Genomic DNA, 55,172 nt, shown 5'->3' with positions numbered 1-55,172 from the left:
CCCCTGCGGGACGAGCCCCTCCGGGTAGCGCCCGGCGACCCCGGGCCCGAAGGGGTCTTTGCCCTCGGGGACGTTCGACCACATCGGCACCCGGCTCATCGACTCCACACCGCAGGCCACGACCATGTCGTACGCACCGGCGAGCACGCCCTGCGCCGCGAAGTGCACGGCCTGCTGGGAGGAGCCGCACTGGCGGTCCACGGTGGTCGCCGGCACCGACTCGGGGAACCCGGCGGACAGCACGGCGTAGCGGGTGGTGTTCATGGCCTGCTCGCCGACCTGGTCGACGGTGCCCCCGACGACGTCGTCGATCAGCGCCGGGTCGATGCCGGACCGTTCGACGAGGGTGCGCAGGGTGTGAGCCAGGAGCTCCACGGGATGGACGTGTGCCAGGGCGCCGTTCGGCTTGCCCTTGCCGATCGGGGTGCGTACGGCTTCGACGATCACTGCGTCACGCATGTGCGGGCCTCCACGGCTACCAGTGAGTAGGAAATCCGAACTCACCGTAGCCCGCAAGGTTGGAAAATCCAACCCTCTTCTAGACTGATCTCATGGCCGCCCGCAAAGAACCGCGCCCCTGCTCCATCGCCGACACCCTCGCGCTCGTCGGCGAGAAGTACTCCCTGCTCGTGCTGCGGGAGGTGTGCCTGGGCAACGGGCGGTTCGACCAGCTGGTGCGCAACATCGGCGCCCCGCGGGACATCCTGGCCACCCGGTTGCGCCGGCTCGTCGACGCCGGGATTCTCGCCAGGCACCTCTACAGCGAGCGCCCGCAGCGCTTCGAGTACCGGCCGACGGCGGCGGGACTGGAGCTGGAGCCGGTGCTGATGACCCTCATGGCGTGGGGCGACCGCCACCTGCGGCCCGACGGCGACCGCCCGATGGTCCTGGAGCACTCCTGCGGGCGGCCCCTCGCCCCGGCCGTCACCTGCCGCGCCTGCGGCGACGAAGTGCACCACGAGGACCTCACGGCCCGCCCCCAGGCGCCCGGCTGGACGGTGACCGGACCTGCCACGGCCTGATCCCGCAGGTGGCGAGCGGCTTCCAAACCCCTGTGTCCGTGCGGTCCGAGAGGGACGCTACGCTTCCCCCTCGGCACACATGATCCCCCGTTCATCGCAACGGAGGCCCGGTGCGCCCGTCGTCCGTCCCACGATCGGCACTTGGACTCCGCTACCTCATGTCTTGGTTCGAATCACTCATCCTCGGACTCGTCCAGGGGCTGACCGAGTTCCTCCCCGTCTCCTCCAGCGCCCACCTGCGGCTGACGGCGGCCTTCGCGGACTGGGAGGACCCGGGCGCGGCTTTCACGGCGATCACGCAGATCGGCACCGAGGCGGCCGTGCTGATCTACTTCCGCAAGGACATCGGGCGGATCATCTCGGCCTGGGCGCGCTCGCTCACCGACAAGTCGCTGCGCGGCGACCCCGACGCCCGGATGGGCTGGCTGGTGATCGTCGGCTCGATCCCGATCGGCGTGCTCGGTGTGACGCTGAAGGACCAGATCGAGGGACCGTTCCGCGATCTGCGGATCACCGCGACGATGCTGATCGTCATGGGCATCGTCCTGGGCGTCGCCGACCGGCTCGCGGCCCGCGACGAGAGTGGCGGCAAGCACCGCGCACCCAAGCAGCGCAAGGCCCTCGAGGACCTCGGTGTGCGGGACGGCCTGATCTACGGCGTCTGCCAGGCCATGGCGCTCGTCCCGGGCGTCTCCCGCTCCGGCGCCACCATCAGCGGTGGCCTGTTCATGGGCTACAAGCGCGAGGCCGCGGCCCGCTACTCCTTCCTGCTCGCCATCCCCGCCGTACTGGCCTCGGGCCTGTTCGAGCTGAAGGACGCGACGGAGGGCGGCCACGTCTCCTGGGGGCCGACGATCTTCGCGACGATCATCGCCTTCGTCGTCGGGTACGCGGTGATCGCCTGGTTCATGAAGTTCATCTCGACCAAGAGCTTCATGCCGTTCGTCTACTACCGCATCGCGCTCGGCATCCTCATCATCGCCCTGGTCGGCATGGGTGCACTGAGCCCGCACGCGGCCGAGTCGGCGGGCTGATCCCGGGGCCTGTGACCCCGGTCTCGTGACCAACCGCATAGCCATCGGGTAGCCGTCCGGTAGCGGGCTGTCAGTGGCTGCCCCTAGGCTTGTCCGCATGTCCCCCGATTTCGTGACCCCTGGTTCCGTGCGGTCCGCTGCCGAGGTCAACGAGGAGATCCGTGCGCTGTGGCAGCGCACGGGCGGCACTCTGTCGGCCGAGGAGCGCGCGGAGTACGAGCTGCTCGTCGTCGAATGGGCCGCCGCGCTCCGAAGCGGCGTCGTCAGGGCGGCCTGAGCGGCTCCCCCGGTCCCTTTTCCGGCCCGTGCACCACCTGGGTCCCCAGCCCGCCCCCTTCCCGACCCGTGACCGCACCCCTTACGCGCGCAGCCGCGCCAGCACCTCGTCGTCGACGGCGAAGGGCCGCTCCTCGGGCAACAGCCCGGCGGCCGACTCCAGTTGTCCTGCCCGCACCAGCCCGTGGATCTCCGTGGCGAGCGGTGTGACGTCCTCGATCCCGACGATCCACTCGTCCGCGTACCGCGCGGCGGCCTCCCCCGCGAGCCCCAGCTGGAGCGACCGGTGGGGCAGCGGGTTGAGACGCAGATCCCGCTCCGGATCCCACTGCACCCGCGCGGGCGCCTGCCTCAACTGCCGCTTCCAGGCGGCCTGGTCGCCGTGCAGGGCGGGGACGTGGTGGGACAGGCAGGCGTGGCGCAGCGCCCAGAGGAAGCCTTCGCGGTCGATCTCGATCGCGAGGACCGTCTCCTGGCCCTCCTTGGTGCCCCAGCCGCAGCGGTACATCATCCACAGGAACGAGGGCTTGATCCACGTCATGCGCTCCCGCTTCCAGGCGGCCGGGAAGCGGCCGTGGCGGGCAGCGGGGCCGCCGATCTCAGGGCGGTAGGCCTGATAGACGGTGATCGTGGACTCCGTGTGGCGGGCCCTCACCTGGTACTTCGGTTCGTTTCGGTCGTTCACGAGGGACAGGCTGGGCCCCCGGGCCCGTCGACGGCCACCGAATATCTCTCGCGCACGGCTCTTGGCCCGGCCCCCGCCATGGCCAACACTGAGCCGATGACGCAGCGCGTGGAACTCGCCACCGTGAGAGACCGGCTGGCCGTCGACGGACTGATCACCGACTACGCGGTGGCGGTGGACGACGGAGACTGGGAGGCGTACCAGGAGCTGTTCGCTCCTCGGGGGCGGGCGGACTACCGCTCGGCCGGCGGCATCGAGGGAGAGGCCCGGACGGTCGCGGCCTGGCTCGCGGAGAGCCTGCGGCTGTTCCCGATGCGGCAGCACCTGATCGTCAACCGCCGGGTGCGCTTCGGGATCTGGGAGCAGGACACCGGCGACACTGCCGAGGTGCAGGCCGACTACGTCAACCCCATGGCCACCGCCGGGCCCGCTCCCGACTTCGTGTGCGGCGGCCGGTACGCCTTCGCGGTGCTGCGCACCGACGCCGGCTGGCGGCTGAGCGGAGTGGTCGTACGGGAGAAGTGGCGGCGTCTTCCCGAGCCGCGGACGGCACCTGTGGTCCACTGACCCCGCGTCCGGTGTCCTAGATCGTCCACGGGGCGCACACTGGAGGCACCCGCGGGGTAGGAGGCGCCTATGAAGACGCTCGGCCACTGGCTCGCCTCCCCGTGGCGCCGCTCGGCCGCCGCGGCGGCCGCGGGTGCCCTCCCCGTCCTCGCGTTCCCCGCGCCGTCGCTGTGGTGGTGCGCCTACGTAGCCCTGGTCCCCTGGCTCCTGCTGCTGCGCACCGCGCCGACCGGGAAGCGGGCCGCCTACGACGGCTGGTGCGGTGGCTTCGGCTTCATGCTGGCCATGCACCACTGGCTGCTGCCGAGCCTGAACGTGTTCACGTTCGTCATCGCCGCCCTCCTCGGCGCCCTGTGGGCCCCCTGGGGCTGGCTGGTGCGCCGTCTGCTGGGCGGACTCCCCTCACGACGTGACGTGGCCGTGGCGCTGCTGGTGCTGCCCTCGGGCTGGCTGGCCGTCGAACTGATCCGCTCCTGGCAGGGACTGGGCGGCCCCTGGGGCATGCTCGGCAGCAGCCAGTGGCAGGCCGGACCCGCACTTCGGCTCGCCTCGGTCGGCGGGGTGTGGCTGCTCAGTTACCTGCTGGTGACCGTCAACGTGGCGGTCGCCGTCCTGGTCGCGCTGCGCACGGCGCGGGTGCCCGCCTTGGCAGGCCTGGTCGCCACGGCCGCGGCCACCTCCGCCGCCTGGGCGTTCTCGCCCCGCCCCGCCGTCGACGGCCAGGTCAGGATCGCGGTCGTGCAGCCGGGTGTCATCGTCGGCCCCGACAGCCGGTTCGACCGCGAGGAGCAGCTCACCCGCCGGCTCGCCGGGCAGGACGTCGACCTGATCGTCTGGGGCGAGAGCAGTGTGGGCTTCGACCTCGGCGACCGGCCCGACCTCGCCCGGCGGCTCGCGGCCCTCTCCCGTGCGACGGGCGCGGACATCCTGGTCAACGTGGACGCCCGGCGCTCCGACAAACCCGGCATCTACAAGAGTTCGGTCCTGGTCGGGCCCGACGGCCTCACCGGCGAGCGCTACGACAAGATGCGGCTCGTACCGTTCGGCGAGTACATCCCGGCGCGCTCCCTGCTCGGCTGGGCCACCTCGGTCGGCAAGGCCGCGGGCGAGGACCGCAGGCGCGGCTCGCAGCCGATCGTGATGAACGTCGGGCACGAGCTGCGCGTCGGCCCGCTGGTGTGCTTCGAGACCGCCTTCCCGGACATGACACGCCACCTCACCCGGGAGGGCGTCGACGTACTGATCGGCCAGTCGTCGACGTCCACCTTCCAGCACAGCTGGGCACCCGAGCAGCACGCCTCGCTCGCCGCGCTGCGGGCCGCCGAGACCGGCCGCCCCATGGTGCACTCGACCCTGACGGGTGTGTCCGCCGTCTACGGCCCGGACGGACAGCGCGCCGGATCGTGGCTCGGCACGGACGCCTCCACCGCGCGAGTCTACGACATCCCCCTCGCCCACGGCACCACGTTCTACGTCCGCCACGGCGACTGGACGGTGCACGCGGCGATGCTGATCCTCGCCCTGTGGGCCGCCGGCGAGGGCGCGCGGACCATGCGGATCAGGCGGTCTGATCCTGAACCGCACGTACCACCCGCTCGCACAGTTCATGGGTCTCCAGCGCGTCCCGGGCGCTGAGCACCCGGCCCGCCCGGACCGCGTCGAGGAACGCGAGCACCGCCTGTTCGATCCCGCGCTGCCGGGCCACCGGCACCCAGTCGCCGCGCCGCCGCACGGTCGGCTGGCCCTTGTGGTCGACGACCTCGGCGAGGTTGACCACCTGCCGCTTGGTGTCCTGCCCGGACACCTCGAGGATCTCCTCGGCGGAACCGCTGAGCCGGTTCATCAGGCCGAGCGCGGTGAAGCCGTCCCCGGCGAGCTGGAGCACCAGGTGGTGCAGCAGCCCGTCGCGGACCCGGGCGCGCACGGTCACGTCGTCGATCTCGCCGGGCGCGAGGAAGCGCAGGGTGTCGACGACGTGGATGAAGTCGTCGAGGATCATCGCGCGGGCCTCCTCCGGCAGCCCGATGCGGTTCTTCTGCATGAGGATCAGCTCGCGCGGATGGTCGGCGCACTGGGTGTAGCCGGGGGCGAAGCGCCGGTTGAACCCGACGGCGAGGCTCACGTCCCGCTCCTCGGCGAGCGCCACCAGCCGCGCGGAGTCCTCGAGCTCGTAGGCGAGCGGCTTGTCGACGTACGTCGGGACGCCCGCCTCCAGCAGCCGGGTCACGATCTCCGGGTGCACGAGCGTGGGCGCGTGCACGAAGGCCGCGTCGAGGTCCGCCGCGAGCAGTGAGTCGAGGGTGGTGTGCCGGCGCTCCGGCGGGATGTGCAGGCCCTCGGCGACCCGGTCGAGCGTGGCGGGCGTACGGGTCTGCACGTGCAGTTCGACGCCGGGCTGGAAGGCGAGGACCGGGAGGTAGGCCTTCTGCGCGATGTCGCCGAGTCCGATGCAGCCGACCTTCACGGGGTGATCTCCTCTAACGGTTGCCTGCCGGGGTCTGCCCGGAAGCATACGGCCGCTGCGGGGGCGCCCAGTCGGCGATGCCGTCGAAACTGCGCAGGAAGAGAGCGGGTCCGGCCTTCGACAGCGCGGCGAAGGCCGTGTCGCGCACGGCGATGCCGGCCCGGCTGCTCATGAGGCTGAGCCGGGCCGCCCGCACGGCCTGGCGTGCGATCGCGGTCGTACGCGGCCGCCGCGCGGCGGTGTAGGCGGCGAGGTCGCCACAGTGGTGGGCGAGCACGACGGCGTCCTCGATCGCCTGGTTGCCGCCCTGGCCGAGGCTCGGGGGCATGGCGTGCGCGGCGTCGCCGAGCAGGGCGGCCCGGCCCCGGTGGTAGGCGGGAAGAGGTTCGGCGATGTGGTGGACGTCGTGCCGCAGGACGTCTTCGGGCCGGGCGGCGGCGAGCACGGCGGGGATCGGGTCGTGCCAGTCGCCGAAGCGGCGCAGCAACTCGGACTTCTCGTCGTCGGGCGCCCGGCCTCCGGCGGGGGTCAGGGCGGCGCCGTAGGCGTAGACGCGTCCGTCCTTCAGCGGGTGGGTGCCCCAGAGGCGGCCCGGGCCCCAGGTCTCGTGCGAGGCGAAGCGGGCACCGGGGACGGGGATCATGACCCGCCAGGTGGTGAATCCGGAGTAGACGGGCCCCGGATGGCCGGGGAAGAGCGCCCCGCGCACGGCGGACCGGACGCCGTCCGCGCCGACCACCAGGTCCGCTTCGAGTGCGCCGTCCGAGGTCGTGACGCGGGCCGCCCGGCCGGGTCCGCCGCTGTCCGTGAGAGCCGCGGCGGCGTCCGTGCGGACGGCGTCCTTCGGGAGGAGGGCGGCGAGACGCTCGATCAGGGTGGCGCGGGGCAGCAGGACGAGCGGGCCGCCGAAGCGCCGGGCGGCGGCCGCGGCGGAGGAGCGGGAGACCCACCGCCCGCTCGGGGCGCGCAGGCCACCGTCCCCCGACCAGGCGGCGAGGTCGCGGATCTCGTCGCCGAGGCCGATGACGTCCAGCGCGCGCAGGGAGTTGGGCGCGAGGGAGATCGCGGCGCCGGCCGGCTCCAGCGAGCGGGCCCGCTCCAGCACGGTGACCCGCAGGCCGCGCCGGTGCAGGGCGACCGCGGCCGTGAGGCCTGCTATCCCGCCGCCGATCACCACGGCGTGCCCGGGCTGTGCCATGGCTCCTCCTCGAAGCGGACTACATCTGTAGTGACACGGTCGACGTTACTACAGATGTAGTCAGGCGGGTAGCGTGAGCCCCATGTCCGTTCGCACCGCCGGTCCCGCCCGCGCCGACCTCGTCGCCGACACCGCCCTCGCCCTGCTCGCCGAGCGCGGCATGCGCGGCCTCACCCACCGGGCGGTCGACGAGGCGGCCGGGCTCCCCCAGGGCTCCACCTCCAACCTCGCGCGGACCCGGCAGGCCCTGCTGGAGCTGGCGGTGCGGCGTCTGGCCGACCGTGAGGCGCGGGTGCTGGCCCTGCACGAGATGCCGGACCCGGCGGCGGGCACCGGCTCACTGGCCGACGCGCTGGCGCTCGCGGCCCACCGGGCGCTGACGCACCACCGCGCGCTCACCCTCGCCCGGTACGAGCTGGCCCTGGAGGCGACGCGCCGCCCCGAGCTGCGGGCCTTCTTCGACGCCACCGGCGCCCGCTTCCGGGACCAGCTGACCACCCTCGTCACCGGCATGGGCTCGACGGACCCGGCCCGGCACACCCTGTCGCTGATCGCCTGGGCGGACGGGCTGATGTTCAGCTGCGTGGCGGGGTCGTTCGGTGCCCGGGTGCCGAGCCTGGAGGAGGTGCGGGCCGGCCTGCGGGAACTCCTGGAAGGGATGCTCGGGGGCTGAAAATCTTGTGGTGCGGCCGGGGAGGCTCGGAAAGGATGCGTCCATGACGAACGAACGCCGGGAACCCGCCACCACCGCCGACGAGCGCACCATGCTGGAGGGCTGGCTGGACTACCACCGCCAGACCCTTGCCTGGAAGTGCGAGGGTCTGACCGACGCCCAGCTCCGCACCGCCGCGGTGGAACCGTCCGGGCTGAGCCTGATGGGACTGGTGCGGCACATGGCGGAGGTCGAGCGGGGCTGGTTCCGCAAGGTGCTCACGGCCGAGGACGCCGGCCCGATCTACTACACCGAGGAGGACCCGGACGGCGAGTTCCATCTCTCCGAGTCCGACACCTGGGAGGAGGCGTACGCCACCTGGCAGGCCGAGATCGAGACGGCCCAGCGCAACGCGGCCCGCTTCGGCCTGGACGACATCACCGAGGGCAAGCACCGGCGCACCGGTGAGCGGTTCAACCTGCGCTGGCTCTACACCCACATGATCGAGGAGTACGCGCGGCACAACGGCCACGCCGACCTGATCCGCGAGCGGATCGACGGCACGACCGGCGACTGACCCGCGGCTGCCACGGACGGCACCGTCGTCGCAGGTATCAAGCGTTGCGCGGGCCACCGCTGTCGCACGCGTCAAGCGTTGCGCGCGTCGCCGCCGTGGCGTCGCGCTCGTCACGCCCCCGCACCTCACCGCCGCCACGCCTCACCACACGTCACCCCCGTCACACGAGAGCCCTCCGTACGGGGCGGGAGATCACCCGTGCGGAGCAACTCCCGCCTGTCCGCCGCCCCACGGAGGGCCCGACGCACCAGAGTTGCGCGGGTGCATCGAACCACGACCACAGCGACGCTCCTGGTGACCGTGGCGGTCTCGGCCCTCTCCGGTTGTACGACAGTCGCGCAACCCCCCGCACCGGGGCCCGCGTCGGCACCCTCCCGGCTGTCGGCGCCGGAACCGGATGGTGCGGCGGAGACCCCGGTCGTGCAGCCACCGGCCCGGGAGGCCCTGCTGCTCATCGAAGAGGAGCCCCGTCGGCCGGAGCCGGCCCTGCCGGCGACCCGCCCGGCCGCTCCTGCGGCGGCCCCGCGGCAGCACGCGGCGCAGCCGCCCGGGCAGCGCCAGGTCCGTCCGCGCCCGGCGCGTCCGGAACGCGCCGAGCCCGCACCGCGCGGCCCTCAGCGGTCGCACGACGTCGTCCCCGACTGGTCGGAGTCGATGCGCAAGGACGTCGTGAAGCGCGTGCCGAAGAGCCAAGCGGACGTGTGCGCGCTGGGCAGGCGCTACGGGGGGTGGCGGGCGGACAGCCCGGAGGCCACGGCCTGCCGCGAGGCCTACGGGCGTTGACCGGCCGCGTCAGGGACGCTGCCGGGGCGGCGGCGGCCACGTCCCCGAGCCGCCCTCCCCCAGCCGCGACTCCAGCCGAGCGATGGCCGCCCACACGCCCGTGCCGTACCCGTCGTCGGCGAGGGCGAAAGCCGATTCCCGGGCCCGCCGCAGGTGCGCGCGGGCGGCGTCGTCCCGACCGAGGCGGACGTAGTCGTCGGCCAGGTTCAGGTGCAGGGAGGGGTAGAGCGCGGCCACCGCGGTGAGCGCGCGGGCCTCCTGTCTGGCCTCCTCGGCGGCCGTCAGCGCCCGTAGGTCCCAGGCCAGTTCGTCCGCCGGGTCGTCCTGGGTGTCGGCGAGGTAGTGGGCGAGGGTGCAGCGGTGCAGCACGTCGCCGTGCTCGCCGATCTCCGCCCACAGGCCGAGGAGCCGGGTCCGGGCCTCCTCCCGGTCCCCCGCGTGGTGCAGCATGACCACCTGCCCGATCCGGGTCAGCACGGCATCGGGCGCCGCCTGCTCCTGTCGCTCCGCCACGACGCCCTCCGCGCACTCGCCGGCTGTTCCCGCCGACGCTAACCGCAGGCGGGGACGATCCGGCTCAGGCGGCTCCGAACACCACCTTGGCCGTCATGGCACGGGCCACGCCACCGGACCCGTCCGGCCTGGCCCACGCCACCGGAGACCACCGGAACGGTCACGGCTCGACCCGCGCCACCGGACACCACCGGGCCCGTCCCCGCACGCACGCGACCGGCAGGCCTCAGCCCAGGTTCGGGATCGTCCAGTCGATCGGTGTGTGGCCCTGCGCCGCCACGGCCTCGTTGATCTGCGTGAAGGGGCGCGAGCCGAAGAACTTCTTCGCCGACAGCGGCGAGGGATGCGCACCCTTGACCACGACGTGCCGGGACTCGTCGATCAGTGGGAGCTTCTTCTGCGCGTAGTTGCCCCACAGCACGAAGACCGCCGGGTCGGGGCGCTCGGCAACGGCCCGGATCACCGCGTCGGTGAACTTCTCCCAGCCCCGGCCCTTGTGCGAGTTGGCCTCGCCGCCACGGACCGTGAGGACCGCGTTGAGCAGCAGCACGCCCTGCTCGGCCCACGGCATCAGGTAGCCGTTGTCCGGGATCGGCGTGCCCAGCTCCTGCTGCATCTCCTTGTAGATGTTGCGCAGGGACGGCGGCACCCGCACCCCCGGCCGGACCGAGAAGCACAGTCCGTGCCCCTGTCCCTCGCCGTGGTACGGGTCCTGACCGAGGATCAGGACCTTGACCCCCTCGTAAGGCGTGGCGTCCAGCGCGGCGAAGACCTCCTCGCGCGGCGGGTAGACGGGACCCTTCGCCCGCTCCTCCTCGACGAACTCCGTCAGCTCCTTGAACCAGGGCTGCTGCAGTTCGTCGCCCAGAACCCCGCGCCAGGACTCGGGCAGCATGGCGATGTCGGTCACGTCAACGTCCTCACGATGTGCGGTCACTTACAGGCCACAGAACCTACAGGCGACCACTGACAACGCGCCCGGGAAGGCCCGGTGCCGGACCGCCTACCAGGCGGTCTTGCGGTGCAGCTCCCACATCATCATGATCGTCGACGGGTCCATGGCCCGCTCCGCGCCCGAGATGTCCCGGCTGGCCGCCACGTACTGCCGGCCCTGCCACAGCGGCAGCAGCCGCGCGTCGTCCACGAGGATCTGCTGGGCCTCCTCGAACTCCTTCACCACGTTCGCGCGGTCGCTCTCCCGGCGCGAGCGGGGCAGCAGGTCACCGGTGATCTCGGGCGCCGGGTAGGGCGTGCCCAGGGCGTTCTGGTCGCCGACGAACGGCGCGATGAAGTTCTCCGCGTCCGGGAAGTCGGGGAACCAGCCACGTCCGAAGACCGGGTACTCGCCCTTCTGGTAGCCCTCGACGTACGTCTTCCAGGGCCGGCTCTTCAGGTTGATCGTGAACAGCTCGGAGGCCTCCAGCTGGCGCTTCAGCTCCTTGAACTCGCCGGCGGTCTCGGAGCCGTAGCGGTCGCTGGTGTACCAGAGGGTGAGCGGGACGCGCTGATTGATGCCCGCCTCGGTGAGGATCTTGCGGGCCTTGGCGATGTCGGGGTCGCCGTAGTCGTCGAAGAAGCCCGTGGTGTGGCCCGTGAGTCCCTTGGGGACCATGGAGTACAGCGGGTCGACGGTGTCCTTGTAGACCTTGTGGGCGATCGCCGCCCGGTCGACGACCTGCGCGACGGCCTGGCGCACGGCTTTCTTGTTCGCCCAGGAGTCCTTCGGGTTGAACACCAGGTAGTTGATGTCGGTGCCGGTGCCCTCGACGAGCTGGATCTCCTCGTCCTTGGAGGACTTGCCCTGGAGTTCGACCACGTCACCTGCCGCCAGACCGCGGTAGGTCACGTCGATGTCCTTGTCCCGCAGTGCCTTCACCATGGTGGCGGAGTCCTGGAAGTAGCGGACGGTCACCGCGTCGTTCCGGCGCTCCGCGTAGCCCTTGTAGGCGTCGTTGCGGACGAGGACGGCCTCCTTGCCCTCGGCGTACGAGTCGAGGGTGTACGGCCCCGACCCGACCGCGTCGTCGCCCTTGCGCAGGCTGTCGTCCGGGTAGGCGTCCGGGGACACGATCGACATGGCGGGGGTGGCGAGCACGAACGGGAAGGTCGAGTCGGGCTTGTTGAGGTGGAAGACCACCTCGCGGGCGTTCGGCGCCTGGACCCGCTCGAGGCTGCCCAGCAGACCGGCGGGCCCGCCGTTGACGTTGATCTTGCGGATCCGGTCGAACGAGTACTTCACCGCCCGGGCGTCGAGCGCGTCCCCGTTGGAGAACGTCAGGCCCTCGCGCAGCTCACAGCGGTAGACCTGGTTCGAGGAGTCGCTGAAGCCGCACTTCTCGGCGGCGTCCGGCTGGGGCGTGCTCGCGCCCGTCGGGTAGCTCAGCAGCGTCTGGTAGATGTTGCGGAAGAGCTCCCAGGAGCTGTCCCAGGACGCGGCAGGGTCGAGTGTGCTGGGCGAACTGGTGGTGCCCACGACGATCGGCCCCTCGTCCTCCGGGGTGTCGGACGACAGCACGCCGCATCCGGCGAGCAGGGACGATATGGACGCGATGGCCGCCACCTGCCGCAGGCACCGGTTCCGGTTGAACACGCGCACGCTCCTCGATCTGCCATACCAAGGGTCGGCAGACCATACCGCAGTGCCGCGCCCCCTGACCCTCCCCGTCCATGACAGCTTGATCACTAAACCTTTGACGACGTTGTCATCGCACTTTGCGGAGCTTTTGCCCGCCGGAACGGGCGCCGCTCGTGCCGGCGGGCGCCCGTTCCGGTCCGGGTGCGCGGTCCTCGTCAGCCGGTTCCGGCGTTGAGGAAGATGCCGCCGTCGACGACGAGTGTCTGGCCGGTGACCCAGTCGGACTGCTCGGAGGTGAGGAACGCGGCCGCGCCCCCGATGTCGGAGGGCACACCGAGCCGGCCCAGCGGGTAGGCCGCCGCGGCCTCCTCCTCCCGGCCCTCGTACAGGGCCTGGGCGAACTTGGTCTTCACCACGGCGGGGGCGATCGCGTTGACCCGCACCCTGGGCGCGAACTCGTGCGCGAGCTGCACGGTCAGGTTGATCATCGCCGCCTTGCTGATGCCGTAGGCGCCGATGAACGGCGACGGCGACAGGCCCGCGACGGAGGCGATGTTGACGATCGCGCCGCCGTTGTCCTTCTGCCAGGCGTGCCAGGTCCGCTGGGCGAAGCCGAGCGCCGAGACGACGTTGGTCTCGAACACCTTGCGGGCGACGTTCAGGTCCAGGTCGGCGATCGGCCCGAACACGGGGTTCGTGCCCGCGTTGTTGACCAGGTAGTCGACGCGGCCGAAGGCCTCCATCGTGCGCTCGACGGCGACGGCCTGGTGGGCCTCGTCGTGCGCCTTGCCCGCGACGTAGACCGCGCGGTCGGCGCCGAGCTGCTCGACGGCCTCCTTGAGGGCGTCCTCGTTGCGGCCGGTGATGCACACGCGGTCGCCGCGCGCGACCAGGGCCTCGGCGACGCCGTAGCCGATGCCGCGGCTGGCGCCCGTGACCAGGGCGACCTTGCCGGAGAGTTCCACGGAAGTCATGTCTGTTCGTCCTTAGTCGAGCGGTCCGCCGGCCACGTACAGCACCTGGCCGGAGACGAATCCGGCCGCCTCGCCGGTGAAGAAGGCGATGGCGTTGGCGATGTCCTCCGGCTCACCGACCCGGGCCACCGGGATCTGGGTGGCGGCGGCGGCCTTGAAGTCCTCGAAGCCCATGCCGACGCGGTCGGCGGTGGCCTTGGTCATCTCGGTGGCGATGAAGCCGGGGGCGACGGAGTTGGCGGTGACCCCGAACTTGCCGAGTTCCTTGGCGAGGGTCTTGGTGAAGCCCTGCAGGCCCGCCTTGGCGGCCGAGTAGTTCACCTGGCCGCGGTTGCCGAGCGCGGACGACGACGACAGGTTGACGATCCGGCCGAAGCCCGCGTCCACCATGTGCTTCTGGCATGCCTTGGACATCAGGAAGGCGCCGCGCAGATGCACGTTCATGACGGTGTCCCAGTCGGAGACGCTCATCTTGAACAGCAGGTTGTCGCGCAGCACGCCCGCGTTGTTGACCAGGATCGTCGGGGCGCCGAGCTCCTCGGCGATCCGCGCGACGGCCGCCTCGACCTGCGCCTCGTCGGAGACGTCGCAGCCGACGGCGATGGCCTTGCCGCCGGCGGCGGTGATCTTCTCGACGGTGTCCTTGCAGGCCGCCTCGTCGAGGTCGAGCACGGCGACCGCGCGGCCCTCGGCGGCCAGTCGTACGGCGGTGGCGGCACCGATGCCGCGCGCGGCACCGGTCACGACGGCAACCCGCTGCTCAGTGGTGGACATGACTGCTACTCCTCAGGTGAGCGACCGCTTAGTACCTTCAGTGGGTGTGACGCTAGAAGCCCTGGCACGCGGTGTCAACGGCCGGGGGCGGCATGTGATCCATTACCCGGGCCCGCCCGGTCCTGCGACGTCCCGACACCACTCGATCGGCCCACGGCGGCGCGCCGCCGGGCCCCTCGGTGCCTAGCGTCGAAGCGCGAGCCACCCACGTTCGGAAGGGAGGCGCTCCATGCGCCGTCGCACCGGGGCCCTGGGCGCGCTGTTCGCGGTCGCCGCGATCGTGCCCATGGCCGACCCCGCTCATGCCCGGCAGGACCTGGACTGCCGCGATTTCGCCTTCCAGGAGGACGCGCAGGCCGTCTTCGACGCGGATCGCAGCGATCCGCACAGACTCGACGAGGACGAGGGCCCGGACGACGGCATCGCGTGCGAGGCACTGGCCCACCGCGGCATCATCTCGCCCACCGCTTCGGCCACCGCCTCCCCCACCGCGTCTCCCACCGCTTCACCCACCCGGTCCGCGAGCGCGTCGGCCGGACCCTCCACCCGTCCCTCCGTCAGTCCGTCCAGCAGCCCGTCCGGGGGCGTGCGGGGCGGACTCGGCGGCGCGGTGGCCTCGGGGCCGAGCGACTGGGAGCTGGCGATCGGCCTGAGCTTCGCGGCCGGTGCGGCTCTCGCGGCCGGATACGTGGTGCGGCGCCGCCGGCACTGACGGACGGGTGCTGCCGGACGGCCGGTCGCCCCTCACCTCACCAGCAGGTCCAGCAACCGCCCTGTCTCCGCCGCCGGGTCCGTGGTCAGACCGGTGTGCACCGGGCCGGGCTGGACGATCGTGGAGCGGGGGGCGACCAGCCAGCGGAAGCGGCGGCCGGGGTCGTCGGACGCCGCCTGACCGGCCGCCGATCCGCCCGCGCACAGGCCCTCCACCGCACGCAGGGCGGCGCGCACCCCGGCCACGTCGGCCCGGGGGTCGAGGGCCAGCAGGCGGGCCTCGTCGAGGTGGGTGCGGGCGCCGACGTAGGACTCGGCGCGGCAGTACACCAGGACCCCGGCGTTGATGCACTCGCCCCGTTCGACGCGGGGGACGACGCGCAGGACGGCGTACTCGTAGACGTGACGGTCCCGGGGGCCGCCCTTGATGATGTGCCGGTCGTTCACTTCAGCCCCTGGATGCGGTCGTGGATGACGGCGGCCCGTGCCAGCAGCGGGCGGGCGTAGGCCTGGCGCAGATCGTCCGGCTCGGTGAAGCCGGGCTCGTCCGTGAGCCAGGCGTCCGGGATCTGCGCGGTGACGTCGGCGAGGAGTTCCTCGGTGACCAGGGGCGCCAACGCGGCGGCCGCGGCGGCGACATCGGGGGCGAAGGGCGCCAGCGCGTGGTCGGAGGCGTCGTAGGGACGGGCGGCGGAGGCCTCCACACCGGGCCAGTTGTGGTGCCAGATCATCGTCGCGCCGTGGTCGACGAGCCACAGCTCCCCCCGCCACCTGAGCATGTTGGGATTGCGCCAGGACCGGTCGACGTTGTTGATCAGTGCGTCGAACCAGACCACTCGGCCGGCCTCCTCAGAGCTCACCGGGAAGGCGAGCGGGTCGAAGCCGAGGGCGCCGGAGAGGAAGTCCATGCCGAGGTTGGTGCCGCCGCTGGACCGGAGCAGACTCTGCACCTGCTCGTCCGGTTCTCCCAGCCCCAGTTCCGGGTCGAGTTCGACGGTGACCAGGCGCGGCATCCGCAGCCCGAGACGCCGGGCGAGTTCCCCGCAGACCACTTCGGCGACGAGGGTCTTGCGTCCCTGTCCCGCGCCGGTGAACTTCAGGACGTAGGTGCCGGAGTCGTCGGCCTCGACCAGGCCCGGCAGCGAACCGCCCTCGCGCAGGGGCGCGATGAAGCGGGTCGCGATCACTTCCTTGAGCATCGCCCCAGGTTACTGACGTACCGGACGGCCGTGGCGGCGGCCTCGCGGGTGCGGGCCGGAACCCGACAGCGAACCGACAGCTGCGTTTTACCCGTGTCCTCGCACGAACCGGTCAGGATTTCGGCAGGGTCTGAACAGCCGGTCCGCAAGGGCCGTACCTCTCCGCAGATCACGAATTCCCCCGGAAGGAACGTCAGCATGACCAGCGAATCAGTTCAGCCGACGTCGGGACCGAGCCGCCGCACCGTCGTGGCGGCGGTCGGCGCGGCGGGGCTCACCGTGGCGCTGACGGCGTGCGGTTCGGAGGACAAGGCGTCCGACCCGTCCACCGAACAGGGTGCCGCCGGCGGCGGCGCGACGAACGAGGGGGGTGGCTCGTCCACCGGGGCGGGAGCCGGTGGTGCGGCGCTCGCGAAGACCGCCGACATCCCCGAGGGCGGCGGCAAGATCTTCAAGGACGAGAAGGTCGTGGTGTCGCAGCCGGCCGCGGGCGACTACAAGGCCTTCTCGACGATCTGCACCCACCAGAAGTGTCCGATGGTGGACCTGAAGGACGACGTCATCTCCTGTGCCTGCCACGGCAGTCAGTTCTCCGTCCTCGACGGCAGTGTGAAGAAGGGCCCGGCGGTGGAACCGCTGGAGGCGAAGAAGATCAGTGTGAAGGGCGACTCCATCACACTGGCCTGACGCCGCGCGCCCGCTCCAGGCAGGCCAGTACCTCGTCCGTGGTCGCGACCGTGGCGACCAACGCGAGGGTGTGGCGGATCATCGCGGGGGTGTAGTCGGCGGGCACTCCCGCGATGGCGTCCGCCGGGACGACGACGCTGTAGCCGTGGTTCACGGCGTCGAACACGGCGTTGGGCACGGCCACGTTGGCGGAGACGCCGGTGACGATCAGCGTGCGGCAGCCGAGGTTGCGCAGCAGCGGGTCGACGTCGGTGCCGTGCAGGGGCGACAGCCCGTGCAGACGCCGGACGACGAGGTCCTCATCGGCGACCTCGATGGGGGTGGCCACCCGCACCGCGGGCGTGCCGGTCAGCTGCTGGACGGGCAGGCGGGCGGCGGCGCGGAAGAGGCGGGCGTTGCGACTGGCGCCGCGGCCGTCGGGGCGGCGCTCGGCGACGGCGTGGACGACCTGGACGCCGCAGTCGTGGGCGGCGGCCACCAGCCGGGCGACGTTGACGAGGGCGCCGCCGGCGCGTGCCTGTGCGGCGAGTTCGGGCAGGGCGCTGTCCGCCCCGACGACGCCCTCCTGGCATTCCACGGTGAGCAGCACGGTCGTGCGCGGTTCGAGGAGTTCGCGGAGCACTGCGTACGAGGGCACGGTCTTCCCCCTGTCACCGGCGGCCGGGCGGGCGAGCGTAACCACCATTGCGCACGGACGGAAGAGCACTCATCCTTTTCTGACGTGATGTCAGAGGATCTCCTCTGGCACGACGTGGGAGAAAGAGGGGGAGCATGACCGTCACGCAGCAGCGCAGGGGCCGGAAGATCATGATGACGCCGGGCGAGCTGGACGAGTTCCTGACCACGCAGCGCACCTGCCGGGTCGCCACGGTGTCGGCCGACGGTGCGCCGCACGTGAGCACGCTGTGGTTCGCCTGGGACGGCACCTCGATGTGGCTGTACTCGGTCGTGCGCAGCAAGCGCTGGACCGACCTGCGGCGCGATGCGCGGGTGGCGATCGTGGTCGACACCGGCGAGGAGTACGACGAGCTGCGCGGCGCCGAGCTGTCGGGCACCGTCGAGTTCGTGGGCGAGATACCGCGCACGGGTGAGCTGCGCGCCGAACTCGACGTGCCCGAGATGCTGTTCGCGCGGAAGAACTTCGGCCTGGAGGAGATGCCGCACGACGGCCGGCACGCCTGGATCCGGCTGACGCCGCAGAAGATCGTCTCCTGGGACTTCCGGAAGCTGGCCGGACAGTAGCCGCTGACCGGACGCTCAGCCGACGCCCTCCCCCGCCGCCCGCAGGGCCTTCACCGCCGCCCGGATCGACGGACGGCGGTCCGCGTCCGCCCGCCAGACGACGTACACATGCCGGCGGACCCGCTGCCGGAGGGGGACGGTCACGACCCCGTCGGGCACGGGGTGGCGGCCGAGCAGCGGGGCGATGCACACGCCGAGGCCCGCGGCGACCAGCGCGAGCTGGGTGTGGGTCTCGGCGGCGCGATGGCCGACGATCGGCTCGACGCCCTTGGAGCGGAGCGTGAACATCAGCCACTCGTGGCAGAACTCGCCGTCGCCCCAGGTGATCCACTCGTCGTCGGCGAACTCGCCGAGGTCCACCTCGTCGCGCCCCGCGAGCCGGTGATCCACCGGCATGGCGACCTCGGCCGGGTCGTCCAGGATCGACGCCTTGACCAGGCCCTCGGGCAGCGCCATCGGCTTGTTGTACCAGTCGAGCACCACGGCGAGGTCGAGATCGCCGCGCACCACCCCGGCGATGCCGTTCTCCGGTTCCAGTTCGCAGGACCGCAGCCGGAGCGCGGGGTGCTGCTCGCGCAGTGCGGCCAGCGCGCGCGGGAACAGGCCCCGCGCGGCCGTCGGGAACGCCGACAGTCTGAGTTCGCCGACGACCTGCCCGCGCTGCGCCTCCAGGTCGGACTGGGCGAGTTCCACCTGGGACAGGATGCGCGCGGCGTGCTCGGCGAGCAGCCGGCCCGCGTCGGTGAGCCGCACGCCCCGGCCGTTCTTGGCGAGGAGTTGCTGGCCGACCTCGCGCTCCAGCTTGGACAACTGCTGCGAGACGGCGGACGTCGTGATGTGCAGCCCCTCGGCCGCCCCGCTCACCGAGCCGTGCCGGGCGAGGGCGTCGAGGGTGCGCAGGCGCTCCAGGTTCAACATGTAAGCAATGCTACGCAGTATCGAGTGCGAAATCTCGATTGTGCTACGAGGTTCTGTTGCCGCATCGTTGCTGCCATGAGCACCGTCACCACCCCGGCCGGCCGCGCCACCACCGCCTCGCCCGCTCCGCCCCGCCGCCTCGTCGACTGGCGCATCCGGTTCGCCGCCCTGTCGCTGATCTGGGGCTTCAGCTTCCTCCTCATCAAGGTGGGCACCGAGACCTACGCGCCGTTCCAGGTGACGTTCGGCCGACTGGTGTTCGGCACGGCGGTGCTGGCCGCCGCGATGGCCGTACGACGCGAGCGGCTGCCGCGCGGGATGCGCGTCTGGGGGCATCTGACGATCGCCGCGTTCCTGCTCAACGCCCTGCCGTTCTCCCTGTTCGCGTACGCCGAGCTGACCATCCCGTCCACCCTGGCTGGCATCTGCAACGCGACCTCGCCACTGTGGGGCATGGCGCTGTCGCTGGTCGCCCTGTCGGAGGACCGCCCGACCCGGGTGCGGGTCGCCGGCCTCGGGCTGGGCTTCCTCGGGGTGCTCACGGTGCTGGGCGCGTGGCAGGGCTTCCACGGCCTGGACGCCACCGGGACCGCGCTGGCCCTGCTGGCCTCCCTGAGCTACCCGGTCGGCTGGATCTACGTGCGCCGCACCCTCGCCGGCACCGGCCACTCGCACCTGTCGATGACCGGCGCGCAACTGCTGCTGGCGACGGTCCAGCTGGCCGTCGTCACCCCGCTGTTCACGACCATGCCCACCCGCCTGTCCGTCGCACCGCTGCTGGCGATCGCCGCCCTGGGCGCGCTGGGCACCGGCCTCGCGGTCCTCCTCCAGTACGGCCTGGTCGCCGAAGTCGGCCCGACGACCGCCCAGATGGTGACGTACTTCATTCCGGTCATCGCCACGGCCGCGGGCGTAGCGCTTCTCGGTGAGGCCCTCACCTGGTCGACGCCGGTCGGGGCGGTGATCGTGCTGACGGGCGCGGCCCTCACCCAAGTCAGGCCGAAGCCCCGACCGGCATCCCGGCCGGGGCAGCCCGGCCGGGCGGCTCAGACGTAACTGCGCGCGGGGGCGGGTCCGAGGGCCGAGGCGATCGCATCGGCCAGGGGCTCGACCTCCTCGTCGGCGAGGGTCGAGACGGTGACCCGGATGCCGGGCGGCGCGGTCAGCCGGAAGCGCGCGCCGGGGGCCACGGCCCAGCCGGCGTGCAGCAGCCGGGCGACGGCGCCGGTCTCGTCCGGCACGGGCACCCACACGTTCATCCCGCTGCGCCCGCTCGCCGTGACGCCGCGTCGTCCGAGCGCCCCGATCAGCGCGTTCCGCCGTCGTCCGTACGACGCCGCCACCTCGGCGGTGTCCACCGCGCCGTCGGCCCACAGCCGCACCAGAGCCCGCTGCATCAGCCGGCTCACCCATCCCGGCCCCAGCCGGTGACGCCCGCTCACCCGGTCGACGGTGATGGCGTCGCCGGTGAGCACGGCGAGCCGCAGGTCGGGACCATAGGCCTTGGCGGCCGAGCGCACGAGCGCCCAGTGCCGGGTGACGCCGGCCAGCGGGTGCAGCGGCACGTCGACGATGCCGTGACCGTGGTCGTCCTCGACCAGCAGCACCTCCGGATGCTCCCGGAGCACGGCCCGCAGGGCACGCGCGCGTGCGGCGCTCACCGCCGCGCCGGTCGGGTTCTGCGCCCGGTCCGTGACGATCAGGGCCCGCGCCCCGGCCTCCAGCGCCTGGCGCACGTCCTCCGGGCGGGGCCCCTCATCGTCGACACCGACCGGGACGGTCCGCAGCCCGAGCGCGGGGACCAGGTCGAGGGTGCGGCCCCAGCCGGGGTCCTCGACGCCGACGGTGTCACCGGGTTTGAGGTGGGCCGCCAGCACCCGTTCGACGCCGTCCAGGGCGCCGGAGACCACGGTGAGCGGCCCGTCGGGCACCCCGTCGGCGTCGAGTCCGGCCCGGGCCGTCCGGGCCAGCTCCGGGTCGACGGGGGTGTCGCCGTAGAGCACGGGTGTCCGGTCGCCCTCGGCGGCGGCCGCCGCGAACGCGCCCGCGAGGCTCGGCAGCAGCGCCGGATCCGGATTGCCCTGCGCGAGGTCGCGTACCCCCTCGGGGACATCCACCCGGAAGTACTCCCGCCCGGTCGTCGCCGGTACGGACCGCACCCGGCTGCCGCGCCGGCCCGACGTCTCGATGACCCCGCGCTCGCGCAGCGTCCGGTACGCGGCCGCGACCGTGTTGGGATTCACCCCCAGCCGCTGCGCCAACTCCCTCATCGGAGGCAGAAGTTGACCGGGCCGCAGCTCGCCTGCCCCCACCGCACGCTCGACGCTCGCGGAGATGTCCGCTGCGCGCCGCCCCTGGATCGGATACTCTCCTAGCACAAAGCCAAGTATGCACTAGTGCAATGGAGAGCGCCATGCAGGGGACCGCGCAGACGCCGTCGCAGCCCGACACCGCCTACACGCCGACCGACCGCACGGTCCCCACCCGCTCCCCTGACCGGGCGTCCTACGACAAGGACCTGGTGCACGCGATACTCGACGAGGCCTACGTCTGCCACCTCGGTTTCGTCCGCGACGGTGCGCCTGTGGTGCTGCCCACCCTGTACGCCCGGGTCGGCGAACGGCTGTACGTGCACGGCTCGACGGGTTCGCGTCCGCTGCGTGCGGCGGGCCAGGCCGACCCCGGCCTCCCGGTCTGCCTGACGGTCACCCATGTCGACGGTCTGGTCCTGGCCCGCTCGGCCTTCCACCACTCGATCAACTACCGCTCCGTGGTGGTGCACGGCGTCGCCCGCGCCGTAACGGACCCCGAGGAGAAGCGGCAGGCCCTGGACGCGCTGGTCGACCACGCCGTGCCCGGCCGCTCCGCGGACTCGCGCCCGGCCAACAAGAAGGAGCTGGCGGCCACCGCCGTGATCCGTCTGGACCTGGACGAGGTCTCCGCGAAGCTGCGCACCGGCGGCGTGAACGACGAACCGGAGGACCTCGCCCTCCCGCACTGGGCCGGCGTCGTCCCGGTCCGGCGCACCTACGGCACCCCGGCCCCCGATCCCGGTCTGGCCCCCGGCACCGGACTGCCCGGCTACCTCACGGCCCTGTGATGCTGATCCACCCCTGGGACGCGCCCCACGACGACACCGAATGGCAGCAGTGGCTGGCGCACCACGACTTCGGCCAGCTCGCCGTCAACGGCCTGCCGGGCGAACCGCCCCACGTCCAGCCGCTGCACTTCGTCTACGACGCGGGGCGCCGCGAGGCCGTCTCCCACCTCGCCCGCCCGAACCCGCTCTGGCCCGCGCTGGAGGCGGCCCCGGACGTGGTGCTGAGCGTGGTGGACGACTACGTGTTCGTACCGGGCCCCTGGCAGGCCGCCCCGGACGTCCCTCCGGAGCACGGCACCCCGACGAGTTTCTACACGGCCGTCCAGCTCCGCTGCCGCGCTCACGTCGTGGACGACCCGGCGGAGAAGGCCGAGCTGCTCAACCGCCAGGTCGACCACTTCCAGCCGCGGGGCGGCTCCGCGCGGGCGGCGGTGGGCGAGGCCCCCTTCGGCAGGATGCTCGCGGGCATCCGCGCCCTGCGCCTCGAAGTGACGGACGTACGGGCGAAATTCAAGTACGCCAATCACAGGCCTGCCGAGGTCCGGGACCGGATCGCCACAGGTCTCGCGGCCCGCGGCGGCCCGGGCGACGCCATGGCACGCGACCACCTGCTGCGCCGACAGCAGGCGCAGGCGTAGCGGGCGAGACCCCGCCGGCCGACACGCGCGGGCGTCGCGGGCGAGGCCCCGTCTGCGGCACGCGCGGGCAGCGGGGCCCGCCCGCAGCAGGCCCGGGGAGCCGCCCGCCCCGCCTCACAGGGCCGTCACCGGTTCCTCCGGGCGCCGCGCTCCCCGCGCCTCCCCCACCGCGAGGCCGGTCACCGAGCCCAGCATCAGCAGGGTTCCGGTCAGCGTCGCCGCCGTGAGGTGCTCGCCGAGCAGGACGACGGCCAGCACCGCCGCACTCACCGGTTCGAGCAGCATGATCACCGAGACGGTGGCGGACCGTACGACGGCCGCGCCCGCGAAGTAGAGGCCGTAGGCGAGGGCCGTGGGGACCGCGGCCACGTACACCAGCAGAAGGACGAACCGGCCGGGCTCCTCAGCATGCGGCAGCAACCCTTCCACCAGAGCGAACGGCAACAGGAACAGGCTCGTCACGGCGAAGGCACCCGCGGTCGTCCCAGTGGCGTCGCCCCCGCCGTCGCGGCCCCACCGGCGGGTGAGCAGCGTCATGACGCAGTATCCGGCCGCGGACAGCAGCGCGAGCAGCACCCCCACGGGGCGTACGGTCGTGCCCCCGCCGCCGAGGGCGAGAACGGCGAGCCCTGCGAGGGCACCCAGGACGGCCACCGCGCCGCCCCGCCCCAGACGCTCGGCCAGGGTCAGCCGGGCCCCGACCGCGATGAGGACGGGCCCGGCGCCCAGCGTGACGACGGTGGCCACGGCGAGACCGGTGGCGGAGACGGCGGCGAAGTACGCCGTCTGGAAGACCGCGAGACCGAGCCCGGTGACGACGGCTCGCAGCACCCGGCGGCGCAGCGGCTCCGTGACGGGCCCCCGGGTGCGCGACCGCAGCGGGCGCACGGCGAGCAGCAGCACGAGACCGGCGGCGCAGCGCCAGAAGGAGAGGGCGACGGGCCCCATGTCACTGGCCCGGTAGACCAGCGAGGCGGCCGCGCCCGCGGTGCCCCAGGCGGCACCGGCGACGATCAGGTAGAGCAGACCCCGCCCGGTGGGCAGGCCGGAAGCAGTGTTCGACACGTGTTCTCTCCGCAGACGCGCACGACGCGCCGCACGCGACGGGCGGCGGCCGGTGCGCGGAAGTTCGGGAAGGGTCCCGGACCGGTCGGGACGCGGGATCCGTGGACTTCGTCTGCGGGCAGCACCGTTCTGCGCGGCGGCACATCGCCGGGCGCGGTTTCCGGAGGGCCCGCCTCAGGCAGCCGGAGGCGGAAGAACGAGTGCGTTCGAAGGCATGATCGACACCTTAGGCGCTGGTCCCGCGCCGGGACAATTCCCTTTCGGGGCCGCCGCTCGCCACCGGCTGGGCGGACCCCTTCGAGGGCGTCGAGGACTGCGCGATGAACGCGCCCACCAGCACGATCGCCCCGCCGGCGATCTGCGGCGCCGAGAGGTGCTCGCCGAGCAGGACCCAGGCCAGGACGGTGGCGATGACCGCCTCGAGACAGGCCACGACCCCGGCGACCTGCGGGGAGAGCCGGCGCACGGAGACCACGCCGGTGACGTAGGCGACGACCGTGGCGACCAGGACGATCCACGCCAGCAGCACGACGGCGGCGACGGGCCGTCCGTTCATGCTCGCGGTGCCCGAGAGCACCGACCAGTCCATCGTCCAGGGCCGGGCCACGACGGTGAGCACGGTCGCGCCGACGAGCAGCCCGTAGGCGATGACACCCAGCGGGTCGGGCGCCTCGTCCCCGGCGTCGCTGCCCTGGTCGGACAGGACGAAGTAGCCGACCTGGCAGCAGGCCGCGCCGAGCGCGAGCAGCAGCCCCAGCGCGTCGAACCCGAGACCGGACCACACCTCCACGACACAGGCGAGTCCGCCGACCGCGAGCACGACACCGACGGCTGCGGCGCGCGTCACCGGCCGCTTCTGCACGAACCGCACCCAGCCCAGCACCAGTGCGGGCGCCAGGTACTCGATGAGCAGCGCCACCCCGACGGGGATCCGGGAGAGCGCCGCGAAGTAGCAGGCCTGGACCCCCGCGACGGCCAGCAGCCCGAACCCGGCGAGCAGCCCGGGGCGCCTGCGCAGCAGCGTCCGGTGCCGCACGGCGAGCGGCAGCATGACCAGGGCGGCCCCGGCCACGCGCAGCCACACCACGTGCAGCGGGTCAAGGCCTGCCTCGATGAGCGGCTTCGCCGCGACACCGGATCCACCGAAGGCCACCGCGGACAGGAGGGCGAGTCCGAGCCCCACTCCCCTGCCGCCCCCGCTCACGCTGCTGTCAGAGGTACGCACCGGCACATGATGACAGGCGATGACAGGAGCGTCACCCCTTATGACACCTGTCTCACTGCCTGGACAGGCGGACGGCCCCGGGTGTGCGGACACTCAGTGGGTGGCTTCGCCGCACTCCCGTGTCATGCCCGGCGCACCAGCGAGCCTGGCGAGCACCTCGCGCGGGTCGATTCCGGCCCGTTGGAGCACCTCGACCGCGCGTGCCTGCGGGTCGACGACGATCGCCGCGAGCAGGTCCGTGCCCCGGGCCGGTCCGCCGCGCCCGGCGGCACGCTCACAGGCGTCCTCCATGCAGGCGCCGGCGAGCGGGGAGAATCCCGCCGCCTCGGCCACCACGGGGACGGCACCGGAATCCTCGACCCGGCTCTGCCAGCGCAGGCCGTATCCGATGCTGCGCTGGACGAGATATCCGAGCAGCCGCGCGATCTGCGGCCCCTCGGCGAAGACGGCGCGTGCCTCGGGGTCGGATTCCAGCAGCGAGTGGAGCAGGTGGGCGGTGTCGATCTGCCGGTCCCCGTCCCGGACGGCCCGGCGGCGGGCACCGCCGACCACCGACGCCAGCTCGTCACTGAGCCTGGCATCGTTGTCCACACGCTGAATGCCGTGCTCATGGGGCGACTGCCCGGGGATGCGGGGTTGCACATCCCCCACCCCATCAGTCCCGAGCGGCCGGGACATCCTCGAAAGGAAGCATTTTCGTGTCCCACGGAAAGTGGAGCCGACGGGCAGGCCTCCTCCTTGCGGAGGAGACCGGAGGGCCTAGGAGCAGCCGTTCCTTCGTCTGACGGTTCGTCAGTATTGAACATTGCGGCCGACGCGGCTACCTTCCGCGACACCCAGCCCGCGGACGGAGAGGTGATCGCATGGCCGAGGTCAGCGCGCAGGCCCGCATCGGAGCACCGGCCGAGAAGGTATGGGCGCGGCTCACCGACTGGTCCGCCTACGGCGAGTGGAACGCGACCCACACGGGCTTCCCGGCGGGCGGCCCGGAGCCCCTGGCGGTGGGCGCGACGTTCCAGGAGAACATGCGGCTCATGAACTTCCCGGCCGAGGTGGCCTGGACCGTCGAGGAACTGGAACCGGCACGTGTGCTCGCCATCCGCGGCAAGGGCCCGATGGCGGTGACCGTCGCGACGCGCTACACCCTCACACCCGACGGCGACGCGACGACGGTCCGCATCGACGGCGAGTTCACGGGTGCGACCGTGTCCCTGATGGCGGGCAGACTCAAGGACTCGGCCACGGCGGCCCTGCACGAATCACTGCGCAAGCTCAACGGCCTCGTGACCTGACACCCCGGCAACCGAAGCGCCCCCGGATCGCTCCGGGGGCGCCTTTCCTGCGGGACGGTTCAGTCCTCGTCGGCGAGGATCAGATACAGCTTCTTGCGAGCCTCGTTGATGACCTGGAGGGCCTTCTCCCGCTGTTCCTTGCTGCCGGTCTTCCAGACCTGGCCGAAGGCCTCCATCAGGCCGAAGCCGGCCTGGCGGATCTCACCCAGGGCTTCCCAGTCGACCCCCCGGGAGGCCTCCTCCCAGGGCGCCTCGGGCCCCTCGTCGGCGGCCGTACGGCCCGCTTCCGTGAGTGAGAACAGCTTCTTGCCGCCCTCCGACTCACTGATGATCAGCCCCTCGTCCTCCAACAACTGAAGGGTGGGGTAGACCGAGCCGGGACTCGGCTTCCACGCCCCGCCACTGCGCTCGGCGATCTCCTGGATCATCTCGTAGCCGTGCATCGGCCGGTCCTTGAGCAGGGCCAGGATCGAGGCCCGCACGTCACCGCGCCGCGCCCTTCCCCTCGGCCCCCCGCGCCCTCGTCCGCCCCAGGGGCCGGGGCCGAAACCCGGGCCGCCGGGTCCGCCCCAGCCTGGGCCGCCCGGGCCACCCGGCCCGAAGGGGCCGAAGGCCGCACGCAGCCCTTCGAAACCGCCCCGGCCGCGGTGCGGGCCGCCGTGTCCATGTCCACGCTCGAATCCGTGGGTACGCATCGCAACCACTCTCCATTCCATCGTTGATCTGTCGCGATGCTTCAACGATATATCGGTAACTGTCGACTGACAAGAAGCTTCCCGGGATTCCGGCCGGCGGAACCGGGCCAGCGGCTGCGAATTGGCCTTGGCCTGCTGCTTCGTGAGCGCCCTAGCGTCGGGGCATGCGGATCCGAATCGTCGACGCCTTCACCGATCGCCCCTTCTCCGGAAACCCGGCCGGGGTCCTGCTCCTGCCCGGCGCGGACGCCTTCCCGGACGACGGCTGGCTGCAGAACGTGGCCCTGGAGGTCAACCACGCAGAGACCGCCTTCGCCCACCCGCTGCCCGAAGGCGCGGAGGCGGACTGGGCGCTGCGCTGGTTCACCCCTGCCGCCGAGGTCGCCATGTGCGGCCACGCGACCCTCGCCACCGCTCACGTGCTGCACACGACCGGCGCCCACGAGGGGCCGGTGCGGTTCGCCACCCGCAGCGGCGTCCTCGTCGCCACGCCCGCCGCGGACGGATCGGTCACGATGGACTTCCCGACGGCCCCGCTCACCCGGGTCGACCCGCCCGCGGGACTCGCCGGAGCACTGGGCACGGAACCGCTCACGGTCCTGGACACCGGCCCGAACGTCGGCGACCTGCTCGTCGAGGTCGCCGACGAGAAGACCGTGCACGGCCTCGGTCCCGACCTCAAGGCCCTCGCCGCCCACTCCGAGCGCGGCGTCATCGCCACGGCCCGCGCCGAGGACCCCGCCCGGGGCTACGACTTCGTCTCGCGCTGCTTCTTCCCCAACGTGGGCATCGACGAGGACCCGGTGACCGGCAGCGCCCACACCGCGCTCGCCCCGTTCTGGTCCGAGCGCCTGGGCCGCTCCGGCCTCACCGGACTCCAGGCCTCACGCCGGTCCGGCCGCGTCCGCACGGAACTGCGCGGTGACCGCACACTGCTGACCGGCACGGCCGTCACCGTCATCGAGGGCGAGCTGCTGCCCTGAGACGAGCGCCGACCTGAGACGAGACGAAGAAAGGGGGCGTACGACGGTGTCGTACGCCCCCTCGCTCACTGCCTCACGCCGTCGGCAGCCAGCCCACCTTGCCCGCCAGCAGCGCGTACCCGACGAACGCGCCGATGTCGAGCAGCGAGTGGGCCACCACGAGCGGACCGACGCGCCCCCAGCGGCGGTAGAGGTAGACGAAGACGACGCCCATGACCATGTTCCCGACGAAGCCGCCGATGCCCTGGTACAGGTGGTACGACCCGCGCAGAACGGCACTGCCGGTCAGCGCCGCCGTCGGCGTCCAGCCCAGCTGGCGCATGCGGCGCAGCAGGTAGCCGACGACGATCACTTCCTCCAGTACGGCGTTCTGGATCGCCGAGAGGATCAGCACCGGGTACTTCCACCACACCGCCGGCAGCGCCTCCGGAACCACGGTGAGGTTGAAGCCGAGGCCGCGGGCCGCCAGGTAGAAGGCGATGCCGGTACTGCCGATGACCGCGGCGATCGCCGCCCCGCGGCCGAGGTCGGGCCAGGGGCGGGTGCGGTCGAAGCCGATCGTGCGCAGGCTCGCGCCCTCGCGGAGCAGGAAATGCGCCACGAGGGCGACGGGAACCAGCGCCGTGGTGATCCCGAAGAGCTGCCAGGCGAGGTCCAGCCAGGGCCGGCCGGGAGCGGCCGAGGCGTTCATCGTGGCCGCCTGGTCCTTGAGTCCGCCCGGCTTGGTGACCGATCCGATGAAGCTGATCAGCGCGGACAGTGCGCTCGCGCCCAGCGACAGCGCGAGGACCAGCAGCGTCTCCGTGCGGAGCATCCGCCGTGAGAGTCCCTGCTGGGGAATGGAATCGCCCACCGGGCTCGCCTCCGCCTGCACACCCGCCTCCACTTCACCGACCTGTCGGATCAGTATGGCGGCAGCGCGACGGCGCCCCGGCGGCGGTGTCAGCCCAGCGACACCGGCTCAGGCAGTCCCACCGGCCAGCTGTGCACCGGTTCTCCCTTGTGCATCAGCTCGCGGTAACGCCGGGTCGTGGCGCCCAGCGCGTCCTCCCGGGAGAGACCCGAGTCCAGTGCCTTGTGGAAGGTGGCGGCCTGCCAGCTCGCCCCGTTCACCCGGCGCCGGCAGCGTTCCTCGATCACGCCCAGGTACAGGTCGCGGTCGGCGGGTTCGACGCCCCAGGCGGCCAGTCCGGCCTCGGCGAGCGGCAGCAGTTCGTCGCGGACGAGGCTCACCGCGTCGACCTCGGTGGTGCCGCTGTACCGGCCGCGCCGGGGCCAGGTGAAGCGGGCGTCGATGCCGTCCTTGCACGCGGCGTCGAAGTTGGCGGCGGCCGACTCGAAGGGCAGCCGGGACCACACCGGCCGGGACTCCTCGGCGAGCGCCCGGACGACGCCGTAGAAGAAGGCCGCGTTGGCCACGACGTCGAGGACCGTGGGGCCGGCCGGCAGGACGCGGTTCTCCACGCGCAGGTGCGGGACGCCGTCGGCGATGCCGTACACCGGGCGGTTCCAGCGGTAGATCGTGCCGTTGTGCAGGACGAGTTCGGCGAGGGAGGGCGTGCCGCCCTGGTCGAGGACCTTCAGCGGGTCCTCGTCGTCGCAGATCGGCAGCAGGGCCGGGTAGTAGCGCAGGTTCTCCTCGAAGAGGTCGTACGCCGAGGTGATCCAGCGCTCCCCGAACCAGGTGCGCGGCCGGACGCCCTGGGCCTGCAGCTCGGGCGGGCGGGTGTCGGTGGACTGCTGGAACAGCGGGGGCCGCGACTCGCGCCACAGTTCGCGCCCGAAGAGGAAGGGCGAATTGGCGCCGACGGCGATCTGCGCGGCGGCGACCGCCTGGGCCGCGTTCCACACGTCGGCGAAGCGGGCCGGGGTGACCTGGAGGTGCAGTTGCACGGAGGTGCAGGCGGCCTCGGGCGCGATGGACTTCGAGGTGCAGCTCAGGTGCTCCACGCCGTCGATGTCGAGGGTGAACTCCTCGCCCCGCGCGGCCACGATCTGATCGTTGAGCAGGGTGTAGCGGTCGACGTCGGAGAGGTTCGACGACACCAGGTCGTCGCGGTCGAGCGTCGGCAGAATACCGATCATCACAATGCCGGCGTCGACCTCACCCGCTTTTCGGTCGGCATATGCCAGTGACGTACGGAGTTCCTCGGCGAGCCGGTCGAATACCCGGCCCCCGAGGCGGTGTGGAGGGATGTTGACTTCCAGGTTGAACATGGCGAGTTCTGTTTGGAAATCGCGGCTCGCGATGCGCTCGAGGACTTGCCCGTTCAACATTTTCGGCATGCCGTCGGCGCCCGCGAGATTCAATTCGATCTCCAGCCCCATGAGGTTCTTGGGCCGGTCGAACCGCTGCTCCGCCAGGAGTCGCTCCAAGCCCGTCAGACACTGGCGCAGCTTGTCGCGGTAGCGCTGGCGATCGGACAGGTCGAACCGGCCTGCCACGACCTTCTCCCCCATCGAAGCGTCCCTTCTCGGTGATGCGGGCCGGGATCCGGCTGCCTGGGTCCCGGTCAGGTGGAGGATGCCCAGCGAAAGCGATCGATAACGTCCCGGGCGGACCCGACGGCCGCTACGCTGGTCACATGTGACCGGTGGCACATTCACTCGGCATGACGCACAGGACAGGTTTCGGGCCCGGGGAACTCGTGAAAAACGCCGACGAGAATGGGCCGACCGGTTCGCGGGCATTCACCGAGGTCACCGTCGTGCACCCCCGCTGGGAATCGGGATAATTCTCACGTATCGCCGACCGAATGTACCCTTGTTCTACTCACCGGAAACGGCTAGGCGAAACACAGTCTGAACCCGTGTCGTATAAACTCCGTGAACAAGGCAGAAGGTTGGCGCCCACGGTCGATGGGTCCTGCCGTCGAGGCGACGCGGACCCCCCACCCCCCCTCGCGTTTCCCCTGACCCGGCCCCTGCCTCTCTGACCCTCGTGAGCTGACAGCGCCGTCCGCCCCCGCCCTCGCGCCACCGTGCCTTTGAATGAGAGGCGACCCACCATGCCGCTGCATGTCCCTCCGGCTCCCGCGCCCGCACTCCGTTCCGTCCTCACCGCGCTCTCCTCTCCCACCGCGGTCCGCGAAGCCCGAACTCCCTCCCTGCTCGGCACCCAGGGACCCGCCACACCCGAACTCCCCCTCCCCGTCCACGTACTCGACCACGTGACGGCGGAGGGCGTGTCCGCGACCCGGCTGGCCGGGTGGCGCTTCCTGATCCGCTGCGGCGATCGGGCCGTGGCCGCGGCGGAGACCATGCTCACTCCCGACGGCTGGGCCTTCTCCCACTTCTTCGAGGGCCCGTACATCACCTCGACCGAACGTGCCCTGCGCCAGGCCGAGGCGATGCCGCAGCCGTACCAGCCCCGACTGCTGTCGGTGCCCGGCCTGTACATGCTGACGCTGTGGCTGCACGAGGACTGCACCGCGGACGGCGCCGAGGGCCATCCCGCCGCCACCGACCTGCTGGTCCCGCTGGCGCCGGCACCTCCCGGCATCGCGGCTCACCGCCCGCACCGCGTCGCCGAACTCCTTCCGGTCCTGACTCACCGCGCGGCTCCCGTCAGATTGCTCGGGTCTCCCGCCTGACGCACCGCACACATCCGCAGATCCCGTCGCCGAATTCCGGCGGCGGGGTCTCGCATATGCGCCCGGCCATCGGCTGACCGCTCGTCCGATCACTTAATCGCTCACTCGATCGCTCGTACGAGCGTCCAATTGCTCGGACGAGCCGGAATTGTCGTCGGCCCGAGCGGACTAGCCCTATCCGGCCACTGCGAACCACCCGAAGGGACAGCCCAGTTGGGATGAACCGTCCGCGCGGGTGACGCGTCATGAACCTGTGAGAAGCGGTGCCGCGAAATCCCTGCGGATTGACGCCCGTGGGGCAACACTGGGTTCCGACGACTTATCACAACGGGGGGCGGCCATGAACGAAACTTCTAGCCGCGGAACAGACACGACAACCCACCCGGACAACGCAGTCTCATCGTCCGTCTCGACACAGCGAAAGATCCCACCCATGTGCCAGCACCAGACCCAGTGCCCCTCAGCAGATTCCGCCGACCGGGAATCCGCCCGCCTCGTGGCGCACCACCCGGAACAGGGATGGAGCCTGCTGTGCAACGGCGTGGTGCTCTTCGAGGACACCGGCGAACTGCTTCCGGACGGCCGGGCCATCGCCCCGCACCGCCCGGTGGCGGGCCAGGTGATGACGGCCGCCTGAGGCCGCTCGGCGGGACGCCGCCCCGCCGGATGACATGAGGGGCCGGCCGCAGGACACCCTGCGCACCGGCCCCGACGCCTGTCCGATGGTCGTCACTGAACGTCACCACCCGCCACGTCCTGTCGGCGCACCGCGCGCCTTCCCACGGATGCCCGTTCTCCGGAAGACTCCTGGAAGTTTCGCGGTCACCCGTCGACGGAGGTGGGGGGAGCAGAGGGGGCAGACGCCGGGGGCAAGGTCACGATCTCGGAGATCACCCGGGGGGCCTGGGTGTCCGTACCCCGTGTCCCGGGTCGTCAACGGCCGGTCCGACGTGTCACCGCAGACCCGGGCCCGGGTAGAGGACCTGCTGCGCGTGCACGGCTACCGCAGGCGCCCCGCCGCCCCGGGCACCCGCGCCGCCCTGCTCGACCTGGTCTTCGGCGACCTCGACAGCCCCTGGGCCGGGGAGATCATCCGCGGGGTCGAGGGGGTCGCGCACGCCGCCGGGGCCGGCACGGTGGTGTCGGCCGTCCACGGACGCTCGGGCGACGCACGCGAGTGGATGCGCGACCCCAGGTCCCGTGCCTCCGACGGCGTGATCCTCGTGACGTCCGCCCTGGAACCGACGCTCCACGAGGAACTGCGCATCCTGGGCGTGCCGCTGGTGGTCGTCGATCCAGCGGGCTCCCCGGCCCTCGACGCCCCCACGATCGGCGCCGCGAACTGGTCGGGCGGCATGGCGGCCATCGCACACCTGCTGTCCCTCGGGCACCGCCGCATCGGCCTGATCCCCGGACCGTCCCGCCTGCTGTGCTCCCGGGCCCGCCTGGACGGATACCGCGCGGCCCTGGAAAGCGCCGGCATCCGGTTCGACACCTCCCTCGCCTGACCCGCGGCAAGGAACCGAGCTGGGCACCGAGCTGGTGGTACGGGCGAGCACCGCGCCCGCCGCCTGAGGACCGGCGCCCCCGCCACCCCCTGTCCGGCGGGGGGCGCCGACCGCCCCCGCTACCGCCCCCCGAGCGCCTCGCGCAGCGCGAAGTACGCGGGCTTCGGCCGCAGGTCCTCGTCCCAGGGCAGGGCCGCGCCCTCGCCCGGGAAGACCGCCGGGATCCACGAGTACTTGTCGGTGTAGTCCCACAGCGTGATGCCGACGCACCGCCGTACCGCCAGGCACGCCTTCGTCACGTCGGCGTACCACTCGGCCTGCTGTGCCCGCTTCTCCTCGGTCGCGGGCAGGTGCATCCGGATGTCGACCTCGGTGAGCGCGGTGTTGAGGCCGAGCCGCGAGAAGCGGCGGAGGTTGTCCTCCAGTGTGGCCGGATAGCCGTACTGCAGGGCCAGATGGGCCTGGAGACCGATGCCGTGCAGCGGGACGCCCGCGGCCTTCAGCTCCTTGGCCAGCCGGTGGTAGGCGTCGCTCTTCGGGCCGACGCCCTCGATGTTGTAGTCGTTGAGGTAGAGCTTGACCCGCGGATCGGCCTGGTGCGCCCAGCGCAGCGCGTCCGCGATGTAGCCGGGCCCCAGCGTCTTGTAGAAGACCGACTCCCGGTAGGTGCCGTCCTCGTTGAACGCCTCGTTCACGACGTCCCAGGCGAACACCTTGCCCCGGTAGTGGCGTACCTCCGTCTGGATGTGCTTCTTCAGCACGGCCCTCAGCTCGGGAGCCGTCCACTCCCTGCCCGCGATCCACCCGGGCAGCTGGCTGTGCCAGACCAGGGTGTGGCCGCGCACCTTCTGCCGGTTGGCCCGGGCCAGGTTCACGATCTCGTCGCCCGCGGAGAAGTCGAACACCCCCTGCTGTGGCTCGGTCGCGTACCACTTCATGCCGTTGCCGGGCGTGATCTGGTCGAACTCGCTGCCGAGCAGGGTCTTGTACGGCCCGTCCACGAGCTCGGGGTTGTCGGTGGCGCTGCCGAAGTAGCGGCCGTGCCGCTGGGCGAGGTCGGCGAGGGTGGGCTGCTGGTGTCCCGCCCGGGCGGGTGTGCCGGCGCCGATGCCGGCCGCGACCAGGAGCGCGGCGACGGCGCCGGCGAGTCTGAGACGGGTGGTGCGCATGGTTCGACTCCTCACGACGGTGGGTGGGTAGAGCCGTACGTTTCGCGGCGCGGTTCAGCCCTTGGTGGCGCCGGCGGTGAGGCCGCCCACGAGCTGACGCTCGGCGACCGAGTAGAAAGCGAGGGCGGGGACCATGGCCAGCACCAGATAGGCGAAGACCTTGGCGTACTCCGCGGAGTACTGCCCCTGGAACTGCTGGACACCGATCGGCAGGGTCCACCACTGCGCGTCGGTGAACACCAGCAGCGGCAGGAAGAAGTTGTTCCAGCTGGTGACGACGGCCAGTACGGAGACGGTGCCGAGCGCGGGCCGGGCCATGGGCAGGAGCACGCGCCAGAAGAAGCCGAACGGGCTGCACCCGTCGAGCGTGGCCGCCTCCTCCAGCTCGCCGGGGATCTGCCGGAAGAAGCCCCGCAGGATGATGATCGTCATCGGCAGCCCGAAGGCGGCCTGCGGGAGGATCACGCCGAGCGGGTTGTCCAGCAGGTCCAGCGAGCGCAGCAGCAGGAACAGGGGCAGGGCCGCGACCGCGAAGGGGAACATCAACCCCATGGTGAACAGCGTGAACAGCGCCTCCCGGCCGCGGAAGGCGAACCGCGCGAAGGAGAAGGCCGACAGGGCGGAGACCGCGACGACCAGGACGGTCGTGCCGATCGCGATCAGCGTGCTGTTGCCGATCAGCCGCCAGAAGTCCCCCGAGCCGAGGATCCCGGTGTAGTTGGAGGTCACCCAGGACTCGGGCGGCCCGACCGGGTTGCGGGAAAGCTCGGCGGTGGATTTGAAACCGGAGAGCGCTGCGTAGAGCAGGGGCACGGCCATGACCGCTCCGACGACGACCAGGACGAGGTGCAGGCTCCAGGACGTCCCACGCGCACGGGTCTTTCGACGGGCTGACGTTCCCTTCACCGTCTCCTGATTGGCTGTCACTTTCCATCACCCCGCATGGTCGTGGTGGCCCCCTCCAGGTCGCGCCGGAGGACGAACCGCTGGTAGGCGAGGGCGAAGACGAGGCTGATGCCGAACATGACCACGCTGATCGCGCTGGCATAGCCGACCTGGTAGCGCTTGAAGCCGTACTGGAACATGGTCACGGCCATGGTCTCGGAGTGGTGGTCGGGACCGCCCGCGGTGGTCAGCCACACCAGGTCGAACAGCTGGATCGACCCGATGACCGCGAGGAACACACTGATGCGCAGGGTGGGCGCGAGCAGCGGCAGCGTGACGTTGCGGAACCGCTGCCAGGCGCTCGCCCCGTCGATGAGCGCCGCCTCGGTCAGTTCCCTAGGGACGGCCTGGAGCCCGGCCAGGTACAGCATCATGTGGAAGCCGAAGTACTTCCAGGTCATGACCAGGAAAACGGTCGCCATGACCGTGGACGGGTCAGCGAACCACTCCCCGCCCAGCCCCTCGAGGCCGATCCTGCCGAGGACCTGGTCGGCGAAGCCGTCGTCCGGGGCGAAGATCATGCCGAAGAGGATCCCGGTGATGGCCTCGGACAGGACGTACGGGGCGAAGAACAGCATCCGGTACACCGCCCGGCCGCGCAGCCGCTGGTTGAGCAGGACGGCCATGGCGAGGGCGAACGGCAGCTGGATCGCGAGCGACAGCACCACGAGGACCAGGCAGCGCCACAGGTCGCCGAGGAAGACGTCGTCCTGGAAGAGCCGGGTGAAGTTCTCGCCGCCGATGTAGTCGGAGGGCATGCCGAAGCCGCCCCAGCGGAAGAACGCGGCGTACAGGGCGAACAGCATCGGCAGCAGCACGAGCCCCAGGAACAGCACCAGGGCCGGGATCTGGAAGCCGGCCGCGGTGAGCCAGTGCAGCGCGCGTCGGCGGGCGCGTCCGGTGGGCCGGGCCGCGGCCGGGGGCGGGGAACCGGCGCCGGGGCCGGTCCGCCGGTCCGGCAGGAACGTGGAGGTCATCGCCGGCTACTGCTCTTCCTTCGCGGTCCTCGTGATCGACCGGGCGACCTGCCCGGGCGACTTGGAGCCGGCGATGAGCGCGGCCACGCTGTCGTTGACCTCCTGGCCGACGGCGGGCGCGTACGCCTGGTCGAGGTAGAGCTGGAAGCCGGTGGCGGCCTTCAACTGGGCCTGTACGGCCTTGATGTTGGGGTCGGCGATGGCGCTCTCGGCCGCCGGCACCACGGGCAGGACCCCGGTCTTCTTGACCAGTTCCAGGTCGGTGGCCTCGGACGCGAAGAACTTGAGGAACTCGACGGCCTCCTGCGGGGCGCCCCGGCGCAGGGCGTGCCCGCCTCCTCCGCCGAACACCTCGGTGATGGCTCCCTTGCCGCCCTCGACCGCGGGGAACGGGAAGAACCCGAGATCCTTGCCGAGGCCCTTGCCCGCGTCGGCCTGGACCGTGGGTGCCCACTGCCCCATGAGCTCCATGGCCGCCTTGCCGTTGCCGACGGCGGCGGCCTGGCCGGTGGGCGACGAGTAGGCGGCTCCGAGGAAGCCCTTCTGGAACGGCTGGAGGGCGACGAGTTCCTTCAGGTGCTCGCCCGCCTCGACGAAGGGGGTGCCGGTGAAGTCCTTGTCGTCGTAGGCCTTCTGCAGCGCCTCGGCCCCGGCGGTCCGCATGGCCAGGTAGGCCCAGTAGTACATGCCGGGCCACTTCTCCTTGCCGGCCAGGGCCAGTGGCGTGACCTCGGCGGCCTTCAGCTTGCGTACGGCGTCGAGGAAGCCGTCCCAGGTGGTCGGCGGCTCGGCGACGCCGGCCTTCTCGAAGAGCGCCTTGTTGTACCAGAAGCCGATCATGCCGATGTCGAACGGGATGCCGTACGCCTGGTCGTCGACAAGGTACGGCTCCCTGGCGACCGGCAGCAGGGCGTCTCCCCAGGGTTCGGTCCGGTCGGTGAGGTTCTCCACGAGCCCGGCGTCGACCTGCTGCTTCAGCACGCCGCCGCCCCAGGTGTGGAAGATGTCGGGCAGCTTCCCGGAGGCGGTCAGGGCCGTCATCTTCGACTTGTAGGCGTCGTTCTCCAGCTGGACGATCTTTATCTTGACCTTGGGGTTCTGCGCCTCGAACTTCCGCGCGAGAGCGGCCCAGACGGTCTTGGCCGGCTCGGTGGTGGATATGTTCCACCATTCGACCGTGGTCGTCCCGGACGACCCTCCGCCCGAGTCCCCGCCGCACGCGGTCAGTGCCGTCGTCGCAAGACCGGCCGCGGCGGAGGCCGCCAGGAAGCCGCGGCGGGACAGTGTCGGGTCGCCCATCATGCCCTCCTCGAAAGTTTCGTTCGAGATCCAGAAAGCTTCGCTGCTGCCGCACCCTAGAGACAGCGGATAAACGCTGGCAACCCTTTGAACAAGGGGAATCTTCTGCTGAGATCAAGACGAGAGGAAGGGCCGAAACATTCGACTACCCAAACGAACGTTACGCGTAGGCGACCCAAGTGATCACGCAGGGTGTCCGGCCGTGGGCCGCGCATACGTACCGCCGCTCCACGGGGGGAGAACCGGTCCGCGCTCTCTCATCTCGGGTTTTCGGTCCTGTGACCGCCCGCACCGACAGTCTTAACGGAAGATTGACGCGCTCAGCCCTCTCATTCGCGGGCCACGACATCACGCTCCGCATACGCTGATCGAGCCGTCCAGTGATGGCCGGAACCACACTGAACCGCACGTCTGGAGCATGTCGATGGCCACCACCGAGCACCCGGCACCGGGTCGTCCGGCGCCTTCTCCACCCAGCCGTCTGCGCGCCTGGATGCTGGAGGGCCTGGCGGACATGGGCAAGTCCGGCGGCCACACGGGGCCCCACGCGGAACCCGAACCCGCGCACCGGGGTCAGCGCTGGTGGCGGGTGATGTGCCTGACCGGCGTCGACTACTTCTCGACCCTCGGCTACCAGCCGGGCATCGCGGCCCTCGCCGCCGGGCTGCTGTCACCGATCGCGACCCTCGTCCTGATCGTCGTCACGCTGGCGGGCGCCCTGCCCGTCTACCGCCGCGTGGCCGAGGAGAGCCCGCACGGTGAGGGCTCGATCGCGATGCTGGAGCGGCTGCTGTCCTTCTGGCAGGGCAAGTTGTTCGTCCTGACCCTGCTGGGCTTCGCCGCCACCGACTTCCTCATCACCATCACCCTGTCGGCCGCCGACGCCTCCACCCACCTCGTGGAGAACCCGCATCTGACGAGCGTCCTGCACGACAAGCAGATGCTGATCACCCTGGTCCTGGTGACCCTGCTGGGCGCGGTGTTCCTCAAGGGCTTCCTGGAGGCGATCGGCGTCGCCGTCGCGCTCGTCGGTGCCTACCTCGCACTGAACGCGGTCGTGGTGGCCGTCGGCCTCTACCACGTCGTCACGGCGGGTCACGTGATCACCGACTGGTCGAACGCCCTCACCGCTCAGCACGGCAACGTCTTCGCCATGATCGGCGTCGCCCTGCTCGTCTTCCCGAAACTGGCTCTCGGCCTCTCCGGATTCGAGACGGGCGTCGCCGTGATGCCGCACGTCCGGGGCGATGCGGACGACACCGAGGCACGGCCTGAGGGGCGCATCCGCGACACGAAGAAGCTGCTCACCACGGCCGCCCTGATCATGAGCGTCTTCCTGATCACCACCAGCTTCATCACCACCCTCCTCATCCCGGAGAAGGAGTTCGAGACGGGCGGACAGGCCAACGGCCGTGCGCTCGCGTACCTGGCGCACGACTACCTGGGCAACACCTTCGGCACCGTCTACGACGTCTCGACGATCGCCATCCTCTGGTTCGCCGGTGCCTCCGCGATGGCCGGCCTGCTCAACCTGATGCCGCGCTACCTGCCCCGCTACGGCATGGCCCCGCACTGGGCCCGCGCCGTGCGGCCCATGGTCATCGTCTTCACCCTGATCGCCTTCATGGTCACCTGGATCTTCGACGCCGACGTCGACGCCCAGGGCGGCGCCTACGCCACCGGCGTGCTGGTCCTCATCAGCTCCGCCGCGATCGCCGTGACCATCGCCGCCCGCAAGGCCCGGCAGCGGAACTGGACGATCGCCTTCGCGGTGATCTCCGCGGTGTTCCTCTACACGACCGTGCTCAACGTCATCGAGCGCCCGGACGGCGTGAAGATCGGCGCCTGCTTCATCGCCGGCATCATCCTGGTCTCCCTGCTGTCACGGCTGGCCCGGGCGTTCGAGCTGCGCGTGACCAGCGTGACGCTGGACGACATGGCGGAGCGTTTCGTGCGGGACACGGCCAGCCGCAGGATGCGGTTCATCGCCAACGAGCCGGACCGCCGCGACATCGCCGAGTACCGCGACAAGATCGAGCAGATCCGGCACGACAACGACGTATCCGGCCAGGAGGACTTCGTCTTCGTGGAGGTGACGGTGACCGATCCCTCCGAGTTCGAGGCGGGCCTGACCGTACGCGGCGAGGTGCTGCACGGCCGGTACCGCGTCCTGACCCTGGAATCGTCCTCCATTCCGAACGCCCTGGCCGCGCTGCTGCTGCACGTCCGCGACTCCACCGGCTGCACCCCGCACATCTACTTCGAGTGGACCGAGGGCGGGCCCTTCGCCAACTTCCTGCGCTTCTTCCTCTTCGGGCAGGGGGAGGTCGCCCCGGTGACCCGCGAGGTCCTGCGCGAGGCGGAACCGGACCGGAAGCGGCGGCCGAGGGTGCACGTGGGGTGAGCCGGAGCCGGGCCGTCGTCGGTAGCAGCAGCCCTGTCGTCACACCCGACGGCCGCCCCCGCAGCCGCCCGTCGCTCTCCACGCCCCTATCGTGACCGGCATGCAGTCCTACACGATCGGCCAGGCAGCACGGCTGCTCGGCGTCAGCCCGGACACCGCCCGCCGCTGGGCCGACGCGGGTCGCATCACGACCCACCGCGACGAGACCGGGCGCCGGCTCATCGCCGGGCGGGATCTGGCCGCCTTCTCCGTCGAACTCGCCCGGTCCGGCGCCGCCGAGGAGGACGCCCCGTACACCTCGGCCCGCAACGCCTTCCCCGGCATCGTCACCGCGATCAAACTCGGCGACGTCGCCGCGCAGGTGGAGATCCAGGCCGGACCCCACCGGCTCGTCTCACTGCTCACCCGCGAGGCGGTGGAGGAACTGGGCCTGGAGGTCGGGATGGAGGCGACGGCCCGCGTGAAGTCGACCAACGTCCACATCGACCGCGTCTGACCGGCGGCAGGCGGTGCACCCGCGCGCATACCGGCCTCACGCGCCCACCGCGGCTACCGTGCACGCATGAGCCTGAGCATCCGCAACCAGCTCCCCGGCACCGTCACCACCCTCACCCCGGGCGAGGCCATGGCGACGGTCGGGATCCGCCTCACCGGCGGCCAGGACATCACCGCGGCGATCACCCGCGAGGCAGCGGAAGACCTCCGTCTCACCCCCGGCACCGCCGTGCGCGCCCTGATGAAGTCCACGGAGATCGCCCTGGCCACCGCACCCGTCGAGGGCCTGTCGATCCGCAACCGGCTCCCCGGCACGGTCACGCACATCGCCGCCGGTGACGCGATGGTGTCGGTCCGCGTCACCGTCGAGGGCGGCGAACTGACCTCCGCGATCACCCGGGACGCCGCGGAGGACCTGGCCCTGTCGCCCGGGACCCCGGTCGTCGCCCTGATCAAGGCGACCGAGGTGGCACTCGCCACCGCCTGACCCGGCGGCGAACGGCGGAAGGGGCCCCGCACCGCGGGGCCCCTCCTTCGACCGGTTGCCGGCCGATCAGTCCTCGTACGCGTCCAGCGGCGGGCAGGAGCACACCAGGTTCCGGTCGCCGAAGGCCTGGTCGATGCGGCGCACCGGCGGCCAGTACTTGTCGGCGGCCGACACCCCGGCGGGGAAGACGGCCTCCTCACGGCTGTAGGCGTGCTCCCACGAACCCGCGAGCGCGCCGGCGGTGTGCGGGGCGCCGCGCAGCGGGTTGTCCTCCGCGGGCCACTCACCGGAGCCGACCTTCTCGATCTCCGCGCGGATGGCGATCATCGCCTCGCAGAACCGGTCCAGCTCGGCCAGGTCCTCCGACTCGGTCGGCTCGATCATCAGCGTCCCGGCCACCGGGAAGGACATGGTCGGCGCGTGGAAGCCGTAGTCGATCAGCCGCTTGGCCACGTCGTCGACGCTCACGCCGGTCGCCTTGGTCAGCGGCCGCAGGTCGATGATGCACTCGTGCGCGACGAGCCCGCCGGGACCGGTGTAGAGCACCGGGTAGTGCGGCTCCAGGCGCTTGGCGATGTAGTTGGCGCTGAGCACGGCCACCTGGGTTGCCCGCTTCAGCCCCTCGCCGCCCATGAGCCGGACGTAGGCCCACGAGATCGGCAGGATGCCGGCCGAACCCCAGGGAGCCGCCGAGATGGGGCCGACGCCCGTCTCGGGGCCGGCCTCGGGCTGCAGGGGGTGGTTCGGCAGGTAGGGCGCGAGGTGCTCGCGCACCGCCACCGGGCCGACGCCCGGGCCGCCGCCGCCGTGCGGGATGCAGAAGGTCTTGTGCAGGTTGAGGTGCGAGACGTCACCGCCGAAGTGCCCCGGCTTGGCGAGCCCGACGAGCGCGTTCAGGTTGGCCCCGTCGACGTAGACCTGCCCGCCCGCCTCGTGCACCTGCGCGCAGATGTCGGCGACGTGCTCCTCGAACACACCGTGCGTGGACGGGTACGTGATCATGAGCACGGCCAGCTGGTCGCGGTACTGCTCGATCTTGGCCCGCAGGTCCTCGACGTCGATCTCGCCGTCCTCGGCGGTCTTCACGACGACGACCTTCATACCGGCCATCACGGCGCTGGCGGCGTTGGTGCCGTGCGCGGACGACGGGATCAGGCAGACGGTGCGCTGCTCGTCCCCGTTGGCGCGGTGGTACCCGCGGACGGCCAGCAGACCCGCCAGCTCGCCCTGCGAGCCGGCGTTCGGCTGGAGGGACACCTTGTCGTAGCCGGTGACCTCGGCGAGCCGGTCCTCCAGCTCGTGGATGAGAGTGAGGTACCCACCGGCCTGCTCGGCGGGCGCGAAGGGGTGCATCTGCCCGAATTCGGGCCAGGTGACGGGCTCCATCTCGGTGGTCGCGTTGAGCTTCATGGTGCAGGAGCCCAGCGGGATCATGCCCCGGTCGAGCGCGTAGTCGCGGTCGGCCAGCTTGCGCAGGTAGCGCAGCATGGCGGTCTCGGAGCGGTGCTGGTGGAAGACGGGGTGGGTCAGGTAGTCGTCGGTACGCAGCAGCGCGCCCGGAAGACCGTCCTCGGTGGCCGCGTCGAGCGCCTCGACGACTCCCTCGACGCCGAAGGCCGCCCACACGGCACGCAGCTGGGCGCGCGTGGTCGTCTCGTCGCAGGCGATGGAGACGTGGTCGGCGTCGACGAGGCGCAGGTTGACCCCGTTGTCCCGCCCGGCGGCCACGACCTCGGCGGCCCGGCCCTCGGCGCGCACGGTCAGGGTGTCGAAGTAGGAGCCGTGCACGATCTCGACACCGCCACCGGCGAGTCCGGCGGCGAGAACCGTGGCGTACCGGTGGGTGCGCCGCGCGATGCCCTTGAGACCCTCGGGGCCGTGGTAGACGGCGTACATGCCGGCCATGACGGCGAGGAGCACCTGCGCGGTGCAGATGTTGCTGGTGGCCTTCTCACGGCGGATGTGCTGTTCACGCGTCTGCAGGGCCAGTCGGTAGGCCTTGTTGCCGTCGGCGTCGACGGACACGCCGACGAGCCGCCCGGGCAGGCTGCGCGCCATCTTGTCCTGGACCGCCATGTAGCCCGCGTGCGGTCCGCCGAAGCCCATGGGGACGCCGAAACGCTGGGTGGTGCCGACGGCGATGTCCGCGCCGAGCTCCCCGGGCGACTTCAGCAGCGTCAGGGCGAGCAGGTCGGCGGCGACGGTGACGAGCGCCCCGAGCTCGTGCGCGCGGTCGATGACCGGCTTGATGTCCCGCACGGCGCCGGAGGCGCCGGGGTACTGGAGCAGCACGCCGTTGATCTCGCGCTCGGCGATCTCGTCGGGGATGCCCTCGCTCAGGTCGGCGACGACGACCTCTACCCCTGTCGGCTCGGCGCGGGTCTGGATCACGGCGATGGTCTGCGGCAGCGCGTCCGCGTCGACCAGGAACAGGCCCTTCTTGTTCTTGCCCAGGCGCCGCGACAGCGCCATGGCCTCGGCGGCCGCGGTGCCCTCGTCGAGCAGGGAGGCGCCCGAGGTCGGCAGTCCGGTCAGCTCGGCGACCACGGTCTGGAAGTTGAGCAGCGCCTCCAGCCTGCCCTGCGAGATCTCCGGCTGGTACGGCGTGTAGGCCGTGTACCAGGACGGGTTCTCCATGACGTTGCGCATGATGACCGGCGGTGTGAACGTGCCGTAGTAGCCGAGGCCGATCATGGAGCCGAGGACCTGGTTGCGGTCGGCGAGGGAGCGCAGCTCGGCGATCACTTCGGCTTCGCTGCGGGCGCCGGGCAGATCCAGCGCCTCGGCGCTCTTGATCACGGCCGGGACCGCGGCCGCGGTCAGCTCGTCCAGCGAGCCGTAGCCGACGTGCGCAAGCATCTTGGCGCAGGCCTCGTGGTCGGGGCCGATGTGGCGCTGCTCGAAGGGGACTGCCTCTTCGAGCTCGGAGAGCGGAATGCGGTGGGCGGTCATTACGGAGGCCTCCTGGTCGACACGACCTTCGAGGGGCACCACGGCACGGGTACCCGGACGGCCTCCCCCTCTGTCATCTCAACCTGAGAGCTTCACCGGATCGCCCGAAGGCCTCCGGTTTTCACCGTCGGTGAGAGCGGAAGCCGTCGACACCCGCCCTGCTTTCCAGAGTGACCTCGTCCGTGCGGTACGTGAGCCTGAGAGATTCCGGGGAGGATTTGCTCCTTCGGCGCCTCCGATGGTGTCTGGAGGACTCTCCCGCACGGGGTCAGCAGCCGATGCCAGCGTACCAGCGAGGTCAACGCACGAACCTTCGAGTGGCCGCATCCCCACTTGTACCGTTTTGTAGTGTCTACGTATGAGTTGCGACCATGTGGAGGGCCCGTGCGAACCGATATCGATCCGCGCAACCTGATCGGCCGCAAGGCGTTCGACCGCAACGGGACCAGGATCGGCACCATCGACGAGGTCTACCTCGACGACGCCACCGGCGAGCCGGAGTGGGCGGCCATACGGACGGGCCTGTTCAGCAGGGACGCCTTCGTCCCCCTCGAGCCCAGCGAACTGGTCGAGGGTGCCCTGCACGTGCCCTTCGAGCGAGCCCTGATCAAGGACGCTCCCGACTTCGGTGTGGGCCGCCATCTCTCGCCCGAGCAGGAATTGCAGCTCTACCACCACTACGGTCTCGACGTCGCCGCTCCGCCCCCGCTCCCGGACCACGACTTCGGCAAGCTCGCGGGCACCGACGAAACAGCCTGAGGCCCCGCCCCAGCGGCCTGCCCTCCCTCCCCACGTAACACCAGAGGCAGCGGATCCGCCGCTTCCAGATCCGGGTCGTCGACCCGGAAGGTCCGCACCCGCCCCGGCTCGGAGGCGGGCGTCTCGAACCGTACGGTGACCCGCCCCAGGCCGCTTCCCTGCACCCACCCGTGACCGAACTCGGCATGCCGCACGTCGTGCCCGGCGGGCCAGCGCCGCTCGGCGAGCGAGGGCTGCTCCTCGGCCGGCGCCGCGGGATGCTCCTCGACCGGGCTCTCCTCGACCCCCCGCCCTCCCGCGGCCTGGGCGAACAGATCTTCCTGCGTGTAGTCGGCGAGCCCGCTCACACCCACCCCGAGCAGCCGCACCCCGCCCGTCGTGTCGACGGAGTCCAGCAACCGGGCCGCCGCCTCTCGGACCACCCCGGGGTCGTCCGTGGGGCCGCGCAGCGTCTCGGAACGGGTGAGCGTCGAGAAGTCGTAGCGGCGCACCTTCAGGACGATCGTCCGACCGGAGAGCCCGGCGCCGCGCAGCCGCCGTACACACCGCTCGGCCAGCCGCTGCACCTCCAGCCCGACCCGCGTCCGGTCGTGGATGTCCACGTCGTAGGTGTCCTCTACCGACACCGACTTCGCCTCGCGCTCGGCCACCACGGGCCGGTCGTCCCGCGCCAGGGCCATCGCGTAGAGACCGTGCCCGTGTGCCTTGCCCAGCAGCCGGACCAGTTCGTCCTCGCCCGCCTCGACGATCTCCTCGACCGTGGTGATCCCGGCCCGCCGCAGATGGTCGCCCGTCGCCGGCCCCACCCCCGGCAGGATCCGCACCGGCATCGGCCCGAGCATCGCCCGCTCGGTCCCCGGCTCGATGACCACCAGCCCGTCGGGCTTGGCCTCCTCCGAGGCGATCTTGGCGAGCATCTTGGAGGCGGCGAGCCCCACCGACCCGGTGAGCCCCGTGACCGCCCGGATGTCCGCGCGCAGCTTGACCCCGGCCAGCCGTGCCGACGCCTCGTCCCAGGCCACTCCCCCGGCCTCCAGGTCCACGAACGCCTCGTCCAGGCTCAGCGGCTCCACCAGCGGCGACAACGCCCGCAGCAGCTCCATCACCCGCTCGCTGATCGAGCGGTAGAGATGGAAGCGCGGCACGAGATACGCGGCGTTCGGTGCGAGCCGCCGGGCCTGCCCCATGGGCATCGCCGAATGCACCCCGAAAACCCGCGCCTCGTAGGACGCGGTCGCCACGACCCCGCGCGGCCCGAGCCCGCCCACGACCACGGCCTTCCCGCGCAGACTCGGCTTGGACGCCTGCTCCACCGAGGCGTAGAAGGCATCCATGTCGAGATGCAGGATCGTGGGCGCGGTTCTCACACCTTTGATGCTGCCCTATGCCACTGACAATGCCCTGCTCGACCGCCCGCGAGGGCATACGGGGAGCTGCCCAGGGCCTGTGACGCCACTCGCGAGGGAAACGCTCACGGCCCGGCAGAGCACCTCGGAAGCACCACGCGCACCTCGGCGGCGGCCTTGAAGCGATCACGCGCACATCGGCGGCGCCGAAGCGCTCACGCGCACCCGCAGCGCCCTGTATGAGCGGGCGCCCGGTGAGGGATGTCCCGCCGTCCGCGGCCGCGTGCGCTTCCCGCGACCGGGCCGCTCAGACGGCCCGGTTCCGCCGACGTGCCAGCTCGTCCGCCGGGTTGGACCCGACCAGCGTCTCACCGGTGTCGATCCGCTCGCCGTGCAGCTGGGACAGCGCACTCTCGACGTCCCGCCACACCACCCCGACGGCGATCCCGAAGACCCCCTGGCCACCCTGGAGCAGGGCGTGGACCTCGTCGGGCGAGGTGCACTCGTAGACCGTGGCGCCGTCGCTCATCAGCGTCATGCGCTCGAGGTCGCTGAAACCGCGTTCCCTGAGGTGCTGGACGGCGGTGCGGATGTTCTGCAGCGACACCCCGGTGTCGAGGAACCGCTTGACGATCTTCAGGACGACCACGTCCCGGAAGCTGTACAGCCGCTGCGTCCCGGACCCGTAGGCGGGGCGCACACTCGGCTCCACGAGCCCGGTGCGGGCCCAGTAGTCCAGCTGCCGGTAGGTGATACCGGCGGCCGCGCAGGCCGTGGGACCGCGATAGCCGATCTGCTCGGACGCCATGGACGTCGCCTCTCCGCTGCTCGGCACCGCTGTCGGTCGCTGCGGAGCGTGGTCCGTCGCACCACCGGGCTGAAAGGGTCCCCCGCCCGGGAAAGGCCGGGAGCCGGGGGGAGGGTACGGACCGCTCACCCTGAGACTGCGCTCGGGGCCGCCCCCAGCCGTACCGTCGCCGCTGCTTCTCACGCCGACCTCCGTCCTTGACCTGCCTTCTCGACGGTAGGCAGTCACCAGGGGTGCGTCAACGATCGCCACACTCGCCACGCCGAGTGATAATCACCCTGAGAGTGGTTTCCCGTGCCCCGTCGCGGGGAAAGGCTAGCCGAATGTGCCCGAACGGGCCTGGTGACGCTCTCATGAGCCCCCGGCACATGCGGGGGCATTTCACCCGTCACACATGCTGAGGGCGGCCCCGTCACGGACCACATCGTCCGTCGGGCCGCCCGTGCGTCTACCGGGCCGCAGCCGCTCCGCGGGAACTCACTGGCTGCTGCTGCCGAAGTCCTCCGGGGAGATCTGGTCGAGGAACTCGCGGAACTTCTCCACCTCGTCCTCCTGCTCGTCCGGGATCGCGATTCCGGCGTCGTCGAGCACCGTGTCACTGCCGTAGATCGGCGTCCCGGTGCGCAGCGCGAGCGCTATGGCGTCGGACGGGCGGGCGCTCACCTCGACGCCACTGGCGAAGACCAGCTCCGCGTAGAAGACGCCCTCACGCAGATCCGTGATGCGCACTTCCGTGAGCTCTTGGCCGACAGCCTCCAGCACGTCCTTGAACAGGTCGTGTGTCAGCGGCCGCGCGGGAGCCATGCCCTGCTGGGCGAAAGCGATCGCCGTCGCCTCCCCCGGCCCGATCCAGATGGGGAGGTAGCGGTCGCCTCCCACTTCACGCAGCAGCACGATCGGTTGGTTGGAGGGCATTTCGACCCGGACACCTACGACATCGAGCTCGTTCACACAGCAACCCTAGGCCGTGCCCGGGATGTTTGGGTAGTCGGGCCGGGATCGGGCGACTGATCCGGCCTCGCCGGCCCCCGGCCGCCTCAGGGGAGCCGCACCCCGAGCGCCGTCTGCACCAGCGCGGCGTGCAGCTTCACCGTGAGCCCCGCCAGTTCCCTGGTGCGGTCCTCGGCGTGAGCCCGTGTCTGCGGGTTCCGATGCCGCCGCAGCGGCGCCACCACCTGGTCCACGAGCCCGGCCTCCCGGTCGGCGGAGGCCTTCAAGGCCCGCAGATGCCGCGGCTCGATCCCGAACCGCCCGAGCTCCACGACGAGCAGCGCGACGGCGACCGACCCGGCGTCGTAGACCCCGTCCGCCAATGGGGTGAGGAGCCCGTAGGACTCCCACTCCTCGAGCTCCTGCCCCTCCACGCCCACGGCGGCGAGCAGCTCGTCCCGCCCGATCCTGGCCGCCGTGGGCGGCTCGGACGGCGCGGGCGGCCGGGAAGCGGGTTCGCCCTCCCGCTGACGGCCCACGGCCGGCAGCTGCACCGCCTCACCACGCTCCATGGCCTCCAGGTGCTCCCGGATCACCTTCAGGGGAAGGTAGTGGTCCCGCTGCATCCTCAGGACGTGTCCGAGGCGCTCGACGTCATGGGCACTGAACTTGCGGTACCCCGACGGGGTCCGCCGCGGCTCGATGAGCCCTTCCGACTCCAGGAAGCGGATCTTGGAGATGGTCACTTCGGGGAACTCGCCGCGCAGCGCGTTCAGCACCGCGCCGATGCTCATCAGCCCACTGTCCGTGGCGGCGGCGCCGTGCCCGGCACCGCCGCTCGGTGTATGAAGCATGGACCTTCCCTGACGGATGGGCCTCGCTGGGTCTGCCCGGACGGAGCCGGTCAGTAGCCCCGCTGGCTGGCGTAGAAGACCAGCCGGTACTTGCCGATCTGCACCTCGTCGCCGTTGTTCAAGGCGACCTGGTCGATCCGCTCCCGGTTGACGTACGTGCCGTTCAGGCTGCCCACGTCGGCCACCGTGAACGACCCGTCCTGAGCGCGGCGGAACTCCACGTGCCGCCGGGAGACCGTCACGTCGTCCAGGAAGATGTCGCTCTGCGGATGCCGGCCGGCCGTGGTCAGATCGCCGTCCAGCAGGAAGCGGCTGCCCGAGTTCGGTCCGCGGCGCACGACCAGGAGCGCGGAGCCCAACGGCAGAGCGTCGACGGCGGCCTGCGCCTCGGGTGACAGGGTCGGCATCTGCGTCTGGCCCGTGGCCTCGCTGTCGTAGGCCTCCAGACCGGAGATGGAGATCGTGGACGTCGTCTCGGACGGACGCTCCGGCGCAGCCCCCGCCCGCAGCGGCGCGCCGCAGTTGGAGCAGAACCGGCTGTTCTCCGCGTTGCGGTTACCGCACCTCGTACACACCAGGGCCGACATCGGATCCTCCTGCCGCGGCTGCCCCCCGGGGGCGTTGGACGCGTACGGGTCGAACCCTCCGCCCGCACCTGAGGTTGACGGTTGCCCGAAACTTATGCCGCCGGGCTGTGCAGGGTCAACCGACGGCGCGCCCTGACCACCGGAAACGTCACCGCCCGGACCCCCGACCTGGTCCCGGAACAGCGGCCGCTGGCCCTCCGCGTCAGGCTGTGCGCGATGACGAGCGGTCGCGTTGCCGCTGTCCTCTCGCGCGCTCTTGCCGAACAACTTCGCAAACAACTTCACGGGCGATTCCCCTTGACCGAAACAGACCCGCCCGTGGGGCAGGACGAACCCTGACTGAACACTCTGGCCGACCCGGACATCCTGACAACGTCCGTCTGCACCAGACAGTTTCCACCACGCACCGCCCATTCGGTGCGCCGACCCCCCGCAACCTCATGCCCTCGCCGAACGTCGCCCATGCACCCCCGGTTCACTGGGAGGACGACCGAGCGTAGTCAGGCCGCTTCGCCGCTCGCAAGGCGTCCACGACGATGTCGGTCGACCGCTCGATTGTGGCGGCGGCCTGTTCCTTCTCGAGAGTCTGCACCACGCCTCCGGGGATGTTGAGCGCCGGCTCGAGGTCCTGCGGCTTGCCGATGACCTTGAAACGATAGGGAGCGTTGATCTTGTTCCCGTCGACGGCGACACCCTTGCCCGAGTCCGTGAGATACGTGCCCGCGACAACGCGGACGCCGTTGACCTGGATCGCCTCGGCGCCCGCCGCGCGCAGCTCCTGGATGGCGTCGAGCAGCATGTCCGCCTCGACCGTCCCCTTCGTGTCCTCGATCGTCATGGTGATGCCGGGCCCCCGCGCGGCCACCGTGCCCGCAAGGACGCCGAGTTGCCTCTCCTTCTCGACCGTCTGCTTCCGGGCCTCTTCAGCCTGGTCCGAGCTGTTCTCCAGCTCGTCGCGCTGCTTCTCGAGTCCCTGCTTCTCGTCCTCAAGACGTTGAGTACGGTCATCCAGTTCATCGAGGATGCGAACAAGATCTTCCTGACGTGCGCCACGCAGGGCACTGTCACTGTCGCTGTTCGAGGCCACCTGTACGGCAAGCCCGAACCCGAGACCGAACAACAGCACGGCGACGATGAGTTGGGCCCGGGTTACGCGCGGCGGCCACACGCCCTGCGCCAGCCGCTGCCGCCCGGTCAGCCGGGGCTCGGCGTCCGTCTGTGGTTCCGGTCCCCGCTCGGGCTCGGGCTTCCCACGGGCCTCACCCGCCGTGGCGGGGGCAGGCGCCTGCCTCGCCGGGGCCTCGGCCTCACCTGCCGCCGACGCGGCCGGCTGCGCTTCCTGGGGCAGCGCCCTGCGCAGCCTGTTCCCGGTCTCGCCGCCACCCTCGCGCGTGTCGCCCTGCTCCTCGGCCGCCTTGGCGGGCTTCTCGTCGTGATCGCTCATCGGCCTCACGCCCGGAACACGTGCCGGCGGATCGCCGCGGCGTTGGAGAAGATCCGGATGCCGAGGACGACCACCACACCGGTGGACAGCTGGGCACCCACGCCCAGCTTGTCGCCCAGGAACACGATCAGGGCGGCCACGACCACGTTCGACAGGAACGACACCACGAAGACCTTGTCGTCGAAGATCCCGTCGAGCATGGCCCGCAGACCGCCGAAGACGGCGTCGAGCGCCGCCACGACGGCGATCGGCAGATAAGGCTCGACCACCGCCGGAACCTCAGGCCGGACCAACAGGCCGGCCACGACTCCCACGACGAGGCCCAGTACGGCGATCACGATGTGCCCTTCTCGCTCTTCTCAATGCTCGGCTGTGCTGTACGTACGGTCACACTCGGTGCGGCAGGCAGCCGGAGGTCGTCCTCCACGGAGATGCCTGTCCTGATGCCGTAGCTCTCCTGCAGCGCGTTCAGATACAACCCGTCCGCACTGTCCTGGAACCGGGTGCTCAGCCGCTGCCCGTCCCCCACCGCAAGCACCGTGTACGGCGGCACCAGCGGCTTGTTGTCGACCAGTATGGCGTCCCCCGCGGCCCTGATCGCGGACAGCGCCGTCAGCCGCTGCCCGTTGATCGAGACGGCCTCGGCGCCCGACTCCCACAGCCCGTTGACCACACGCTGCATGTCCCGGTCACGCACCCGGCCGGTGTCGGAGAACCCGGAGGTCTCACGCGGGTCGCCGTCACCACCGGAGGCGGCTTCCTTGGCGTCATTCACCACGAGCCTCACCCCGGGGCCGTGCACCGCGACCGCGCCCGAGAGGATCCCCACCAGATCGGAAGCGCTGCCGCCGCTGTGCTTCAGCGCCTCGCGCTGCCGTGCGCTCACGTCCGCGCGCAGCTCGTCGACGGAGTCCTCCAGCTTGTCCGCCGCCTCGGTCTCCCGGTCGATGCGGTCGACCAGCTCTTCCCGCTCCTTGGCGACGACCGGGGCGGCGACCCGCGCCTGCGCCGCCCCGACGGTCACGACCAGAGCCGCGAGCACCAGACCGGCGGCGAGGCCCAGCTTCGCCCTGAGCGTCCTCGGCATGCCGCTGTCACCCGCGGCCTTCTTGCGCTCGGCGGCCTCGGCGTAGCCGTCGTCGAGACTGTGGTCCATGACGTTGGTGAGCAACGACATGGACGCATCCGGGCGCCGGGGCCGCGCGGGTGTGCTCCGAATGGGGGGTTGCTGCGGCATGCCGCACATCGTCGCACGTCGCGAGCACTACCTCCGAACGGCCCCACCGGCGTGCCGGACAGGCCCCGTTGGGGACACTTGTCCGGCACGCACGCGTGCAGCCCGTTCAGCGGCCGGCGCTGTCCACGACCGCCGACCATTCGTCGAGCAGGGCCTGCGCGGAGGCGTCGTCCGGCCCCTCGGCCCACAGGTGGGTGACGGCCTCGGCCGGGTCGGGCAGCACCATCACCCAGCGGCCGTCGGTCTCCACTACCCGCACCCCGTCCGTGGTGTCCACGAAGCGGTCTCCGGCCGCTTCGACGACCCGGCGCATCACAAGACCCTTCACGGCCCACGGGGTCGCCAGATCCCGCTTCAGGACGTGCGCCCGCGGGATCCGCGCGTCGATCTGGCTGAGCGTGAGCTGCGTCCGCGCCACGAGCCCGATGAGCCGTACGAAGGCCGCGGTGGCGTCGTACACGCTGCTGAACTCGGGGACGATGAAGCCGCCCTTGCCGTCGCCGCCGAAGATCGTCCCTTCCTCACCGCCGACGCGCGTGAGGTCGTCGGGAGAGGTGGTCGTCCACTCGACCTGCGTCCCGTGGTACGCCGCCACCTGCTCGGCGATCCGGGTGGTGGTGACCGGCAGCGCGACCCGGCCGCTGCGCCGCTCGGCTGCGACGAGGTCCAGCATCACGAGCAGCGCCCGGTCGTCCTCGATGATCCGCCCCTTCTCGTCGACGAGCGAGAGACGCTCACCGACGGGGTCGAACCGCACGCCGAACGCCGCCCCGGAGGACGCCACGATCTCTCCGAGCCGCACCATCCCCGACCGCCGCATGTCGGCGGTCTCGGTCGGCCTGGACTCGTCCAGGCCCGGGTTGATGGTCAGCGAGTCGACCCCGAGCTTGCCGAGCAGGCTCGGCAGAACGAGGCCGGCGCTTCCGTTGGACGCGTCCACGACGACCTTCAGCCCCGAGTCCGCGATCCCGGTCGTGTCGACGTCCCGCAGCAGCGAACCGGTGTACGAGTCGAAGACACTGGCCGGGAAGTGGAGATCGCCGATCTCCCCGGGGAAGGCACGGCGGTACTCCTGCCGTGCGAACACCCGGTCCAGCTTCCGCTGACTCCCCTGGGACAGGTCGGCACCCTGCCCGTCGAAGAACATGATGTCGACGGAGTCCGGCACCCCGGGGGTGGTACGGATCATGATGCCGCCCGCACTGCCGCGTGCGGTCTGCTGCCGGGCGACCGGCAGTGGCACGTTCTCCAGGTCGCGTACGTCGATCGCGCTGGCCTGCAGCGCCGAGATCACCGCCCGCTTCAGCGCACGGGCACCACGCGAGTGGTCGCGGGCCGTGGTGACGGTCGACCCCTTCTTCAGCGTCGTGGCGTACGCGCCTGCGAGCCGCACGGCGAGTTCCGGTGTGATCTCGACGTTCAGGATCCCGGACACGCCGCGGGCACCGAACAGATGGGCCTGGCCCCTGGACTCCCAGATCACCGAGGTGTTGACGAACGCGCCGGCCTCGATGGTCTTGAACGGATAGACCCGCACATTGCCCTGGACGATCGATTCTTCACCGATCAGGCACTCATCGCCGATGACCGCCCCGTCCTCGATCCGCGCGGCGCGCATGATGTCGGTGTTCTTGCCGACCACGCAGCCGCGGAGGTTGCTGTGCGGCCCCACGTAGACGTTGTCGTGGACGACGGCCTTGTGCAGGAACGCGCCGCTCTTGACGACCACATTGGAGCCGACGACGGTGTGCTCACGGATTTCGGCACCGGCCTCGACCTTGGCGTAGTCACCGATGTAGACAGGTCCTCGGAGCACGGCGTCGGCATGGACCTCCGCGCCCTCGGCGACCCACACGCCCGGGGAGATCTCGAACCCGTCGATGTCGACGTCGACCTTGCCCTCGAGGACATCGGCCTGCGCCTTGACATAGCTCTCGTGGGTGCCGACGTCCTCCCAGTAGCCCTCGGCGATGTAGCCGTAGACGGGCTTGCCTTCCTTCATCAGCTGCGGGAAGACGTCACCGGACCAGTCGACGGGCACATCGGGCTCGACGTAGTCGAAGACCTCGGGCTCCATCACGTAGATGCCGGTGTTCACCGTGTCGGAGAAGACCTGGCCCCAGGTGGGCTTCTCGAGGAAGCGTTCCACCTTGCCTTCCTCGTCGACGATGGTGATACCGAATTCCAGTGGATTGGGCACACGCGTCAGACAGACGGTGACGAGCGCGCCCTTCTCCTTGTGGAAATTGATGAGCTCGGTCAGGTCGAAATCAGTCAGGGCGTCGCCGGAGATGACGAGGAAGGCGTCGTCCTTCAGCGCCTCCTCAGCGTTCTTGACGCTCCCTGCGGTACCGAGTGGCTTCTCCTCATTGGCATAGGTGAGCTCCATACCGAGCTCTTCGCCGTCACCGAAGTAGTTCTTGACGAGGGACGCCAGGAACTGGACGGTCACGACTGTTTCGTTGAGCCCATGCCTTTTGAGCAGCCGAAGAACATGCTCCATGATCGGCCGGTTGGCGACCGGCAGGAGCGGCTTGGGCATGCTTGAGGTCATGGGGCGAAGGCGCGTGCCTTCGCCTCCGGCCATCACGACGGCCTTCATGTCGGAAGCGTCCTCCTCGAAGAGACGGTCTAGCCGACTTCCCCCGCCAGGATTGTCCCGCACTTATCCAGCACAGGCCATCGCTCCGCTACGGCAGCAGGACCATCCGAGAGGTCAATCGGCCAGGGCGTCCGCACGGACCAGGCGGCGGACTTGTACCACGTAGAGGACTCCTGCCCACCAGTACAGCGTTGTACCCCACCCGGCGAACGCCCATCCGAAAATGGCAGCGAGTGACGAGATCCATCCGCTTCCGTCGCTGAGGAGAAGCAGGGGGAAGGCGTACATCAGGTTGAACGTGGCGGCCTTGCCCAGGAAGTTCACCTGGGGCGGCGGATAGCCGTGGCGGCGGAGGATGCCCACCATCACCAGCAGAACGAGCTCCCGTGCCAAAAGGGTGGCGGTCAGCCATAGAGGCAGAATCTCACGCCAGGTGAGGCCGACCAGGGTCGAGAGAATGTAGAGCCGGTCGGCCGCGGGGTCGAGGAGCCGGCCGAGGCTGCTGATCTGGTTCCAGCGGCGCGCGAGCTTGCCGTCCAGATAGTCGCTGATGCCGCTCAGAGCGAGCACCAGGAGGGCCCAGCCGTCACTTTGGGGGCCACCGAACTCAGGTCGCAGAATCAGCCACAGGAAGACGGGCACGCCGACGAGGCGCGCCATGCTGAGGATGTTCGGGATGGTGAGCACACGGTCCGTCTGGACGCGAGTCTCCTGAACCTCCACCCGGGGGCCTCCTGTGGGAAACGTGCCAACGATGCTCCCTGACCCTACCTCAACGCAAAAAAGCTCTGGCTCTTGGGCTGTGTGCCCAAGAGCCAGAGCTCTAATAGGAGTTCGGCGGCGTCCTACTCTCCCACAGGGTCCCCCCTGCAGTACCATCGGCGCTGTAAGGCTTAGCTTCCGGGTTCGGAATGTAACCGGGCGTTT

The 55,172-nt window shown here is 71.1% G+C and carries 57 protein-coding genes, 1 rRNA gene, 1 pseudogene and 1 riboswitch (1 of these 60 running past the window's edge); of the genes and pseudogenes, 23 read left to right on the top strand and 36 right to left on the bottom strand.

The features are described 5' to 3' along the window. Positions 1 to 459: the 5' portion of a thiolase family protein gene (locus ACIQU3_RS24795; RefSeq protein WP_403737954.1), read on the bottom strand. It extends 711 nt beyond the left edge of the window; only the first 459 of its 1,170 coding nucleotides appear in the window; its start codon is at positions 457 to 459; the stop codon falls past the left edge of the window. 92 nt (positions 460 to 551) lie between these two features. On the opposite strand from ACIQU3_RS24795, the gene ACIQU3_RS24790 reads away from it, so the two are divergent. The 3 genes from ACIQU3_RS24790 (at position 552) to ACIQU3_RS24780 (ending at position 2,333) form a co-directional block, all read left to right on the top strand. Beyond that, the gene (locus ACIQU3_RS24790) at positions 552 to 1,022 is read left to right on the top strand and encodes a winged helix-turn-helix transcriptional regulator (RefSeq protein ID WP_403737951.1); all 471 of its coding nucleotides are present in this window, start codon (positions 552 to 554) and stop codon (positions 1,020 to 1,022) included. Between the two features lie 158 nt (positions 1,023 to 1,180). Next, positions 1,181 to 2,056 (top strand): undecaprenyl-diphosphate phosphatase, encoded by an 876-nt coding sequence (locus ACIQU3_RS24785; protein ID WP_403737948.1) that lies wholly within the window; start codon positions 1,181 to 1,183, stop codon positions 2,054 to 2,056. 97 nt (positions 2,057 to 2,153) lie between these two features. Next, a complete protein-coding gene (locus ACIQU3_RS24780) occupies positions 2,154 to 2,333 on the top strand; it encodes a hypothetical protein (RefSeq protein ID WP_403737945.1) in 180 nt (59 codons plus the stop codon). 81 nt (positions 2,334 to 2,414) lie between these two features. Here the strand turns inward: ACIQU3_RS24780 and ACIQU3_RS24775 are convergent, their stop codons facing one another. Further along, a complete protein-coding gene (locus ACIQU3_RS24775) occupies positions 2,415 to 3,017 on the bottom strand; it encodes a DUF4291 domain-containing protein (RefSeq protein ID WP_403927782.1) in 603 nt (200 codons plus the stop codon). Between the two features lie 96 nt (positions 3,018 to 3,113). On the opposite strand from ACIQU3_RS24775, the gene ACIQU3_RS24770 reads away from it, so the two are divergent. Continuing rightward, entirely contained in the window at positions 3,114 to 3,584 is a 471-nt protein-coding gene (locus ACIQU3_RS24770; protein WP_403737938.1) for a nuclear transport factor 2 family protein, read from the top strand. 69 nt (positions 3,585 to 3,653) lie between these two features. Continuing rightward, positions 3,654 to 5,219, top strand: a complete 1,566-nt coding sequence (lnt, locus tag ACIQU3_RS24765; protein WP_403744383.1) for an apolipoprotein N-acyltransferase — start codon at positions 3,654 to 3,656, stop codon at positions 5,217 to 5,219. Here the strand turns inward: lnt and ACIQU3_RS24760 are convergent. Together ACIQU3_RS24760 and ACIQU3_RS24755 are read right to left on the bottom strand one after the other, a co-directional pair. Further along, entirely contained in the window at positions 5,143 to 6,048 is a 906-nt protein-coding gene (locus ACIQU3_RS24760; RefSeq protein ID WP_403744381.1) for a Gfo/Idh/MocA family protein, read from the bottom strand. The genes lnt and ACIQU3_RS24760 overlap by 77 nt on opposite strands. Before the next feature lie 13 nt (positions 6,049 to 6,061). Continuing rightward, positions 6,062 to 7,246, bottom strand: coding sequence for an FAD-dependent oxidoreductase (locus ACIQU3_RS24755; RefSeq protein ID WP_403744379.1), 1,185 nt, complete (start codon positions 7,244 to 7,246; stop codon positions 6,062 to 6,064). An 82-nt stretch (positions 7,247 to 7,328) separates the two neighbouring features. Between ACIQU3_RS24755 and ACIQU3_RS24750 the strand changes: the two genes are divergently transcribed. The 3 genes from ACIQU3_RS24750 to ACIQU3_RS24740 all read left to right on the top strand — a co-directional run bounded on the left by ACIQU3_RS24750 (position 7,329) and on the right by ACIQU3_RS24740 (position 9,258). Beyond that, the gene (locus ACIQU3_RS24750; protein WP_403744377.1) at positions 7,329 to 7,919 is read left to right on the top strand and encodes a TetR/AcrR family transcriptional regulator; all 591 of its coding nucleotides are present in this window, start codon (positions 7,329 to 7,331) and stop codon (positions 7,917 to 7,919) included. Between the two features lie 43 nt (positions 7,920 to 7,962). Next, positions 7,963 to 8,475: a DinB family protein gene (locus ACIQU3_RS24745; protein ID WP_403744375.1), complete on the top strand. Its 513-nt coding sequence runs from the start codon at positions 7,963 to 7,965 to the stop codon at positions 8,473 to 8,475. A gap of 420 nt (positions 8,476 to 8,895) precedes the next feature. Beyond that, on the top strand, positions 8,896 to 9,258 hold the full coding sequence (locus ACIQU3_RS24740; RefSeq protein WP_403744373.1) for a hypothetical protein: 363 nt from the start codon (positions 8,896 to 8,898) through the stop codon (positions 9,256 to 9,258). 9 nt (positions 9,259 to 9,267) lie between these two features. Here the strand turns inward: ACIQU3_RS24740 and ACIQU3_RS24735 are convergent, their stop codons facing one another. The 5 genes from ACIQU3_RS24735 to fabG all read right to left on the bottom strand — a co-directional run bounded on the left by ACIQU3_RS24735 (position 9,268) and on the right by fabG (position 14,094). Next, entirely contained in the window at positions 9,268 to 9,771 is a 504-nt protein-coding gene (locus ACIQU3_RS24735; protein ID WP_403744371.1) for a hypothetical protein, read from the bottom strand. A gap of 226 nt (positions 9,772 to 9,997) precedes the next feature. Next, on the bottom strand, positions 9,998 to 10,681 hold the full coding sequence (locus tag ACIQU3_RS24730; protein WP_403744368.1) for a uracil-DNA glycosylase: 684 nt from the start codon (positions 10,679 to 10,681) through the stop codon (positions 9,998 to 10,000). A gap of 93 nt (positions 10,682 to 10,774) precedes the next feature. Then, entirely contained in the window at positions 10,775 to 12,361 is a 1,587-nt protein-coding gene (locus ACIQU3_RS24725) for an ABC transporter substrate-binding protein (RefSeq protein ID WP_403927780.1), read from the bottom strand. Between the two features lie 200 nt (positions 12,362 to 12,561). Beyond that, positions 12,562 to 13,320 (bottom strand): SDR family oxidoreductase, encoded by a 759-nt coding sequence (locus ACIQU3_RS24720; RefSeq protein ID WP_403744363.1) that lies wholly within the window; start codon positions 13,318 to 13,320, stop codon positions 12,562 to 12,564. 12 nt (positions 13,321 to 13,332) lie between these two features. Next, positions 13,333 to 14,094 (bottom strand): 3-oxoacyl-ACP reductase FabG, encoded by a 762-nt coding sequence (fabG, locus tag ACIQU3_RS24715; protein ID WP_020270157.1) that lies wholly within the window; start codon positions 14,092 to 14,094, stop codon positions 13,333 to 13,335. Positions 14,095 to 14,323: 229 nt separating this feature from the next. Between fabG and ACIQU3_RS24710 the strand changes: the two genes are divergently transcribed. Continuing rightward, a complete protein-coding gene (locus tag ACIQU3_RS24710; RefSeq protein ID WP_403744358.1) occupies positions 14,324 to 14,806 on the top strand; it encodes an excalibur calcium-binding protein in 483 nt (160 codons plus the stop codon). Between the two features lie 32 nt (positions 14,807 to 14,838). On the opposite strand, the gene ACIQU3_RS24705 is transcribed toward ACIQU3_RS24710, so the two are convergent. Next, positions 14,839 to 15,252 (bottom strand): DUF3037 domain-containing protein, encoded by a 414-nt coding sequence (locus ACIQU3_RS24705; RefSeq protein ID WP_403744357.1) that lies wholly within the window; start codon positions 15,250 to 15,252, stop codon positions 14,839 to 14,841. Then, a complete protein-coding gene (locus ACIQU3_RS24700; RefSeq protein WP_403744355.1) occupies positions 15,249 to 16,004 on the bottom strand; it encodes a HipA family kinase in 756 nt (251 codons plus the stop codon). Before ACIQU3_RS24700 ends, ACIQU3_RS24705 begins: the two co-directional genes overlap by 4 nt. A gap of 198 nt (positions 16,005 to 16,202) precedes the next feature. Here ACIQU3_RS24700 and ACIQU3_RS24695 point away from each other — a divergent pair, with 198 nt between their 5' ends. Further along, entirely contained in the window at positions 16,203 to 16,691 is a 489-nt protein-coding gene (locus ACIQU3_RS24695) for a Rieske (2Fe-2S) protein (RefSeq protein ID WP_403927777.1), read from the top strand. Here ACIQU3_RS24695 and ACIQU3_RS24690 read toward each other — a convergent pair. Continuing rightward, positions 16,678 to 17,328 (bottom strand): cysteine hydrolase, encoded by a 651-nt coding sequence (locus ACIQU3_RS24690; RefSeq protein WP_403927775.1) that lies wholly within the window; start codon positions 17,326 to 17,328, stop codon positions 16,678 to 16,680. The genes ACIQU3_RS24695 and ACIQU3_RS24690 overlap by 14 nt on opposite strands. Before the next feature lie 134 nt (positions 17,329 to 17,462). Here ACIQU3_RS24690 and ACIQU3_RS24685 point away from each other — a divergent pair, with 134 nt between their 5' ends. Beyond that, entirely contained in the window at positions 17,463 to 17,933 is a 471-nt protein-coding gene (locus ACIQU3_RS24685) for a pyridoxamine 5'-phosphate oxidase family protein (protein WP_403744349.1), read from the top strand. 15 nt (positions 17,934 to 17,948) lie between these two features. Here the strand turns inward: ACIQU3_RS24685 and ACIQU3_RS24680 are convergent, their stop codons facing one another. Then, the gene (locus ACIQU3_RS24680) at positions 17,949 to 18,851 is read right to left on the bottom strand and encodes a LysR family transcriptional regulator (protein ID WP_403744347.1); all 903 of its coding nucleotides are present in this window, start codon (positions 18,849 to 18,851) and stop codon (positions 17,949 to 17,951) included. Between the two features lie 75 nt (positions 18,852 to 18,926). On the opposite strand from ACIQU3_RS24680, the gene ACIQU3_RS24675 reads away from it, so the two are divergent. Then, the gene (locus ACIQU3_RS24675; protein ID WP_403927772.1) at positions 18,927 to 19,907 is read left to right on the top strand and encodes a DMT family transporter; all 981 of its coding nucleotides are present in this window, start codon (positions 18,927 to 18,929) and stop codon (positions 19,905 to 19,907) included. Here ACIQU3_RS24675 and ACIQU3_RS24670 read toward each other — a convergent pair. Further along, entirely contained in the window at positions 19,898 to 21,229 is a 1,332-nt protein-coding gene (locus ACIQU3_RS24670) for an aminotransferase class I/II-fold pyridoxal phosphate-dependent enzyme (protein ID WP_403927769.1), read from the bottom strand. The genes ACIQU3_RS24675 and ACIQU3_RS24670 overlap by 10 nt on opposite strands. 35 nt (positions 21,230 to 21,264) lie before the next feature. Here ACIQU3_RS24670 and ACIQU3_RS24665 point away from each other — a divergent pair, with 35 nt between their 5' ends. Together ACIQU3_RS24665 and ACIQU3_RS24660 are read left to right on the top strand one after the other, a co-directional pair. Then, positions 21,265 to 21,951, top strand: a complete 687-nt coding sequence (locus ACIQU3_RS24665) for a pyridoxamine 5'-phosphate oxidase family protein (protein ID WP_403927766.1) — start codon at positions 21,265 to 21,267, stop codon at positions 21,949 to 21,951. After that, positions 21,951 to 22,589, top strand: a complete 639-nt coding sequence (locus tag ACIQU3_RS24660; protein WP_403927763.1) for an FMN-binding negative transcriptional regulator — start codon at positions 21,951 to 21,953, stop codon at positions 22,587 to 22,589. Before ACIQU3_RS24665 ends, ACIQU3_RS24660 begins: the two co-directional genes overlap by 1 nt. Positions 22,590 to 22,703: 114 nt before the next feature. Here ACIQU3_RS24660 and ACIQU3_RS24655 read toward each other — a convergent pair whose 3' ends face one another. The 3 genes from ACIQU3_RS24655 to ACIQU3_RS24645 all read right to left on the bottom strand — a co-directional run bounded on the left by ACIQU3_RS24655 (position 22,704) and on the right by ACIQU3_RS24645 (position 25,521). Next, complete coding sequence (locus ACIQU3_RS24655; RefSeq protein WP_403927760.1) at positions 22,704 to 23,654, bottom strand: DMT family transporter; 951 nt, start codon at positions 23,652 to 23,654, stop codon at positions 22,704 to 22,706. Between the two features lie 226 nt (positions 23,655 to 23,880). After that, positions 23,881 to 24,885: an EamA family transporter gene (locus tag ACIQU3_RS24650; RefSeq protein WP_403744334.1), complete on the bottom strand. Its 1,005-nt coding sequence runs from the start codon at positions 24,883 to 24,885 to the stop codon at positions 23,881 to 23,883. A gap of 87 nt (positions 24,886 to 24,972) precedes the next feature. Then, positions 24,973 to 25,521, bottom strand: coding sequence for a Clp protease N-terminal domain-containing protein (locus tag ACIQU3_RS24645; RefSeq protein ID WP_403744332.1), 549 nt, complete (start codon positions 25,519 to 25,521; stop codon positions 24,973 to 24,975). A 221-nt stretch (positions 25,522 to 25,742) separates the two neighbouring features. Here ACIQU3_RS24645 and ACIQU3_RS24640 point away from each other — a divergent pair, with 221 nt between their 5' ends. Then, positions 25,743 to 26,171 carry an SRPBCC family protein gene (locus ACIQU3_RS24640; RefSeq protein WP_403744287.1) on the top strand — a complete coding sequence of 143 codons (429 nt, stop codon included), beginning with the start codon at positions 25,743 to 25,745 and terminating at the stop codon, positions 26,169 to 26,171. A gap of 59 nt (positions 26,172 to 26,230) precedes the next feature. Here the strand turns inward: ACIQU3_RS24640 and ACIQU3_RS24635 are convergent, their stop codons facing one another. After that, complete coding sequence (locus ACIQU3_RS24635) at positions 26,231 to 26,866, bottom strand: PadR family transcriptional regulator (protein WP_403744288.1); 636 nt, start codon at positions 26,864 to 26,866, stop codon at positions 26,231 to 26,233. Between the two features lie 164 nt (positions 26,867 to 27,030). Here ACIQU3_RS24635 and ACIQU3_RS24630 point away from each other — a divergent pair, with 164 nt between their 5' ends. Continuing rightward, the gene (locus ACIQU3_RS24630) at positions 27,031 to 27,849 is read left to right on the top strand and encodes a PhzF family phenazine biosynthesis protein (protein ID WP_403744292.1); all 819 of its coding nucleotides are present in this window, start codon (positions 27,031 to 27,033) and stop codon (positions 27,847 to 27,849) included. A gap of 73 nt (positions 27,850 to 27,922) precedes the next feature. On the opposite strand, the gene ACIQU3_RS24625 is transcribed toward ACIQU3_RS24630, so the two are convergent. Both ACIQU3_RS24625 and ACIQU3_RS24620 read right to left on the bottom strand, forming a co-directional pair. Next, positions 27,923 to 28,723, bottom strand: coding sequence for a CPBP family intramembrane glutamic endopeptidase (locus ACIQU3_RS24625; RefSeq protein ID WP_403744294.1), 801 nt, complete (start codon positions 28,721 to 28,723; stop codon positions 27,923 to 27,925). 68 nt (positions 28,724 to 28,791) lie between these two features. Then, positions 28,792 to 30,309 carry a glutamate-cysteine ligase family protein gene (locus tag ACIQU3_RS24620; protein WP_403927758.1) on the bottom strand — a complete coding sequence of 506 codons (1,518 nt, stop codon included), beginning with the start codon at positions 30,307 to 30,309 and terminating at the stop codon, positions 28,792 to 28,794. Positions 30,310 to 30,857: 548 nt separating this feature from the next. On the opposite strand from ACIQU3_RS24620, the gene ACIQU3_RS24615 reads away from it, so the two are divergent. The 3 genes and pseudogenes from ACIQU3_RS24615 to ACIQU3_RS24605 all read left to right on the top strand — a co-directional run. Then, positions 30,858 to 31,442, top strand: a complete 585-nt coding sequence (locus ACIQU3_RS24615; RefSeq protein ID WP_403744298.1) for a hypothetical protein — start codon at positions 30,858 to 30,860, stop codon at positions 31,440 to 31,442. A 433-nt stretch (positions 31,443 to 31,875) separates the two neighbouring features. After that, positions 31,876 to 32,079 carry a DUF5999 family protein gene (locus ACIQU3_RS24610; protein WP_366712221.1) on the top strand — a complete coding sequence of 68 codons (204 nt, stop codon included), beginning with the start codon at positions 31,876 to 31,878 and terminating at the stop codon, positions 32,077 to 32,079. A 201-nt stretch (positions 32,080 to 32,280) separates the two neighbouring features. Beyond that, a pseudogene (locus ACIQU3_RS24605) lies at positions 32,281 to 32,944 on the top strand (LacI family DNA-binding transcriptional regulator); the annotation flags it as partial. A 125-nt stretch (positions 32,945 to 33,069) separates the two neighbouring features. On the opposite strand, the gene ACIQU3_RS24600 reads toward ACIQU3_RS24605, so the two are convergent. The 4 genes from ACIQU3_RS24600 to ACIQU3_RS24585 form a co-directional block, all read right to left on the bottom strand. Beyond that, positions 33,070 to 34,119 (bottom strand): endo-1,4-beta-xylanase, encoded by a 1,050-nt coding sequence (locus tag ACIQU3_RS24600; RefSeq protein WP_403927755.1) that lies wholly within the window; start codon positions 34,117 to 34,119, stop codon positions 33,070 to 33,072. A 54-nt stretch (positions 34,120 to 34,173) separates the two neighbouring features. Beyond that, positions 34,174 to 34,938, bottom strand: coding sequence for a carbohydrate ABC transporter permease (locus ACIQU3_RS24595; RefSeq protein WP_403744330.1), 765 nt, complete (start codon positions 34,936 to 34,938; stop codon positions 34,174 to 34,176). A gap of 104 nt (positions 34,939 to 35,042) precedes the next feature. Beyond that, positions 35,043 to 36,041 (bottom strand): carbohydrate ABC transporter permease, encoded by a 999-nt coding sequence (locus tag ACIQU3_RS24590; RefSeq protein ID WP_403744305.1) that lies wholly within the window; start codon positions 36,039 to 36,041, stop codon positions 35,043 to 35,045. A 6-nt stretch (positions 36,042 to 36,047) separates the two neighbouring features. Then, entirely contained in the window at positions 36,048 to 37,340 is a 1,293-nt protein-coding gene (locus tag ACIQU3_RS24585; protein ID WP_403744307.1) for an extracellular solute-binding protein, read from the bottom strand. 424 nt (positions 37,341 to 37,764) lie between these two features. Here ACIQU3_RS24585 and ACIQU3_RS24580 point away from each other — a divergent pair, with 424 nt between their 5' ends. The 3 genes from ACIQU3_RS24580 to ACIQU3_RS24570 all read left to right on the top strand — a co-directional run bounded on the left by ACIQU3_RS24580 (position 37,765) and on the right by ACIQU3_RS24570 (position 40,726). Next, complete coding sequence (locus tag ACIQU3_RS24580; protein ID WP_403927752.1) at positions 37,765 to 39,744, top strand: amino acid transporter; 1,980 nt, start codon at positions 37,765 to 37,767, stop codon at positions 39,742 to 39,744. Between the two features lie 100 nt (positions 39,745 to 39,844). Continuing rightward, positions 39,845 to 40,240, top strand: a complete 396-nt coding sequence (locus tag ACIQU3_RS24575) for a helix-turn-helix transcriptional regulator (RefSeq protein ID WP_366712214.1) — start codon at positions 39,845 to 39,847, stop codon at positions 40,238 to 40,240. Positions 40,241 to 40,306: 66 nt separating this feature from the next. Beyond that, on the top strand, positions 40,307 to 40,726 hold the full coding sequence (locus tag ACIQU3_RS24570; protein ID WP_403927749.1) for a molybdopterin-binding protein: 420 nt from the start codon (positions 40,307 to 40,309) through the stop codon (positions 40,724 to 40,726). 66 nt (positions 40,727 to 40,792) lie between these two features. Here the strand turns inward: ACIQU3_RS24570 and gcvP are convergent, their stop codons facing one another. After that, positions 40,793 to 43,678: an aminomethyl-transferring glycine dehydrogenase gene (gene gcvP, locus ACIQU3_RS24565; RefSeq protein ID WP_403927746.1), complete on the bottom strand. Its 2,886-nt coding sequence runs from the start codon at positions 43,676 to 43,678 to the stop codon at positions 40,793 to 40,795. A 175-nt stretch (positions 43,679 to 43,853) separates the two neighbouring features. Then, positions 43,854 to 43,949: riboswitch (glycine riboswitch) on the bottom strand. Positions 43,950 to 44,062: 113 nt separating this feature from the next. Here gcvP and ACIQU3_RS24560 point away from each other — a divergent pair. Further along, a complete protein-coding gene (locus ACIQU3_RS24560) occupies positions 44,063 to 44,437 on the top strand; it encodes a PRC-barrel domain-containing protein (protein ID WP_184562970.1) in 375 nt (124 codons plus the stop codon). Here the strand turns inward: ACIQU3_RS24560 and ACIQU3_RS24555 are convergent. From ACIQU3_RS24555 to rrf, 11 genes are all read right to left on the bottom strand, one after another. Further along, positions 44,356 to 45,804, bottom strand: a complete 1,449-nt coding sequence (locus tag ACIQU3_RS24555) for a DNA polymerase IV (RefSeq protein ID WP_403927743.1) — start codon at positions 45,802 to 45,804, stop codon at positions 44,356 to 44,358. The genes ACIQU3_RS24560 and ACIQU3_RS24555 overlap by 82 nt on opposite strands. Before the next feature lie 286 nt (positions 45,805 to 46,090). Then, a complete protein-coding gene (locus ACIQU3_RS24550) occupies positions 46,091 to 46,774 on the bottom strand; it encodes a MerR family transcriptional regulator (protein WP_403744319.1) in 684 nt (227 codons plus the stop codon). 294 nt (positions 46,775 to 47,068) lie between these two features. Next, a complete protein-coding gene (locus ACIQU3_RS24545) occupies positions 47,069 to 47,542 on the bottom strand; it encodes a bifunctional nuclease family protein (RefSeq protein ID WP_003988851.1) in 474 nt (157 codons plus the stop codon). Between the two features lie 86 nt (positions 47,543 to 47,628). Next, positions 47,629 to 48,375, bottom strand: coding sequence for a MerR family transcriptional regulator (locus ACIQU3_RS24540; RefSeq protein WP_403744321.1), 747 nt, complete (start codon positions 48,373 to 48,375; stop codon positions 47,629 to 47,631). Between the two features lie 50 nt (positions 48,376 to 48,425). Continuing rightward, entirely contained in the window at positions 48,426 to 49,376 is a 951-nt protein-coding gene (locus ACIQU3_RS24535; RefSeq protein WP_403744323.1) for an FHA domain-containing protein, read from the bottom strand. A gap of 61 nt (positions 49,377 to 49,437) precedes the next feature. Next, positions 49,438 to 50,406, bottom strand: coding sequence for a DUF881 domain-containing protein (locus ACIQU3_RS24530; protein WP_403744325.1), 969 nt, complete (start codon positions 50,404 to 50,406; stop codon positions 49,438 to 49,440). Between the two features lie 5 nt (positions 50,407 to 50,411). Continuing rightward, positions 50,412 to 50,744 (bottom strand): small basic family protein, encoded by a 333-nt coding sequence (locus tag ACIQU3_RS24525; RefSeq protein ID WP_003988855.1) that lies wholly within the window; start codon positions 50,742 to 50,744, stop codon positions 50,412 to 50,414. Then, positions 50,741 to 51,652, bottom strand: coding sequence for a DUF881 domain-containing protein (locus tag ACIQU3_RS24520; protein WP_366712198.1), 912 nt, complete (start codon positions 51,650 to 51,652; stop codon positions 50,741 to 50,743). The genes ACIQU3_RS24525 and ACIQU3_RS24520 overlap by 4 nt, the downstream gene beginning before the upstream one ends. Positions 51,653 to 51,749: 97 nt before the next feature. Next, positions 51,750 to 54,245, bottom strand: coding sequence for a sugar phosphate nucleotidyltransferase (locus ACIQU3_RS24515; protein WP_403744328.1), 2,496 nt, complete (start codon positions 54,243 to 54,245; stop codon positions 51,750 to 51,752). A 114-nt stretch (positions 54,246 to 54,359) separates the two neighbouring features. After that, on the bottom strand, positions 54,360 to 54,968 hold the full coding sequence (locus ACIQU3_RS24510; protein ID WP_403927741.1) for a CDP-alcohol phosphatidyltransferase family protein: 609 nt from the start codon (positions 54,966 to 54,968) through the stop codon (positions 54,360 to 54,362). A 109-nt stretch (positions 54,969 to 55,077) separates the two neighbouring features. Beyond that, a 5S ribosomal RNA gene (gene rrf / locus ACIQU3_RS24505) occupies positions 55,078 to 55,172 on the bottom strand; the annotation flags it as partial.

Source organism: Streptomyces sp. NPDC101110, from assembly GCF_044759525.1.
Classification (GTDB): domain Bacteria; phylum Actinomycetota; class Actinomycetes; order Streptomycetales; family Streptomycetaceae; genus Streptomyces.
This window is presented reverse-complemented; position numbering and strand designations above follow the sequence as displayed.

Coding starts and splice junctions, on each gene's coding strand:
- ACIQU3_RS24520 (WP_366712198.1), bottom strand. CDS start 51,652: ATGTGCGGCATGCCGCAGCAACCCCCCATTCGGAGCACACCCGCGCGG.
- fabG (WP_020270157.1), bottom strand. CDS start 14,094: ATGTCCACCACTGAGCAGCGGGTTGCCGTCGTGACCGGTGCCGCGCGC.
- ACIQU3_RS24580 (WP_403927752.1), top strand. CDS start 37,765: ATGGCCACCACCGAGCACCCGGCACCGGGTCGTCCGGCGCCTTCTCCA.
- ACIQU3_RS24750 (WP_403744377.1), top strand. CDS start 7,329: ATGTCCGTTCGCACCGCCGGTCCCGCCCGCGCCGACCTCGTCGCCGAC.
- ACIQU3_RS24640 (WP_403744287.1), top strand. CDS start 25,743: ATGGCCGAGGTCAGCGCGCAGGCCCGCATCGGAGCACCGGCCGAGAAG.
- ACIQU3_RS24755 (WP_403744379.1), bottom strand. CDS start 7,246: ATGGCACAGCCCGGGCACGCCGTGGTGATCGGCGGCGGGATAGCAGGC.
- ACIQU3_RS24540 (WP_403744321.1), bottom strand. CDS start 48,375: ATGCTTCATACACCGAGCGGCGGTGCCGGGCACGGCGCCGCCGCCACG.
- ACIQU3_RS24535 (WP_403744323.1), bottom strand. CDS start 49,376: ATGGGCGGTGCGTGGTGGAAACTGTCTGGTGCAGACGGACGTTGTCAG.
- lnt (WP_403744383.1), top strand. CDS start 3,654: ATGAAGACGCTCGGCCACTGGCTCGCCTCCCCGTGGCGCCGCTCGGCC.
- ACIQU3_RS24700 (WP_403744355.1), bottom strand. CDS start 16,004: ATGCTCAAGGAAGTGATCGCGACCCGCTTCATCGCGCCCCTGCGCGAG.
- ACIQU3_RS24685 (WP_403744349.1), top strand. CDS start 17,463: ATGACCGTCACGCAGCAGCGCAGGGGCCGGAAGATCATGATGACGCCG.
- ACIQU3_RS24665 (WP_403927766.1), top strand. CDS start 21,265: ATGCAGGGGACCGCGCAGACGCCGTCGCAGCCCGACACCGCCTACACG.
- ACIQU3_RS24720 (WP_403744363.1), bottom strand. CDS start 13,320: ATGACTTCCGTGGAACTCTCCGGCAAGGTCGCCCTGGTCACGGGCGCC.
- ACIQU3_RS24590 (WP_403744305.1), bottom strand. CDS start 36,041: ATGACCTCCACGTTCCTGCCGGACCGGCGGACCGGCCCCGGCGCCGGT.
- ACIQU3_RS24680 (WP_403744347.1), bottom strand. CDS start 18,851: ATGTTGAACCTGGAGCGCCTGCGCACCCTCGACGCCCTCGCCCGGCAC.
- ACIQU3_RS24600 (WP_403927755.1), bottom strand. CDS start 34,119: ATGCGCACCACCCGTCTCAGACTCGCCGGCGCCGTCGCCGCGCTCCTG.
- ACIQU3_RS24585 (WP_403744307.1), bottom strand. CDS start 37,340: ATGGGCGACCCGACACTGTCCCGCCGCGGCTTCCTGGCGGCCTCCGCC.
- ACIQU3_RS24780 (WP_403737945.1), top strand. CDS start 2,154: ATGTCCCCCGATTTCGTGACCCCTGGTTCCGTGCGGTCCGCTGCCGAG.
- ACIQU3_RS24515 (WP_403744328.1), bottom strand. CDS start 54,245: ATGAAGGCCGTCGTGATGGCCGGAGGCGAAGGCACGCGCCTTCGCCCC.
- ACIQU3_RS24745 (WP_403744375.1), top strand. CDS start 7,963: ATGACGAACGAACGCCGGGAACCCGCCACCACCGCCGACGAGCGCACC.
- gcvP (WP_403927746.1), bottom strand. CDS start 43,678: ATGACCGCCCACCGCATTCCGCTCTCCGAGCTCGAAGAGGCAGTCCCC.
- ACIQU3_RS24620 (WP_403927758.1), bottom strand. CDS start 30,309: ATGGGGGAGAAGGTCGTGGCAGGCCGGTTCGACCTGTCCGATCGCCAG.
- ACIQU3_RS24595 (WP_403744330.1), bottom strand. CDS start 34,938: ATGGCCGTGCCCCTGCTCTACGCAGCGCTCTCCGGTTTCAAATCCACC.
- ACIQU3_RS24575 (WP_366712214.1), top strand. CDS start 39,845: ATGCAGTCCTACACGATCGGCCAGGCAGCACGGCTGCTCGGCGTCAGC.
- ACIQU3_RS24710 (WP_403744358.1), top strand. CDS start 14,324: ATGCGCCGTCGCACCGGGGCCCTGGGCGCGCTGTTCGCGGTCGCCGCG.
- ACIQU3_RS24660 (WP_403927763.1), top strand. CDS start 21,951: ATGCTGATCCACCCCTGGGACGCGCCCCACGACGACACCGAATGGCAG.
- ACIQU3_RS24785 (WP_403737948.1), top strand. CDS start 1,181: ATGTCTTGGTTCGAATCACTCATCCTCGGACTCGTCCAGGGGCTGACC.
- ACIQU3_RS24630 (WP_403744292.1), top strand. CDS start 27,031: ATGCGGATCCGAATCGTCGACGCCTTCACCGATCGCCCCTTCTCCGGA.
- ACIQU3_RS24610 (WP_366712221.1), top strand. CDS start 31,876: ATGTGCCAGCACCAGACCCAGTGCCCCTCAGCAGATTCCGCCGACCGG.
- ACIQU3_RS24615 (WP_403744298.1), top strand. CDS start 30,858: ATGCCGCTGCATGTCCCTCCGGCTCCCGCGCCCGCACTCCGTTCCGTC.
- ACIQU3_RS24695 (WP_403927777.1), top strand. CDS start 16,203: ATGACCAGCGAATCAGTTCAGCCGACGTCGGGACCGAGCCGCCGCACC.
- ACIQU3_RS24790 (WP_403737951.1), top strand. CDS start 552: ATGGCCGCCCGCAAAGAACCGCGCCCCTGCTCCATCGCCGACACCCTC.
- ACIQU3_RS24675 (WP_403927772.1), top strand. CDS start 18,927: ATGAGCACCGTCACCACCCCGGCCGGCCGCGCCACCACCGCCTCGCCC.
- ACIQU3_RS24570 (WP_403927749.1), top strand. CDS start 40,307: ATGAGCCTGAGCATCCGCAACCAGCTCCCCGGCACCGTCACCACCCTC.
- ACIQU3_RS24530 (WP_403744325.1), bottom strand. CDS start 50,406: ATGAGCGATCACGACGAGAAGCCCGCCAAGGCGGCCGAGGAGCAGGGC.
- ACIQU3_RS24770 (WP_403737938.1), top strand. CDS start 3,114: ATGACGCAGCGCGTGGAACTCGCCACCGTGAGAGACCGGCTGGCCGTC.
- ACIQU3_RS24635 (WP_403744288.1), bottom strand. CDS start 26,866: ATGCGTACCCACGGATTCGAGCGTGGACATGGACACGGCGGCCCGCAC.